The following is a 57,671-nucleotide window of genomic DNA, read 5'->3' as shown; positions in this document are numbered from 1 at the left end:
ATTGAAGAAGCTAAAACTCTTCCAAACCGTATCTTATTCACTGTTCCATGTGCCGTACCCGATGCTCCTGGTCTCGAAACTTCAGGGTATGACGTTTCAGCAAAGGATATGAAGGACTTATTGAATGATCCATATGTTCAAGGGATTGGTGAAATTCAAAGCTTTAGTAATATCCAGCCGGTATATCAGCATGCCCCAGAATTAATAGATGATCTTGTGGCAGCCGTCTCCTATGCAAACAGTATTGGGAAAACTGTCGAGGGTAATGCTCCTGGATTATTTGGAAAAGAACTAGCTGCACATATTATAAGCGGAGGCACTCATGTTTCTTGCCATGAAACAACGACGAAGGAAGAAATGGTTGAAAAGCTGCGCTATGGAGTAAGTGTGTTTATGAGAGAAGGCTCCTCCCAAAGAAATATGGCCGAGTGTATTCGTGCGATCACAGAGGATGGATTGGATTCAAGACGTGCTATTTTAGTGTCAGATGATATGGTTCCAGCAGATCTTCTGAAATATGGACATATGAATGATATTGTCCGGAGAACAATCGCAGCAGGAATTGATCCAGTCGAAGCTATCCAAATGGCAACCATTAACCCGGCTACCCACTTTGGATTTAAGGATGTAGGAGTGATCGCGCCTGGTAAAAGGGCGGACATTGCTGTTATTAGCGATTTAATGAATATGACGATAGATCAAGTATATTTAGGTGGTAAAAAAGCTGCGGAAAAAGGCGAACTAACGATCGATATTGTCCCTTATATTTATCCTGAAAGTGTTAAGAAATCGATTAAACGAAAAGCAGTTACAAAAGATGAACTGACGATTAATGCATCAGGAACTCGTGCAAAGGTTAGAGCGATTGAAGCCATTCCTTTCCAAAATTTAACGGGCGAGGGCGAGTATACACTGAATGTAAAGGATGGAATTGTCCAGCCATGTCTAAAGCAGGATGTATTGCCATTACTTGTTGTGGAACGTCACGGAAGAACAGGAAGAGTAGGGAAAACATTCCTGCATGGCTTTGATTTAAAGAGTGGAGCCATCGCTGAGAGTGTGGCCCATGATACTCATAATATTATTGTAACTGGAACGAATTATGAGGATATGGTAACCGCAGTCAATCGTGTTATTGCAATGGGAGGCGGAATTGCAATGATCAAGGATAGTAAAGTGGTTGGAGATCTTCCGCTCCGTATCGGTGGTTTGATGACGGATGAATTAACCGGTAAGGAAATGAGCGATAAGGTTGATGAACTTTCCAAACTTGCAAAGGATGAGCTTGGATGCGGTATGGAGGTTCCGTTCATGCATTTGTCGTTCTGGTCTTTAGTCACAAGTCCAAAATGGAAAATTACTGATATGGGATTGATTGATGTAGACAAGTTTGAGGTTATTCCTACGATTATTTAAAAATACATCAGGAAAAGATCGGCTCAGGAACAATCGTCCTTTGATTGTTCCAAAGGCGCTTACGCTTTTGAAATGGAGGGAAAAATCATGGGAGTCAGATTAGTAGACTTAACTCAGGAAATCTATCATGGGATGCCAGTCTTCCCTCTTCATCCATCAACGATGATTTTTACGAATATTACGCATGAAGAGTCAGAAAAAAAGATAGGGTTTCCTTTTGCAACAAATAATTTAATCATTAATGAACATGGACCGACCCATAGTGATGCTACATATGAGTACGATCCGAATGGGAAATATATTGACGAAATGCCATTAGAATATTTTTATGGCCCAGCTGTGTGCCTGGATGTTTCACATGTTTCGACAAATCGTTATATTACGAGCCAAGATCTTGAAAGAGCCTTGAATAAATCTGGTCAGTTTATTGAGAAGGGAGATATCGTTCTACTCTTTACCGGCCATTATAACAGGTCATATGGCACAGATGAATGGTTAACTACCTATACAGGGCTTGATTACCAAGCAGCTAAGTGGCTTGCGGAAAAAGGCGTTGTCAACATTGGCATCGATGCTCCAGCAATCGACCATCCGGATGATCCAAAGTATTCCGGCCACTTAATTTGCAGGGAATATGGCATGACAAATACGGAAAACCTTTGTAATTTGGATCAAATAGCAGGTATGAGATTTTTATACTTTGGGCTTCCGCTCAGGATTCGGAAAGGAACTGGCTCCCCGATCCGGGCAGTTGCTGTTTTTATTGAATAGACGGAGGGTGATTTTGTGAAAGGAATCTTTAATAGGGACAGAATTCGTGAAGAAATCATCATTCCTCCCTACGAAGGCAGGAGCGCTTTTTTAAGAAAAGGCGAAGTGCTAATTATCATTGATATGGAAGGGAAGCAGGTTGGGGATTTTGTTTGTTTCAATCATGCAGATCCACAAGAATATGTATCCCCCGTTCATATGAGAGCATCATTAAGCAGTATTCGGTTAAAAAAAGGCGATTTACTATACAGCAATAGACGCAGACCTCTAATGCAGCTTGTTGAGGATACTGTGGGTGTTCACGATATATTTTTTCCGGCTTGCGATTATTATCGGTATAAAATGGATTTTGATCACGATGATCATCCAAATTGCCATGACAATTTAGAAACAGCTCTTAAGAAATTTAATATACACCCAGCTATCGTTCCAGATCCTATTAATCTTTTTATGAATAATGTGCTGGATGATCAAGGTGATTATGTTATTGAAGAACCCCTTTCAAAGCCGGGGGATTATGTGAAACTCAAAGCCTTGGAGGACGTGGTCATTGCCTGTACGACATGTTCTCAAGATATGGCACCTGTAAACGGATGGAAGGTTACATCTCTAAAAATGCAAATAGTGGAGGCAGAATAATGGATGATATTCAATTCCTTCAGAAGCTTTTGCGGATCAATAGCTCAAATCCACCAGGTAACGAGCATGAGGTGACTGAGGCTTTTATTGAAAGGTGCAAGAAGAAAGGTATCCCATTCAAGATGACTTATCTTGAAGAAAACCGCAGTAATTTAGAGGTGACGCTGGGAGGCAGTGGTGATAAGCATCTATTTTTGTGCGGCCATATGGATACAGTTTCTCCTGGAGAGTCTGAATGGCAGTATGCCCCTTTTTCAGGTGACATTGTTGGAGAAAGGATTTACGGCAGAGGGGCTTCAGATATGAAAAGCGGCTTGGCAGCCATGTATTTAGCGCTAGAATCTTTGATTTTGGAAAAAAAGACACCAGCCGCTTCCATTACATTTCTGGCAACAGCTGGTGAAGAAGTCGATAGCTGTGGAGCTCGAGCGTTTTTGGAAGGAAAGGACGATCGGGTCATTGATGCACTAGTAATCGGCGAACCAACGAATGAAAAGGTTGTCGTTGGACATAAGGGAGCACTATGGCTAGAAATTAGCACATATGGAAAAACCGCACACGGGTCAATGCCAGATCATGGAATCAATGCTGTTGATCATATGGTGCAAATTATTAAGATTCTAGATGCGTTAAAAGTGGAGTGGAAACTAGAGAAGGAGCCGCTAGGAAGCAGCAGCTTAGCGGTTACGATGATCAATGGGGGAGTTCAAACGAATGTTATTCCTGATAGATGTTCCATTCGGGTGGATATTCGGACAGTTCCTCCACAATCACATGACCATTTAATCGAAGAGCTAAATCAAAAACTTAATAAACTTGTTGAAAATGAGGAGCTACATCAGTTCAAGATAACGAAAGTGTTAGACCGTCCACCTATTCTAACCGCTGTTTCATCAGATATAATTCACTGTGCGTTAGAAATAAAAAATGAAGAGGACTCTAATTGCTTTGGCGTTTCTTATTATACTGATGCAGCTGTATTAAATCCAAGAAGCGAAATCCCTACATTAATCTATGGACCAGGTGATGAGAAGCTTGCTCATCAGCCAAATGAATGGGTTAGTGTCGCTGCCTATAAAAGATCAATTGATTTTTATAAATCATTAATTCTTAACTTTGACGAAAAGAAAGCAGACAAGACTAGTCAGATACAGGAGGTGTAAAATGAGCAGCATTCTCATTAGGAACGCGGAAATCGTTACGATGAATGAGAAGGAAGAAATTATTAAAGGAGACATTTATATTGTAGATGACAAAATTGTTGAAATCGGACAAAATCTTCCCCATTTCGCAAGTAAAATAATTGATGCAACAGGACGCACAGTGATACCAGGATTTATTCAAACTCATATACATTTATGCCAAACATTATTCAGAGGACAGGCTGATGACCTTGAACTGATGGATTGGCTAAAGCAGAAAATTTGGCCATTGGAAGCATCTCATGATGAGGAATCCATTTATTATTCTGCGATGCTTGGCATTGGGGAGTTATTACAAAGCGGAACAACGACAGTCGTTGATATGGAAACTGTTCATCATACAGATTATGCTTTTAAGGCGATTGCCGAAAGTGGAATTCGAGCCTTAGCAGGGAAGGTCATGATGGATAAGGGAGACGAAGTTCCAGTTCTCTTAAGAGAAAATACGCAAGATTCCATTAAGCAAAGTGTCGATCTGCTTGAAAAGTGGCACAATCATGATGGCGGCAGAATTCAGTATGCCTTCTGCCCACGTTTTGTTGTTTCCTGTACGGAGGAATTATTAACAACAGTAAGGGATCTTTCTAAGCAATACAATGTTAGAGTTCATACACATGCTTCCGAAAATGCAACAGAGATTTTATTGGTAGAAAAAGAACATGGGATGAGAAATGTCGTCTACCTAGATAGCATAGGTCTTGCGAATGAGCGTTTAATCCTCGCTCATTGTGTATGGCTGGATGAGGAAGAGAAAAGAATTATTAAAGAGCGCGGCGTTAAGGTAAGCCACTGTCCGGGATCTAATCTTAAGCTCGCTTCAGGAGTTGCTGAAATCCCGTCTTTGCTCGATAAACATGCACATGTGAGCCTTGGAGCTGATGGTGCTCCTTGTAATAATAATCTGGATATGTTCAATGAAATGAGACTCGCTGCAATTATACAGAAGCCTATTCATGGACCATCAGCAATGAACGCCAGAACTGTATTTCGTATGGCTACAATTGGTGGAGCAAAAGCTGTTGGATTGGAAAATGAAATTGGCAGTATTGAACCGGGGAAAAAAGCAGATCTAGCTATATTGAACTTAAATGATTTCCACACATATCCATCCTCTGATATTGATCCGATTTCCAGAATTGTTTATTCTGCTACAAGAGCGGATGTTGAAACAACGATTGTGAACGGAAAAGTACTAATGGAAAATAGACAGATGACTACAATGAATAAAGCAACTATTTTAAGAGAATCAAATAAATCCATTCAGCGATTAGTGAAAAAATTAGAAACAGTATTGTACTAAAGGCGTTGCAATTTTTAAAAATATGTACCCTCCTTTCAACCAATATGAGTCCATTATTAGTAAAATAACCGATTTTTCGGTATGATAAAGATAAGCAAGTAATGTTATATTAGGAGGGTACATAACATGTCGATTGAAATTCCAAGCCGGGAAGAGCTCGGTGTTATTCTCAAAAAGGCAAAAAAAATCGCTGTAGTCGGTTTAAGCGGCAATCCTGAGAGAACTTCTTATATGGTGTCAAAGGCGATGCAAGATGCTGGATACGAAATTATTCCAGTTAATCCAACTGTTGATGAAGTGCTCGGTGTAAAGTCTGTCAAGAGTTTGAAGGATATTGATGGTCATGTTGATATTGTAAACGTCTTTCGCCGCTCAGAGCATTTATTAGAGGTAGCTAAAGAATTTGCTGAAATAAATGCGGATGTATTTTGGTCACAGCTCGGATGCATTGATGAGAATGCTTATAATTTTTTAAAGGAAAAGGGCTATACAGTTGTTATGGATCGCTGTATTAAAGTAGAGCATGCTTTGACAAAATAAGGCTTTAGATATGAGATCTTTTATAGGTCTCATTTTTTATTTCTCTAGTCATTTATACCGCCTCTCTTTTAAATCTCATTTGCCAAATTGGAATAAAAAGATACAATAAAACATAGACGCTTCATCAAACTGTGGTAAAATACATTAAACGAACATTCGTTCTTAGTATAATATTCCCTTATAATAAAGAGGAAAAAAACTTTTTTAGACGAATACGTAAGATGAATGTATAATCAAAATGTTTCTTATTTGATGAATGTAATGATTAAATATTTTTTCAGCAATTCTTTTTTTGCAGTAATGAAAGGGGTATGTTAGTGGCAAGAAATCAGAATGCTTTTGACTACAATGATGATGCCATACAAGTACTCGAAGGGCTTGAAGCTGTTAGAAAGCGCCCCGGAATGTACATTGGAAGTACTGACGCAAGAGGTCTTCACCATCTTGTGTATGAAATTGTCGATAACGCTGTCGATGAAGCATTGGCAGGTTACGGTGAACAAATCATTGTCAAAATACATAAAGACAACTCAATTAGTGTTATTGATAAAGGTCGTGGGATGCCAACTGGAATGCATCGTATGGGCAAACCAACTCCTGAAGTGATATTAACCGTCTTGCACGCTGGAGGTAAATTCGGGCAGGGTGGTTATAAAACGAGCGGAGGGCTTCATGGCGTTGGTGCATCTGTTGTGAATGCTCTTTCCGAATGGCTTGTTGTCACCATCAAGAGAGATGGGATTGTTTATGAACAGCGATTTGAAAACGGCGGTAAACCAGTAACGACTCTTGAAAAAATAGGAAAAACAAATCAAACGGGAACAACCATACACTTTAAGCCAGATGAAACCATTTTTTCAATCACGACGTATAATTATGAAACATTATGTGAGCGGCTGCGTGAATCAGCTTTCCTATTAAAAGGAATGAAAATAGAAATAATTGATGAAAGACATGGTCTTCAGGAAGTCTTTCATTATGAAAATGGGCTTGAAGCCTTTGTTGAATACCTAAATGAAGAAAAGGATGTTTTGCATTCAGTCGTTAGCTTTGAAGGGGAGCAAAATGGAATTGAAGTAGATTTTGCTTTCCAATTTAATGATGGGTATTCGGAAAATGTTCTTTCCTTTGTTAACAATGTTCGAACGAAAGATGGCGGGACACACGAGGCTGGTGCTAAAACAGCGATGACTCGTATTTTTAATGAATACGCTAGGAAGGTTAATTTTCTTAAAGAAAAAGATAAAAATTTAGATGGGGCCGATATTCGTGAAGGGTTTACTGCCATTGTTTCTGTACGCGTTCCAGAGGATTTGCTCCAGTTTGAGGGACAAACAAAGGGAAAGCTTGGCACAAGTGAAGCAAGATCGTCAGTTGATGCAGTAGTATCTGAGCATTTATCTTATTTTCTTGAAGAAAATCCGAACATAAGTTCTTTATTGATAAAAAAGGCCATTAAGGCTTATCAGGCGAGAGAAGCAGCCCGAAAAGCACGTGAGGATGCAAGGAGCGGCAAAAAAAGAAAACGTTCGGATGCGGTCCTTTCAGGAAAATTAACACCTGCCCAATCAAGGAATCCTCAAAAAAACGAAATCTATTTAGTGGAAGGAGATTCAGCTGGCGGCTCCGCAAAACAAGGGCGTGACCGTCGTTTTCAAGCGGTTCTTCCATTGCGAGGAAAAGTTATTAATACTGAAAAAGCAAAGCTTCAGGACATTTTTAAGAATGAAGAAATTAATACGATCATCCATGCTGTAGGTGCTGGAGTTGGATCGGATTTTAATTTAGATGATGTTAATTACGATAAAGTTATTATTATGACTGATGCGGATACAGACGGAGCTCATATTCAAGTTCTTCTTCTAACCTTTTTCTATCGGTATATGAAGCCGTTGCTGGACGCCGGTAAAATTTATATTGCGCTTCCCCCTTTATATAAAGTCAGCAAAGGTACAGGCAAAAAAGAAATTATTGAATATGCCTGGAGTGAGGATGATTTGCAGGACGCCATCAAAAAGGTTGGAAAAGGCTATATGCTTCAGCGTTATAAAGGTTTAGGAGAAATGAATGCAGATCAGTTATGGGATACGACAATGAATCCGGAATCACGCACTTTAATCCGGGTTAGAATAGATGATGCGGCTAGAGCGGAACGACGAGTAACAACGTTAATGGGTGATAAGGTTGAGCCGCGAAGAAAGTGGATTGAAACAAATGTGGCATTTGGTTTAGAAGAGGATGCAAGTATACTAGAAAATGAAAATATATCAGTCATAGAGGAGGAGATTGAATAATGGCTTCACAAGAGAAATTCCGCGATCTCCCTCTAGAAGACGTAATTGGTGATCGTTTTGGCCGCTATAGTAAATACATTATTCAGGAAAGGGCCTTGCCTGACGCAAGGGACGGCCTAAAGCCTGTACAGCGAAGAATATTGTATGCCATGCATGTGGAAGGAAATACACATGAAAAGGGCTTCAGAAAATCTGCAAAAACAGTTGGAAATGTAATTGGCAACTATCATCCTCATGGTGATACATCGGTCTATGATGCAATGGTTCGATTGAGTCAAGATTGGAAGCTGCGAAACTTGCTTGTCGAAATGCACGGGAATAACGGAAGTATTGATGGAGATCCTCCTGCAGCTATGCGTTATACGGAGGCAAGACTTTCGGCTATTTCTTCTGAACTGCTTAAGGATATTGAAAAAAGAACGGTCGATTTTGTCCCAAACTTCGATGATACTTCGAATGAACCTACCGTTTTGCCAGCTATGTTTCCGAGTCTATTAGTTAATGGCTCAACTGGTATATCAGCTGGATATGCAACAGAAATTCCTCCTCATCACCTAAATGAAGTGATTGATGGTGTCATTCATCGTATGGACAACCCAAATTGCTCAATAGATGACCTTATGAAATATATAAAAGGGCCAGATTTTCCAACTGGCGGGATTATTCAAGGTGTTGAGGGAATAAAGAAGGCCTATGAAACAGGAAAAGGGAAAATCATTGTCCGTGGGAAAGCTGAATTTGAAGAAATTCGCGGCGGGAAGAAACAAATTGTCATTACAGAAATACCGTTTGATGTCAATAAAGCAAATCTTGTCAAGAAAATCGATGAGTTCAGGCTAGATCGAAAAATCGAAGGGATTGCCGAGGTTCGAGATGAGACAGACCGTACTGGCTTGCGTATAGTTATTGAATTGAAAAAAGACGCAGATCCTGAAGGTGTCCTTCATTATTTATACAAAAACAGTGATCTACAAGTACCATATAATTTTAATATGGTCGCCATTTATAACAGACATCCGAAATTAATGGGACTTAGAGAGCTTTTAGATGCATATATTCAGCATCGAAAAGAGGTTGTCACAAGAAGAACCGCATTTGATCTTGAAAAAGCCAAAGCAAGGCAGCATATTGTTGAAGGATTGATGAAGGCTTTATCGATCCTTGATGAAGTCATTGCCGCCATCCGGGCATCGAAAGATAAAAGAGATGCAAAAGATAATTTAATGGCCAAGTTTGCATTTACTGAGCCACAGGCAGAAGCAATCGTGTCATTGCAGCTATACCGTTTAACGAATACGGATATTACGGCACTTCAAGCTGAGGCAGATGAATTATCAAAAAGAGTTGCCGAGCTAACATCTATTCTAGAGAGCGAGAAAAAGCTGTATTCTGTCATACAAAAAGAATTAAAAGACGTGAGAAAACGCTTTGCTGATAATCGCCGTACAGTGATAGAGGCCGAAATTGAAGAAATAAAAATCAATTTGGAAGTTCTAATCGCAAGTGAGGACGTTATTGTAACTGTTACAAAGGAAGGCTATGTGAAGAGGACAAGTCCTCGCTCCTTTGCAGCCTCCAACGGACAGGATTTCGGCATGAAGGATTCCGATCGTCTGCTCGCACAGCTAGATATGAATACGACAGATGTTCTATTATTGTTCACTAATAAAGGGAATTACTTATATTGCCCTGTTCATCAGCTTCCTGATATTCGCTGGAAGGATCTTGGGCAGCATATTGCTAATATCATTCCAATTGACGGTGACGAATCAATAGTAAAGGCTCTTCCTGTGAAGGATTTCGACACAGAGTCCTATTTACTTTTTGTCACAAAAAATGGAATGGTGAAGAAAACGGAGCTTAAGATGTACAAGGCACAGCGTTATTCAAAACCTTTAGTCGCGATTAATTTAAAAGAAGATGATGTAGTGATTGATGTCCATGAAACAGATGGCTCTCAAGATCTGTTTATTTCTACATACAATGGCTATTCATTATGGTTCCCTGAGGATGAAATCAGTATCGTGGGCACAAGGGCTGCGGGAGTAAAAGGGATAAATTTAAAAGACGGTGACTATGTAACGAGCGGACAAATAGTTGAGAATTCGCAAGAACAGTCAGTGGTCATTGTTACCCAGCGCGGAGCTATTAAGAAGATGAAATTTGCAGAATTTGAACGAGTTTCCCGTGCTAAACGTGGAGTTGTCATGTTAAGAGAATTGAAATCATCCCCTCATCGAGTTGTTGGATCTGTCATTGTAAATGAAAATGATGATATTTACATGGAAACGGAAAAGGGTAATATTGAATCAACTAAAGCTTCTGCGATTAGATTTAATGATCGCTATTCAAATGGATCATTTATATTAGATGAATCAGAAAGCGGAAAGCCAAAAACTGTCTGGAAAATTGACAATAAAGAAAAAGAAACTGCTCTTTCTGATGAGGACTAGAAAAAAATCCCTGCCTATTTTTATGATGGGCGGGGATTTTATCGTCATTCGTCCGTAATCCACTTCTAAGTTGGCAGGGCTCTTGATGTCGCTAAATAATTTTTTTTATATTACACTTACTTTTGCGGAATTAGTATCACTGACATCTGAATCATTCTGCAAAATCATTGGTATGTTAGTAAAGCTGAAATCCCCGTTTTCCTCACCAAAACCTTGGTTTTGTTTGTTGGACATAAATGTATCAATGTGCTGATTGGGACCTAGACTAGTACTTGCCCCTCGGTCCATAACATTCACTTTAAAGACTAGTAAATTGACAAAAACAGGTCCAAAAAAGACCATTTTTCCACCTCCCGATTTATGGTAATGGAACTTTTTGAAATGTTGAAGGGCTATCAACTAGATCCCTATCATCTACTGCACTTTTTGTTCCAATAAAACCACTGTCGTCTCCGAAGTTCTGCCCAAACCCTTGAGTTTTTTTATCGGAATTATTCCAATCTGCTAATAAATTTTGACCAATATTTACAGCCGAAGCATTTTCAAAGGAATTAATTTTTAATAGAAAAATATTAATGTTAATAGAGGCACCTGCCAATGGAGTTCACCTCCTTATCGAACTATATTCAAATTGCGTAATTTTATGTTACAAAGGAAGGTGGAAAAAAAGCATGGATTTCGATAAATTTAAGCAATGGATGGAATTAGCTAAGAAATATCAATCAGGCGATTTTTGGAATGGCATGCTCGACCAATCATCCTTTCAGCAATTTATGAAAGAAAATATGGATATGGCTTCAAATAATGAGCCGCCAGCTCAAACTTCAATGAATAATAACTTTCCCAATACGGATATTTACATAAATGAATTTGAAGTGATCATCATTGCCGACTTGCCTGGTTTTAAAAAAGAGAATCTGCACGTTTCGATTTCGGGCAATAAATTATTATTAAAGGGTACCTCTGTACCTATCATTACCGGCCAGCCCGTACTTCAGGAAAGAGTACAAGGAGAATTTCAGCGAATAATCGAATTACCAGAACCAACAGAATCTAATCAGGTAAAGGCTAAGTTTCAAAATGGCATACTAATACTCACATATAAAAGGAAATATATCTATGAAGAAAAGGTTATTATTGATTAACCAATTTTTTCAGATGATGAGTCATCAATGTCAGTATCATCAATCATTACTTGCGGATTATGAACGAAACCGTTATCACCATTTTGTTCACCAAATCCCTCGACACGTTTATTTTTAACATGATTTCCAACTTGGTATGTCGAACTCAGTGAAAGTTTAGCTAGTCTATCAGCATTGTTTATTTTTACACCTTGGATGTAAATATTTGTAGGCATAACCATTTATTCCAGCTCCTTTTTTCAAAATTTATTAGCATAGTGGGGGAAAATATGTCTATTAAAGAATTATTCAATCAAAATCGAAATCATGAGAAAATAAATAAAAAGATAGATGAATTAGAGAAAAATTACTTAAAGATCAACGCAATTGAAGTACGTTTAAACAGGTTGTTTAAGCTTGAGGAAAAAATATATTCTCTTCAAAAGGTTAAGGAAGACTGGATTAAAGCAACGAAAGGTATAAAGAGTGTTAACAGCCCTGATAAATTTGAAGCTGTTTTTGAATCGAAAATGAAAGCGGCTGAATATATAACAGCTGAAAAATTGGAAAAGCTTTCTGAAAAGATGAGTTATTTAGAAGCAGCAGTTGATAAGATAAATCAAAAAATCGCTGATCAGGATAGAATTCAAGAATTGACATGGAGGAAGCTTGAGGAAGTTCAAGAAAAGCTTCAGCAAAATTCTAAGTCTCCATCTGAAGAGCCCATTGTCATTCGTGAGATACACATAGATAAATTTTATTTAGATAAATATGAGCAAAATAATAATATTGCTCAAGTCGGCATTAAGGAATTGAGTGGAGCTCTGAATATTGGGGCAACCTTTGGTAAGGATACGATCCCTAAAGAAATGAATAATCAGTTAAGGGAACATTTTGAAGAGGTCATTGCTATTAAAAAGGAAAAAAACGGGGATTCTTCTCCACATCAGAATGAAGAGACTAATTCGTTTGAAGAAGAAGAAGATTTTTCAGAAGTACTGATTGAAGAAGAGAAAAATGACGAATAAAAGATATTAAATAAATTTTTTCCCTTTTCAAATTCATAAATTGAAGAATCATTATACATTATTTTACCAAAACTGGACAAAATAAGTGTGAATTTGTCAAGGGAGGAAATTACATTGAAAAAGGAAATACTTTTTGCTCTTGCAGCGTTTTTTTTTATTTCAATGTCTGCAATGACGAGTACTTTTGCACGTGAAAATGCCAATAAAATGGAGATTATTTCTGATGATAAAATGGATGTAACAGGAGACGGAAAAAAAGATGAAATTATAATAAAGGGATTGCCTTATGAAGAAGGTACTGAGTTTTTTAAGGAAATTTATTTGGAGATCAAGGCATCAAATAAGAAATCTTATAAGGTAGAGCTGGAAAGCGGATATAATCCAAGAGCCAGTTTTGTGGATTTGAATCACGATGGACTAAAAGATATTTTTGTTACTGTGGATACAGGCGGAAGTGGGGGCATAACCAATCATTATTTGTACACCGTTAAGAATTTTGAATTGGCTGACCTAACAGTCCCAGAACCACTTGTGATTAACAGTCAGTTTCTTGATGGGTACAAAGCAGTCATAACGATCCAGGATACAGGTGAATCGTATACGTTTGACTTAAGCAATCGGGCAGATGATTACGAACGGTCAGGGCTTTATCAAAAAGGGAAATTAAGTGAGCCAACCGAGTTAATGGTCGATCCGTTTTCAACATTAAAGCCTGTTTTAGTTAATGGGAAACTATATGGTTTAAAAGGTACTCAAGCCGTCAGTGGTGCCTATCATGCAGACAGAATCGCCATAATTGAATCTTTATGGCTATATGATAATGGAAAATGGTCATTAAAGAATACTAAGGTCATGGAGACGAATCTTAAAAAGATGAAAAAATAATGTGATCTGAACCATTCTGGATGTTTACACGTGCAATAAGCATAAAATCTTTCATTAAACACACGATAAAATGGAAAGGAGTGACAAAGTGAAAAACAAAAATGAGCAATCATCAAAAATGAGTTATGAATCTGACGGAAAAATGGGGAAAAATAAAAATCAGCACGAAACAAAAAAGGAAAATGCCGATTTTTTTAACAGTACGCAAAATAGTGAATGAAATTTGTGAACAGACACTAAAAAAAATAGTGTCTGTTTTTTTCAAAATTGTAAATTAAACAAGAAACAATAGAATCTTGTTATTTTTTAATTTCGTCTCACTATCTTAAGTATACTTATCCATTAAGACAGTTTTTATTTAACTTCCGATAATATATATTATGGTGGGGGCGTTAGTTAAGAAATAAAAGTAAAAGCTACTCTATTCTATGTTTATAACTTCTGTCTTTAATATTCTCCAAGTCAATATATTTAGTACTGTATTCAATGACATCATTGATAAATATATTATGATCTTTAGCAAACTTTTTCACTTTTTCCAATAATTCTTTATCGTAAGTAGTTTTATATTGAATTCTATCTTTAGGTCTTAATTTTTTGTTAAATGTAATAACACCTTGAGATAATACTTTTCGCAATCCGCTTTCGATAAGATAGTTTGCAAATGTATCATGATCCGATGCTAAAGTATTCAATTGATCTAATATTGATTTGCTTATATTTGTTCTAAATTTTATCCTTGTTGAATCTGTTTCTTGCATTAATCTACCATTTACTAATTTCCACAAAATAATCACTCCTAATTAATCATTCATTTTTTAGTTCAGTTGCACGCTGTGTCATTCGTTCTTTTTTATTATGGATATAATTATCAGAAGCATTTTCATAAATGATCTTTGCAAGTTTAGGAAGCTCGTACTTTCCCTTCACCCATAACCGATAAATAGGTTTTCCAGTCTGGCTAATAGTTGAAGTGATTTCACAATTTATTTTCCAAAACTGAAATACAGTAAATAGTCCATTTACAAATTGAAAGCTGCCAGAAGTAATATTCATAACATAGCCTGTTTTTTGAACCCAACCATCCCCATCAATCACTCCTCTTACAAATGAAGGCATAAATTCCTCCGGTACATCTGGAAATGGGACTGTGAAAGATTTTTTGGAAGTTATGCCCATTTTATCTAAGTCGTTTTTAATTTCCTTTGAATTAATTAATAAGGTGGGTGTTTTTCTAGTTGGTCCTGTTGGGGCTAATATGTAGTCAGCTTCCATATGTTTTGCAATTAAACGGAGAATTCTTTCATCTTTTTGGGAAAATGAAATGCTATGAATCTTATTATTAACATGACCATCTGTTACAAATAGACCCAAAATCCAAGCCATCTCATGAGTCCAAACCTTAAAGAAATCTTCGTTTACTTTATGTTTACGCGGCTGCCCGGAGTATTGCTGACGATTCATTTCTATCCCATGTTTATATAATACATTACGTATGGCCCGATCGGAAAGACCAATGTTAGGCGCCATTTCTTTAAAAGACATGCCGCTTTTATACATTTTAATAATCGTTTCATCGGTTATTCCTGGTTTTCTCGGCAATTCTCTCCCTCCTAAAATGACTTTCAAGTCCTCTTATCCAATTATACAAACGAACGTTCTTATTATCAACCTTTTAAAATACTAAAAAGTCCCCACCTTCAGGAGATGGGAACAATTTCATTACATATAGTTCTTTCCTGTCTTAGCCACTTCCATCGTTTCCTGTATATACTTTGCTGATTTATGCAGCCACTCTGTTTCCTGCTCGTCCAATTTAATTTCACATTGCTTTTCAACGCCATTTCTCCCAATCACACATGGCATGCTGAGTGCAACATCTCCATCATAGCCATATTGCCCATGTAAGGTTGTGGAAACTGGATATACACTGCGCTCATCAAGCATGACGGCTTTTGCTAATGTAATGGCAGCCTGCGCCACTCCTGCATTTGTCCACCCTTTATTATTTAAAACAGCAAATGCTTCTTTAACGACTTGCTTGCCCATTTTCTCTCTGTTTAAAGGTTCCTTCCCTTCAAAAACTTGATCCAATTCCCCTTCTCCAAACCCTTTAACATTTAAGCGACTAAAAACAGGGAAGGATGTATGGCCGTGCTCACCCATCATGTATCCTGTTACACTTTTTGGATCAATATTGTAATTCGAAGCAACGACATAGCAAAGACGTGCAGAATCCAGCATCGTCCCAGTTCCAAAAACACGGCCCTTCGGATAGCCAAATTCGTTTTCAGCAATGTAAACCATCGTATCTAATGGATTTGTAATCATGATCACAATGGCTTCCTTCGTATACTTAGTGATCCCAGTCATTACCTCTCGAATAACCTCTGCATTCTTTTCAGCTAACAATGCCCGGTCTGGCATCGCATCCTCTTCGGTTTTCAAGACACTTGGACCAGCGGCACAAATAATAACATCTGCGTCAGCACATTCTGAATAATCACCTGAACGAACTGTCGTATTGGACATATATGTAAGGGCAGTTGCGTGTGATTGGTCTAATGCTTCCCCAAAAGCAACATCCTCTCTGCTATCAATAACAGCAATTTCTGAAAAAAGGCCAAGCTTCATTGCATCAGCTAGAACATAAGAGCCCACATGCCCTACGCCAACGATTACTAATTTGTTTTTTTTCATCCTTATACCTCCTAAGCTTTCGTCAAAGATGTTTCTCTAAATAATATTTCACAAAAACAACTGCAAGTAAATGATTTATGGCAATTATTTGATTGAATAATTAAAAATATTATTATTCATATGTTTAAAGCCGTATTTTCCCCGTTAATTAGGAAACATTATACTTGGCAGTTAAAGACAGGAGGGAAAAAATGAATAAGCAGCGTGCAAAACAAATTTCAGAATCACCAGAGATACATAAAGTGACGTATAACGGCAAGCAAGTTTATATTCAGCATGTAAATGAGGATGAAACAGCAAGAATTTACCCCCTGGATGATCCAGCAAATGAACAGGTAGTGTCTTTGTCTCAACTAAAGGAATAACCGACAGAAAAGGCGCTATCCTGATTACTTTTCTAACGCAGGAAGGCGCCTCATTTACCACTATATTATTTTAACCTCTTCGAATGAAAGATTTCATCCGTTAATCCCAAACAAATCTTTCCCCACAAAAAGGAATAAACATCAGCTTTGTTTTCCCGAGCTCAATAACGTCATATGGTTTCAGTTCATCAGCTGTTATAACCTCTTCGTCATTTAAATAGACGAGTCCCCGTGATTCGCCAGGGTACACTCGGAATTGACGTTTTTTTGGACTAAAGCTGACAATGGCATGATTCTCCCTTGAAATTGCCTCATCCCCTGCAATACAAATATCCATTTTGTCAGATCGGCCAATAAAGTTTCGCTCATTTCTTATCCGAAAATCCTTGCCTTTATCCGGCCCCTCTACACACACTAACCAACCAACTACTGGATCAATCCCCATTTGTTTACGGAAAACAGCTACTGTTTTTCCATCATTTTGGTTAGGTGGAACAGGGGTATTTCTAATATCATTTCGTATTTTGGCTACAGTTTTGCCTAATTCAGCATTTTCATTTGGGATCTTTGCCTGAGTTTTGGAAGGGTCATTTCCGGCAGGCTGCCTCATCGGCATTGTCATCCCAAGATTTAAATCAATATTGACCCCACAATGAGGACATAAACTATGTTTGGCTTCATCATAATAATGTCCATTTATACATCTTTTCACGATCCTATCCCCCTTCTACCTCAGTTGCGGAAATAAGCCACTTAAAAATACCGTCTGAACGTATAAAGCTGTGAATTAATGTTCTTTTCGCTTCAAAATCTTGCGTACCGTCCGTGTAGGTCAAGGTTTGAACTACTTTTGCCTTTGCAGTGTTTCCTTTTATCTCCAAAACTTCAATACTTTCAATTGTAGCTTGAATCTCATCATAGGTTTCAAAGAAACTAGTAATGCTTTGCTCCGTAATCCCTGCTGCACTTGGATCAATTGTGCTTAAATAGGTTTCTACATCTTCATCCTCAAACGCAAACCCATTTGCGTAAATTGTAATTTCAATTTCAAATTCATCAGTATAAACCTCGTTTTTGGGATTATTATACATATCTTCAATTTTAGCCATATCGGGATGTGACAAATTATTCTCTTTAAAATAGTTAAAATCTCCTAATACAATATCCTTAAATGATTCATTATTCAAAACTAATTCATCTTGATGTGATGAATAAAGGGCTGCTGCCGCATTAAATTGATTAGAAAATAAATAGGCATGTGCAAGATTCACTTTAAACACAATATTGCCCGGATCAAGCTCAAGTGCCAATTCTGCCGATTCAATGGCATCATTTGGCATTTTATTTAAGAATTGAACATAGGACAGCATTCCGTAAGAGTTTGCTAACTCAACATAATCATCTTGAAAGACAGGATCATCTTCAAGCAATTCCTCTAGTATATCCACACTTTCCTCTATATCTTTCAGTGCATATTCGAAATAACCTAAATCACTTTTGATAAGAGAAATATTTCTATATAATACGCCTATCGAATATAGGGCATCAAAATCATATTCATTCACTTCATAAAGAACCTTTGCCATATCCCTAGCTTGAATATAATTTCTGAGCGCATCTTCCAATTCATTATTCATATCTAGGTTATAGCCTTTATCCCAATATTCATTGACAATTGAAAGCTTCTGAATTTTAATGGTTTCTTCATCGACGGGCAGATCAATTCCTTTACTGACTTCCAGATTGACTAAATCGTTTTCATTTACCTTTTGATCGGGATTTATTGATTGCTTCATTACCCATCCTTTTTCAAGGAATAAACTTTCTGCATAAGTGACATTACCGATCTTTAATCCTTCTTTAGTTAAGAGGTTCTTTGCCTCTTCCTCACGGATATTCATAATATTTGGAACAGTGACTTGTTTAATAACAGGTTTAGGGGCTTCTTGAGTTTTATTGACGGCTACAGGATTATCTTTCGTTTTAACTATTTCTTTTCCCGCTTTTGCGCCGAATAAGATGGTTGCAGCAAATATACCAACAAACAAAAGGATCGCAGCCGCCGCTCCTCCGCCAATCCAAACCCATTTAGAGATTCCCTTTTTATTTGTTGATTTTTGATGGGGTGTAACTGCCGCTTTCGTTGTTTCCTGCTTAACTGGTTCTATATTATTGTTTTCCTTTGCTTTAGTTGTAACGGGTGCTGTTTCATGTAAATTCTCAAGCAGCTCCTGCTGAAATTCATCCATAGACTGGAACCGGTCTGCTGCTTTTACAGATAATGCCTTCATAAGCGCATCCTCTGCTTTAGCCGGAATATCAACACCAAGCTTAGATGGTGGAATGATGGCATCCTCTTCTAGCCGATCAAGCGATTCAGGCGGCACATGACCGGCAATGGCGCGATAAAACGTGGCAGCCGTTGCATAAACGTCTGTCCAAGGCCCTTGTTTTCCTTTACTTCGGTATTGTTCTTCGGGTGCATAGCCTGGTTTTAATATAACGGAAATGCTCTTACTAAATTCTGTTATGGCATGGCGAGCCGCTCCAAAATCCAATACTTTCACTTGCCCTTCGGCAGTAATGTAAATGTTATCCGGACTAATATCCCGGTGAAGTGTTTCAGACCGATGAACCTCCCTTAATGCATCCATAACAGGCATCATGATCATTAGGGCGGTCTGATAAGGGACTTTTCCTCCCTGCATTTCTAGGTACTGCTTGAAATCAACACCTTCTAAATAGTACATAACTAAATAGGCCGTGCCATTTTCTCTAAAGAAATCCCGTACCCCAACAATTCCAGGATGATTATTATATTGAGCCAAAGTCTTTGCTTCATCTAAAAATTTATTCAATCCATGTTCAAAATGAGAATTTAGACTGCCTGAAAATACAGATACCATCGTATGCCCAGTCGATCTTGTAGCAAAATCCCGAGGCATATATTCTTTAATAGCGAGCTTCATATCGAGATTTAAATCCCACGCTAAATACGTTATACCAAAACCGCCGTGTCCAAGAACCCTCCCCAAAAGGTATTTCTCATGCAGAATCGTTCCAGGCGGTAAATGCTGCGGTGCTTCCGCGGCTGTTCCCGTGACCCAGCCGCAGTGGGGGCATACATGTTCAGAACCCTTATCCCCCATACACCCTAAACAAAGATGATTAATATCCGCCATCCCTTCACCTCATTCTGACAAATTATTCACTTGCAAACACAGCAATGGCGCTGTAATTATCATTGTTTTTGAGAATGCGCCCCTTCAGAATGCTCTCCATTAAGTACAGCCAGTCTGAGGGGATAGAACATACTAGCCTAGTATTCTCCATTTCTTCCTCTGTGATATATTCCCAAAACCCGTCAGAACATAGTAAAAAGGAATCCCCTGGATGCACGGTTATTTCATTTTCAAGAATAGTTGCTTTGACGGCTCCTTCCGATCCTAACACTCGATATAACCGATTCCGATCCTCGTGAAAGCGAATTTGGTCGGCTGTTATTTCTCCTGCATTGACAAGAGCTTGGCAGACACTATGATCCTTTGTTTGTACAACTACCTTTCCATTTCTAATCATATATAGGCGGGTGTCTCCAACATGTGCCCAGGTGGCTAGATTATTTATACAAGAAAGGGCCACCACGGTCGTCCTCATTGATCTTGCATTTGTTTCTGATAATAGGTGTTCACGGATAACCTTCTGTGTCTGTTCGATGCCCTTCTTTAGCCAATGAATATCATTTCTCATCTTTGATTCTCTTAAAATAGTTTCTACCGCAAGTTTTGATGCAATCTCTCCTGCCTGATATCCGCCAAGTCCATCAGCAACTACCCAGCATCCACCGTTTTCCGATTGGGTTAATCCAATGAAATCCTGGTTAACTTCCCTTCCGCCTTTATTTGATATGGAAGCTGAGTTATACTGCATTATTTAATCTCCCAGCTTACTTCAAACATATTTTCATTCGAGCTTAAATAAAAACGATCACCTGAACGCAATTGAGTTATTTTTCCTTGGGGAATCCGTTCACCTGATACAAGAAATGTTCCATTAGAACTGTGATCTTCAATCATAAACGTCTGATTATAATGATCAAATCGGACCGTACAATGCTTCCTGCTAATCTCTTCAGAAGTATGAGGATAAACAAGCTGGCACTGCTTTGCATCCCGTCCAATTGATAATTGGGTCCCATTTAATTCAAGTGTTTGCCCGACAAAATAACCAGAAAGGCCCTTTAATTTTGGCACTGAAGTTGGATTGGAAGGTGTGATCGGAGCAGAAGGTGCTGCATTTCCAGGTTTATTTCCTTTTTTCCGCGTTATTAATATGATCACGACAATAATAATAATTAAGGAAAACAGACCTGCTGCTGCTATTCCGATTATCCACCATATGGCTGTAGATTTTTCTGCAGGATCATCAACCATTACTTCCACAATTGGATTAGCGGCAGTTAAATAGTTAATCCCACGTGATTCCAGCATCGGAATCAATTCTTCGATTTGGACGGCGCCATTTATCCCCGAAGCACTAGTAACGCCAAATGTATTAACTCCGATTACTTGGCCATTAACATTCACGAGCGGACCACCGGAATTTCCGGGATTAATATTGACATCTATTTGCAAGATCCCCCTGCCGCCTTGGGTAGATATTTTACTAATAATTCCTTTCGTAATCGTCACATCATTAGGTTCACCAGATGGAGTATCATCGATTAAATCTGCGTCCCCAGGGAAGCCTAGGGCATATACTTCTTGGCTTGCTTTTACTTCGTCACTATCTCCTAACTCCATAGGAGGCCGTTTAAATAAGTCCTGCGACAATTCCAATATAGCCAAGTCTTTTATTTTGTCATAAGCGATAACAGTCGCTTCAATTTGGTCCTCCTTTGAAAGGAGAATATTGACACCATTTAAATTCGGTTCTACAACATGATAGTTTGTGACAATATGACGGACAGGCTCTGAATTGCCGACAGCGAAGCCAGTTCCTGTATATAAGCCTCCATCTGAACCATAGCAAAGAATTCTTACCACACTGTTTCGGAGCTCATCGGTCGATCTAGATTCCGCCATTGCCACATGAGTATAAAAAAACAGTAAAACAATGGAACATAGGAAAGTAATTAAAGCCCTATGAAAGGAGCTAATCCGCATATTCAATTTTGGCATTTCCATCCCCTCTTCCGTTTAAATCTATCCTAACCTCAAAATAGCTACGGTCGCATTATCTTGATGAGGCTTTTGTTGCTTAAGCGCCAATTCAATTAATCGATCTGCAGCTTGCTGTGTTAATAAAGAACTGCATGCTTCCATCATCTCTTCATTTGTAACAGAACCATAAAGACCATCGCTGCAGAGGATAATGGAGTCTCCCTTTTCTAGCGGAATCGGGTCAAATGTAACATCGAGCTCCTTGATTTCCTTTAAACCTAGAAAACTCGTTAAGCTTTCTCTTTGGGGATCACTTTCTGCCTCCTCCCAGGAGATATGTCCAGAAGCTGCTTTTTCCTCCAGCTCTTTAGCATAAATATGATCTGTTGTTAGTTGCTTTACAGTATGATTTTGGTATAAATAAATTCGGCTATCCCCGACAGATAACCAGTACAACTGATTCTTGAAAACAACTGCAGCAATGAGTGTCGTTCCGATTCCCCCATCTAACCCATTTTGTTTAGCAAATGCAATAACTGATTGATTCGCCTCTTGAATTGCAGATACTAACTTGTCAGGTATCGAGTCAAAACACGTGAATTCCTGATAATGTTTGACAAACGTTTGTACCGCAAGGAAACTAGCTTCCTTTCCGCCTATTAGTCCACCCATTCCATCTGCTAAAACCGCAAGAACTCCATACTTGTTAATGAAAGAATGATCATAAATATCTGTGAACGCAAATGAATCCTGCTGCTCAGAGCGGCTTCCAATATGCTGGGCATTACCAGGAATAACGGTTAGAGGCAAATTTGTTTTTGTTATGGGGTCATGTGCAGCAGGAAATTGCCGCTTCTTTAAAGCTTTAATATGAATAGGCAAATAGATAGCCAAAACAATAATACCCAATATGATCAGGTACCCCCACCATGGCAAGCTTTTAAGTATGTTCTTTACATTTGAAAAATCTTTAGTAATGGTATTCATAGTAGCTGTGAAAATAACTAGCATCATGTTTAAAGCACCTTCAATCTAAAGTAGATTTTGTAAATACAAGGGGCGAATTATACTATGTGTATAGGACATGACACTAAGTACCATGAAACTGCTGGCTATTGATAAGCTAATGGAAAAAAACCGGTTCTTAAGACGCTTAAATAATAGATAAAAGAATAGTGAAATCCAAATAAGAAGTGTAAAGCTAATTAACAGGTGAAGGATCGCAAAAGAGACAAAGGAATGGAAAGCCAGGTAAACAAAAGCTCCTGCTAAAGAAAGGGGAATAAACAGTTCACATATATTTTTAATGATGGGGTCAGCCTTTTTATCTGAAGAATTATTAGAAATTATTGGGATCAGAAAAAAAGGCAATACACTTCCAAATAAGATGCCAGTTGTAACACGAATAAAGTTATTTGTTGAATAAACATCTAAGTAAGATCCGAACCCGTCAACTACTAATGGCAATAGCAGAATCAGCAGGAAAAAGCTATTTTTTTTATTAGGAATGGTTATATTCTTATACCTTTTCAGCAGAGTGATAAACATGAGGGAACTAAAAATGCCCAGATAGATTCCTGAATCTCGAGCACAGACAGGCAAGTAATGTCCTTCCAGCTGGAATGAACGTTCGGGAAGCTGATGACAGATGGCTCTTCCTATAAAGAATGTAAATTTTTCAATACTTGAGAGCATACACAACAACCTCCATTTTGAAGGAAGGGGCTGACCTTTTTGAAAAGGCGCTATTATGGAAATGGTGGTCGTATGAAAGATTCTAGAGGTCAGCCTTACATTATTAATAAGTGAAAAATGCTGGCAACATGGAAAATGCTGATAAGGCAAACCAGCATACACAGCTAAGAACAATTGAAATGATACTTATTAGCAAACAATTTTTACCGACACTCTTTTTGTCAATGTCTTGATCATTCATCCAAATAATTCCTAATATAATCCCTACGATCGGAATAAAAAAAGAAAGCAGGTAAAATAAAACCCTTTGCCCTCCGGACACTTTATTCACCTCCTCCATTCCTGTATTTGATTACAATGCTAAAAGTCCTAGTCATATATATGTGAATATTAGAATAAAATTGCTTATCCAATTTTTAGAATCCTAATAGTATTTTCTGCAAACGAAAAAAGCCCGCATATATGTGGGCTTTTTGTCTTTTATTCAATTGCTCCTGCTACATCATAAAGAGTCAGGTCTATGTCTAATGGTTGACCAAGTGCAAGCTTTGCTAATTCTGAACCTAAATACGGCCCAACAGTTAGACCTGATGCACCAAGTCCATTGGCAATTAAAATTCCCTCATAATTAGGCAATGCACCGATCACTGGGAGAAATCCAGGGGTAAACGGGCGAAACCCTATTCTCGTTTCAAGTACCTCGCTATTACTTAACCCCGGCGCAACTGCTAGAGCTTTACTATAAATTTCATTTAATCCGCCTGCTGTAACCCTGTTATCAAAGCCTGTATCGTCTTCATGTGTGGCTCCTATAATCACTCTTCCGCCATCAAAAGCTAAAATATATTGGTTATTCGGCGGCATTATGACTGGCCATTCCTGTGTATTAGTATCTGCTAAGTGCAGGTGTACAATTTGTGCTTTTTGCGGAGAAACTAAAAAATCTACCCCAAGCGGCTGCAATAGTTCTTTTCCCCATGCACCTGCTGTAACGATAACATTATCTGCAAACAAAGTCTCTCCATTAACCTTTATACCAGTTATTTTTCTTTCTTCAAATTGTATTTTTGCATTCCCTTGGATAAATAAAGCACCATGCTTTTTTGCAGCCTTTATTAGGGATTGGCAAAGAGCCCTGCCATTTACTCTAGCTCCTCCGCTTATATATACTGATGAATACTCCTCTGCTAAAGGAGGAAATCGTTTATGTGTTTCATCAGGAGATAATTTTGTAATTTCACCGATTTCTGGTGCGCCTTCTAGACGGTGGAGCGCTCTTTCCTCCATCTTTTCTAGTTTATTTTCGTCTGTATGGATACAAATAGCTCCCACCTTCTTATAGCCAGTTTCTGTTTCCCCATCCGCTTCCAATTGACTAATTAGAGATGGATAATATTTTGCCCCATCTTTTGCCAGCTTGTACCATGCTTGATTTCGTCTTTGTGAAAGCCAAGGGCAAACAATCCCTGCCGCAGCATCGGTAGCTTGTCCACGGTCTTGGCGATCGACCAGTATGACATCGGCACCTTCCTTTGCAAGATGATAGGCGGTGGATGAACCTAAAATTCCTGCCCCTATGACAATATATGTTTTCATTGAATATGCACCTTTTTCGTAAATAATATTTCCCTCAATCACGAATCCATTATTTATTATACCTTTATTTTTTTACTGGCAGGCATCTTAATGGATATCCCTTCTTTTTTCTCCTAAAAAAACTACAATGCGTATACTAAACCACTTAATTGGAAAAATATACTTAAGAAATTATGGGAGGCCTATTTATCTTGGTTAAGCTGAGGAATAAGAAAAAATTATTTGACTTTATTAATGAGAAATTACCAGTGCCTTCCATTGACCAATCTGAAATATTGAATTCTGACCTTTCTGCGAATGAAAGTGCCCTAAAAGAGATTTTCCAAAACTGTTCAGATTTTGTCCTGCGACCTATTTATGTGTTCAATGAAATAAAAATATTACTTGTTTATATTGATGGTTTAATTGATACGAAAAGCCTGGAAGAGGTTTTTCTAAAGCCTTTAATGTTTGAAGGTCCACCTAAAGGTTCGGGTGAACTTCAAACATTCGGAAATGTGATTGAACAACAGTTATTTTCAAGTGCCCAAGTAAAGAATGTATCCACTCTTAAGGATCTTGTTGATGGGGTATTAAAGGCGAATGTTGGGGTAATTATTGATGGAGAACAAAAAGCGTTAATTGCTGATATGAAAGGTTTTGAAAAAAGAGGGATAGATGAACCACAAACTGAGGTTACTGTTCGTGGCCCAAGAGACGGATTTATTGAATCAATAAGGACTAATACTTCCCTTATCCGCAGGAGAATAAGAAGTCCCAAGCTTAAATTCGAGCCATTTACGATTGGAGAATATTCCAAGACGGATATCGCAATTGCTTATATTGAGGGGATTGCCCCAAACTCTTTAATTGAAGAAGTACGAAAAAGAGTCGAGCGAATTAAAATTGATGGGATATTAGAATCAGAGTATATAGAAGAATTTATTGAAGACTTCCCCTTTTCTCCGTTCCCGCAAATTCAAAATACGGAAAGACCAGATGTCGTAACTGCAAATCTGTTAGAAGGACGAGTGGCTATTTTTGTCGATAATACCCCATTTGTTCTCATAGTTCCGATGACATTTTGGGGAGGTTTGCAGGCAGCCGAGGATTATTACGAACGCTTTATTTATACTACCTTTATTAGGATGATTCGTTTTACATTATTAAATATAGCTCAATTCCTTCCTTCCATTTATGTAGCTCTGACAACCTATCATCCCGGACTTATACCAACTACTTTACTTATAAGTGTTGCAGCCGCAAGGGAAGGAGTGCCCTTTCCAGCTATTATTGAAGCTTTAATTATGGAGATCGTATTTGAAGGCCTTCGCGAAGCGGGAATACGGCTTCCCAAACCAATTGGCTCAGCAGTCAGTATTGTAGGGGCACTCGTCATCGGTCAGGCAGCCGTACAGGCAGGTATTGTTTCTGCTCCGATGGTAATCGTTGTAGCAACAACGGGAATTGCCTCCTTTGCTATTCCTCGCTATAATTTTGGAACTGCTTTTCGAATGATCCGGATGGTTTTATTAATTTTGGCAGGAATATTTGGTTTATATGGACTTGTTTTGGGATTTATTGCAATCACTATTCACCTTGTTACTCTACGTTCCTTTGGTGTTCCTTATTTTAGTCCATTTGCACCGCAGATTTTTTCAGGCTTGAAGGATGTAATCATTAGAGTGCCTAAATGGGCTTATAATTATCGGCCACCACAAACAAGTGGCGTGAATAAAATACGAATCCCATTTGGACAAAGACCAAATCCAGGTCAAGGCAGGGAAGAAAAATGACCAAAAGATGCTTGATCATTATTCAAATTTGCATGTTTTTAATTTTCACCGCCGGCTGTTGGGATCGGAAGGAATTAAACGAAAGAGCTATATGGCTTGCAACTGGATGGGATGTAGGAGAGAAAAAAAACATTCAGCTTAGTGGCCAAATTGTTGTCCCATCCAATATGCAATCCCAAAGTGGGAGCAGTGCCGGCGCTAAAGAGTCTTTTACAATTTCGGCAGAGGGGAAAAATGTCAACGATGCCACGCAAAATTTGCAGGAAAAGCTTTCAAGAGAATCCTTTCCAGGGCACAGAAGAGTTATTTTCTTTGGGGAGGAATTTGCCAAACTCGGGGTTAAACACCAAATTGATGCAGTTACCCGCGGTTCTGATGTCAGCTTGCGCACGGATGCTTTTGTCGTCAAAGGTGCTACAGCCTTAGAAGCACTTAATCTTTCGGATCCTTTAGAAAAACCACCAGCTGTTGCCGCAATTAAAGGGCATGTGCAATATGGAGGGAGGGGCGACATAGCTTTAGTAAACTTTTTAATTGCTGCTAACAGCGATGGGATTCGGCCATCTCTTCCTGTTGTAGATATCACACAAATTCAAACGGGGAAATCCTCCGGAGGGTATAATTCCTCCGATGATATTTTGAAAATTGCAGGTTTAGCTGTTTTTAATCAAGACTTAAAATTAGTTGGCTATTTAAATAATGTGGAAAACAGAGCCTTTCTTTGGATAAAAGGTTTGTTAAAAAAGTTAACTATTACCATTCCATTTGATGATGGAAACGCAAGTTTGATTTTAACTAAAATAAAAAGTGAAATTGAACCAAAATTGGGGAGAGATAATAAAATCATAATTAATGTGAAATTGTCTGGGAAAGGAGCCCTTCTTGAAAACAATACAAATGTAGATCTTAATGATCCAAAAAATGTTCATAAGATGAGAAGGGCATTTGAAAAAGAAGAAAATAAAAGAGCACTAAAAACGATTAAGAAGGTTCAAAGTAAATATGGTCAGGATATTTTTGGATTTGGTGATGCAATTCATTTAAAATATCCTCATCAGTGGAAGGAATTAAGCAAGGATTGGGATAAGCATTTTTCTGAAGCTGAAATAATTGTAAAAACAAATATTGAAATTAGGCGAATTGGCATGACAGGACCATCCATCTTGTTAAAAGAAAGTGAGATTCACAAATGAAAATAAATGGTTTGCAAATTTTTTGGATCATATTCACCTTTCAAACAGGCAATATGCTTCTGTTAGCGTTAAATCCAACGATCATCGATGCAAAACAGGATGCATGGATTTCCATGCTTATCGCCATAATATTAGGTATCGTAATTGTATTGATAGCAACAACGGTAGCACTATTTTATCCAAAACAAACCTTGATAGAATTCTGTAAACAAATTTTGGGCAAATGGATTGGGACAACTGTTCTCTTTTGTTATTTTATTCAATGGTACTCGGTAATTGGTAATATTCTCGGGGAGTTTGCACAGTTTACCATTACCATCCTATTACCTAGAACCCCGGCGTGGTCGCTAATGATAACGATGCTTATTGTCATTATTTACGTCACCAATATTGGAGGGATTGAAGGAATCGCACGTTGCAGCGAAGTATTTGGACCACTCGTCCTCATCATGGTCATTTCATTAATCACTCTTACGATTCCCGATTTGGATTTTCGGAAAATATTTCCAATTTATTCCCAAAATGGATATATCCAAATAATAAAGGGTTCTTTTTCGCCACTTTCATTTATTGGCGAATCAGTAATAATGATGATGCTTATTGCATTTATGGATGAACCGAAGAAAGGTCCATCTAGGGCAATATGGGGACTAGTTCTTTCTGGTTTCTTAGTGACCACTGCGACAATTAATGTATTGATGGTATTTGGCCCTCAAATTTCGCAAAAATTATTGTTCCCAGCTATAGATATGGTTCGCTTTATTTCCATTATGGATTTTATTCAGAATTTGGAAATTATTGCAGTTTTAATTTGGATTTTAAGTGTTTTTATCAAGCTATCTGTATACTTTTTTGCGGCAAGTTATGGTACAGCCCAATTACTAAAAATTAAAGATTGGAAAAAAGCCATTTGGTTTGTCGCCATCGTGACCTTTGCATTAGCGATTTTTCAGCCGACCATTACGTTATTTGGAGTCGAATATGTAAAAAAGTATTGGGTGAAATATGTATTGCCTATCAATATGGTTGCAATCCCTATATTGCTTTTAATCGTTGGAGGAATCAGAAAACGATTTTCTCCCGCCAATAAAACAAGTTAATTTCTAATGAAAAAGCGCTGATGTTTTTCAAATCAGCGCTTTCTTTAACCCTTTTTTCATTGTATGTCATCGAGTATTTGAAAAAGCTCTTCCAAATGACTGATTTCATAGGTTGGAATTACTTCATTTCTTTCTTTATCCTCCCTATTGATCCAAACAGATCGTATGCCAGCACGATTAGCGCCAAGGATATCAGTCATCAGATTATCCCCTACCATAATCACTTCATCTTTGTGCAGCGACATTAGTGATAAGGCATGTTCAAAAATAGAAGGATCCGGCTTCCCTTTTCCAAACCCGCCTGAAATGACAATTTGGTCAAAATAAGGGGCTATTTCAGGTGTAATCGTCAATTTCGTGTTTTGTAAATCGGGTGAACCATTTGTAAGTAAAAGGAGTTTGTAGTTCCCTTTTAACTTATCCAAAACTTGAAAAGTCTCTTCATAGACGAAAGGAGATTTTCGGCGCTCCTGTGGGAAACATTCTGCTAATTCATGCCCAAAGTCTGGATCATCGACACCCAACAGCTTAAGCGCCCTTGTCCAAGCGTCTTTCCGATATCCAGGAACAATTTCTTTCATTTTTCTGAAATCATCCTGATCATCTAAAAAGTTACCCCATAACCCCTCAAACGGATTGATCCCAATCATTTGTGTAAACGGATAAGTTTCATAGCTGGCGTAAAGGTTTCTCGCTTCCGCACGAACGGTTTCCTCAAACTGTTGAGGGTCCAATCTATAACGGTCCCCTGCCAATTTACACGTAGCAGCAAAGGCTTCCTTCACGCTTTTTTGATCCCAAAGTAGAGTATCATCTAAATCGAAAAAAACTGCTTTTATCATTTTGAGCCTCTCTTTATGTATTATTTTAAATACTAGTTTATCATGACTTTTAATAGAAAAATATTATTCTTTTTAATTTTCATAAAATAAAGCACCATTCAGCCATTCTGAACGGTGCTTTTCATTGCTATGATAAAATTCTTTTTTCCCCTTCTATTGCTTTGATAGGATCAATATTTTGGGTGAATTCTAATGTGCCAATATAATTTTCGTTCTCGTCCCTTACGGCGAAATAACGAATATATACATATTTATCGCGGAACTTAATCCAGAAATCCTCAGTATCCTTCCGTCCTGATTTGAAGTCAGCTAATAATTCTTCAACAACATGCACACTTCTTGGCGGATGACAGTTTTGGACGGTACGGCCGATAACAGCCTTCGTCCTTGCAAAAATCCTCTCTTTACCATGTGAGAAATAGCGGACAACATCGTCTTGGTCAATAAATGTAATGTCGACAGGCAAATGATTCAAAAGCAGCTCCAGCTGTTTTAAAGATAAAATCCCTGTTTCCATTTTAATATAACCCTCTGAGATGGCATTTTCGCCTAAATCCTTCCTTTCCGGCTTCCATTCCTCCGTAGGGCTAGTTAAACAAAAACCGATTTCATCGCTTTCATGTGCGATTTTGACCCATTCATCCTCCGTTAAATTTTTCAAAGCCATCGGGAAGAGTATATGCTCTTCCCTATAGATCATGTTGATTACTTCTTCCATTATAAAATGAACGAGATTCACGATTTCTTGTTTATTGCCATCATAATTGGACAGCTTATGTTTTGCTTCTTTAATGCCATCTCTAATAAAGTCGTCAATTCTCCACATATTATTTGTCGGACCATAGATCCCATACTTTTCAAGATATGGAAAAAGCAGATTTTCTTTTCGGCTATAATGCTTATCAATATCTAATAAAAGATTGCAATCCTCCAATAGCTTGTAAACAATTTCAGCTGTATCTTCATCGATAAACTGTTGTAAATGTAACTGAACTCTTGATTTAATTAACTTATCAAGCTCATGATTTTCCTGAACGAATGTATGAATCGGATGTCCAGGCACATTCTCCGGCTTTATGGCGCTTTCAGGTTCCTCTATAGAGCCTCTAAAAATATCGGTATGGGCTGCATACAGTCGCTGCAAATCATCTAGCGGAATGCCGCCCTCCTCCATTATATCATGCTGAAGTTGAGTAATTTCCTCAATGGTAATTTTTCCGACAAATGCATTAAAATGAGCTTTTACTTCGTCTACATTTCTTCCGTTATGTAGATCGATAAATATTTGTTTTAAAACGGTTTGGCGTTCTGTATTCTTAATTGTGTGTTCTCGATTATTAATGATTTCACTCATAAGGATTCTCCTTTGCAATGGACTTCATTTTAATTGATTATTGTTCTCATAAATAAAGTACCATTTAATTGTATAAAGGATTGTGATGACCATCATACTCTTAAAGATTGAGTTAACATTAATTTCATGATAATCTAACCGTATTCTAATACATAAGCATACACCAAACCTAAGAAAGGGTGAGTATCAATGGATATTACTGCAACTGTCGCCATTACCCATCTTCCTCCAAAGGGGAATTATGAAACCTTTACTGATGAACAGCATTATGCGGATAAAGTTAGAGAATGGGGTCTATCTGCAACGAAAGAGGTCAAAAAGCAATTTCTCTACAAGGAAAAAAACCTTCAGTATACCGTATCGGTAAAAGGCTATGAGGTTTATGAAAAAAATAGCGAATTAAACACAATCATTATTGAATTTCAAGACGGAAGCTTAAGCTGCATTCATCCAGCCTATTTGAAGGAAATGCAGGCTTCAAGCTTTGGAAAAGGAACCTTTACCGATGCAGTTGAACATTCTTTACCTTCCACTATTCAAGAGGCGCCAAAGGAAGAAATAAAACCTGAGGAAAATAAAAGCATAAAAGAACCAAAAAAGAAAAATGAGAAGAAAGAAAAGCCAGCTAAACTTGAGCTTCCCGAAGAAAAGGTGCATTTTACGGCAGCAGTTAAACAATTCTCTTTAAGCTGGAATAATTTTAATGAAGAAAATGATGAAGTTATTATTCTAGAGAATGTTATGATCACGCAAGAAAATCCAATTGATGTGGGGCTATCATGGTGTTCTCACTCAAAGACTTTGAAGAAACATGAACTGGCACCTGGAGATATTCTTGAATTCGATGGGAAAATCGTTAAGAAGAAATTACCGAAAGGCAAAGATGTGGGGGAAGAATTTATCGTTGCTGACCCTGTCTTGTATAAAATTAATAATCCTTCTAAAATCAAAAAAGGCTAAAAGGACGTTTATCCGTTCCTTTAGCCTTTTTCATTAAATTCTATAACTCATATTCCCATTCATCCCTTAAATGTAAATATAGAACGAGCAGAATATTTTCTAAATCCTGGAAGCTCATTCCTGTTGCATCCAACCTTGCTTTTGGAAGTACTATTTCTGCTACCTGCCTTGTCAGTCTAATACTCTCTTCTTCCGGTAAATGAGAAAACCGGCTGCAATACGTTTTAACTAAATTCCATTCCTTCGCTCCGAATGTTTTCAAAACCTGTTCCTCTATAAAGAGATCATTTTTTGCCAATCCGCGTTTTTCAATTTCCTTTTCTATAGGGGATAGTTTCTTTTTCTTTTTCGCTTTTCTTTCATGTACAACAATCGTTCCAGCAACTAGATCCCCGATTCTTTTATGCTTAGAATGAAAAAAGATCATCATCATGCCAAGAAAATAATTAGCTGGCAAGGAATCAATAATACGGAGGAAATTGCGAATAAAGCTTGAAAGCAGAGTAATGCTGTGGCCATTTTCTTGTATAACACGCAAACCCAATACTTTCTTGCCAATCGTTCGCCCGCCGGAAAAGTATTCAAATGCAAAAAAGTAACCCCAATTGAGAATGAACAATAAAATGATTGTGATTGCAGCAGTGACAGAATTTAATTCGGCCCATAATACGATATCTGACTGTCCAGATAATAACAAAATAAGGACAATGACAATCAAAATGTTCACAACGATTAAGATGGCCTGATCAATTATATAAGCTGCAGTCCTGCTTCCAAGACCAGCCAGCTGAAAATTTAGTGAAACATATTCTGGAGTTTTTATTCCGATACGGTCTTGGTTCATTGAAGTCCCCTCCATTTTTCATAATATTTCTCTAGCTGTTTCTATTTTTCTACAAAATTACTATAATAAGGAGAAAAGCAGTTTACAAGAGGTGTCAATATGAATGTTAAGCAATTTATTAAGCAGCACCGTGAAGATTGGCAGCAGCTTGAACAGATGGCAGCATCCATGCAGAAAAGAAAAAGAAAGATAACAGGTGCAGACATTAATCACTACTACCGCCTTTATCAAAAGGCTGCCCAAAATTTATCGTACAGTCAAACTTACTTCCCAAATGAAGATGTTACCCAATATTTAAATGCACTCGTGTCAAAATCACATAACTTATTGTATAAAAATCAAATGACAAGTATGAAACAAGCAAGCTATTTTTTCCGGACGAAATTTATCGGTCTATTAATAGAGCAATGGAAGTTTATTATTGCCGCCATGGTTCTTTTTACTGTTGGCGGGGTTGGCAGCTTTTTTTCAGTTGTTGATGACCCGATGCATATTTACTCGATCCTTCCTGCAGATATCGCCCAAGGTGTGGATCCTGACAAATTAGGCAGCGGCGATGGAGCGGTTGATTCCCCATTCATGTCTGCCAGCATTATGACGAATAATATTCAAGTAGCGATTTTGGCTTTTGCCGGCGGTGTCACCTTTGGAATATTAACGATTTATTTATTGATTTATAATGGGATCATTGTTGGTGCACTTGCCGCCCTCTTTTGGAATCATGGGAAGTCTTATGATTTTTGGGCATATATTGTCCCACATGGAATGATTGAGCTTACAGCCATTTTCATTGCTGGCGGTGCTGGATTGTTAATGGGCTATAAGCTCTTCGTTCCAGGAAATTTCTCAAGAGGGTTTCAGCTAAAGCACCAAGCTAGCCGTTCTGTTCAATTATTGCTCGGAACCATTCCGTTATTTGTTATTGCTGGAATCATTGAAGGCTTTATCACACCGGCAAAGATTTCATTAGAAGCAAAGTATATCGTTGCTTTCATTACGATTATTGGTTTAATCCTTTATATTGCGATTGGTAAGCTTTCATTAATGCGAAAACAAGCTATAATAGATTCCGATTCATAATATCTATGTAATGAGAAACGGCTGTAACCGCTAGTTTTTCCTCAAGGGCCTCTACGATTAAGAGGCCTTGTTTTTCCCATTTCAGTTTTTCTCTTTTCTTAATAAGCATTTGCTGCTGCGCGATACTTTTTATCATTGCTTTTTGTACTTGGTCTGGCTTAGTATTGATTGTTTTTAATAACGTCACATCTTCTAGGCCCATCATTAGAAACAAATGCCGCTGTCTAAGCCGTTTTAAATAGGCAAGGGCTGTTTCCTCATGAAGAAAGGTTGCGACATCACTGAATAGGAAAAGAAGGCTGCGCTTTTTCTGCATTGTTTCTAAATATTGCAGGACAGCAGCATAATTGGATTCGGAAGCATCCACCTCAAGATTATAAATGGCATGAAGAATCGTCTGCAAGTGAGCCAACCCTTTAGCTGGAGGAACAAATACTTTCACTTCCTTGGAAAAAGCCAGGACAGACACTTGATCTCCTTTTTGCAGGGCAGCTACTGCTACTGTCAGTGCTGCTTCTAACGATCTTTCAAGCCGATTTCCCTTTTCAAGCTCAGCACCCATCATTCGCCCGCAATCAATTAATAACGTCACATACTTCCCATGCTCTGGTTCATATTCATTTGTCATTACTTCACGAAGCTTCGCTGTTTGCCGCCAATTAATTTTTCGAGGATCATCCCCAACAACATAGCTGCGAATTTTGGCAAAATCCCCTACTCCACTTTGCCGCTTACGGATTTTTACACCTTCGTATAGTAAAAACGCCTGTGCACTTTCTAAATATTGCTTCGTCTCCGATAGATCGGGAATGACTTTAACAGAATCATGTAATTCAACCGTCATCTGTTTTTCCCACAAGCCTAAAGAACTGCAGTAACGGAAATAAAGCTTATGAATCTCATATTTTCCCCTCACACTTGCTCTTGTTTCATATGAGGGTATAGTGGAAGATCCCTTTTCAATCTTTCCATGAAAAGGAAAAGGGCGATGAAAGTCTAAAGGGATTCCATCTATCAATCGAAAATAAAAGGATTGCAGTGAATGATTATTTATTTCGATTTGGATGGCATATGACTTCCCTCTTTCCATCTCCTCAGGAATGATACGCTTAAGAATAATCTCCTTTTTGTTAGGTGAAAACAGTAAATCCAGAAGGCTAGCAGCAAAAACAAAAATATTAACGATAATGACAAATTTCCACGGGATATCTATAGCTGTACCCATTATTAAAACAATAGAAAGAATAAAGAAAATCAACAACAACCTTTTAGTCGGCAATATCCCTCTATCTTGGAACAGGAATCGACCCCACAAGCTCTTCAATGATTTGGTCAACGCTCACTCCCTCCAATTCTATATGTGGAGATAACTGAATTCGATGTCTTAACGCCGATTTAGCCACGATTTTAATATCATCTGGCGTGACATAATCCCTTCCAGCCAAATATGCCCAAGCTTGCGCCGCTTTTCCAATGGAAATGGCAGCTCTCGTACTTGCCCCAAAGCGGATGGACTCTGATTCACGTGTTTTCCGTACGATTTGCATAATATAGTCTAATACACCTTCACCAATTGTAGATTTTTGAATTTCTTTTTTGATCGACAGAAAATGGTTCATATCAAGTATTGGAGTAACAAGACTTCCGTCAAAGCTGTTTTCAATAACCTGCTTTAAAACATTCTTCTCTTCTTCAAAAGCTGGGAAGTCAATGTGAAGCTTAAATAAGAATCGATCCTGCTGTGCCTCTGGCAGCGGATAGGTTCCTTCAAATTCAATTGGATTTTGCGTGGCCACTACAAAAAAGACATCGGGCAGCTGATAAGTTTCCCCTTGAATAGTCACCTGCTTTTCTTCCATTGCTTCTAAAAGTGCAGCTTGTGTCTTCGCAGGTGTCCGGTTTATCTCATCAGCCAAAAGAATATTCGTAAATACGGGCCCTTTTAATGTTTGGAAATTGCTGTCTTTCATGTTATATATCGTACTGCCTGTAATATCACTAGGCAGAAGGTCAGGAGTAAATTGTATTCTGTTAAAGCTGCCTCCAAGCAGGCTGGCAAGAGTTCGTACCATTTGAGTTTTTCCCGTACCGGGTACACCTTCTAACAGTACATGGCCGCCTGCTAAAATAGCGGATAATAGAAGCCGAAGATTTAAACTCTGGCCTAAAATACGCTCTTCATATTTTTCTAATAAGGATGTTAACTCCGTCCTCATCTTTCTTCCACCTCTTTCTTTAAACGATCAAGCTTTCTCGACCATAGCAAGTATTCCTGCTTGTTTATTTTTTCATTCGCTAAAATAGCGGATAAACCTAACAGAAAAGGTTGAATCTCATTCTGCGGCAGATTCACCCATTTTCGTTTCAGAACATCTGATAGGTCAGCCCATTGCTTGCCGTAAGGAATACCCCATCGTTCTTGCATGAGCAGCTTCACATAATCAGCCTGTATCAATAATGAATCATGATATCTTCGGCCGCGAATAAACCAAGCTGACAAAGCCTGAAGGCTCTCGTCGCTAAATCGAACAGTTTCCTCTCTCGGAGTGAAGATAGGCCCGAATCGTTTTCCTTTGTGCCAAAGAAAAAGAACAGCAATGATGATCCCTTGAAGCATCAGCAGCAAGAACCATTTAGGATATAAGGCTGACACCTTCGCGGCATTTTCCCCGCCGTGTATGTATTCATCAAATAAAATCGTCTGTGCGCCCTCTTCAGTTAAGAGAGCTGATAGAAGAGCAGGATGATCATAGTCTAATATTTTTCCATTTGTCATCCATTCAGGAGCAATGGAAACAATTAACTGTCCATTGCCTATAGGACGTTTTACTGCTACTGTACCTGCTTGATCGGACAATAATATTTCATCGTGCTGACTTGTTTGAATACGTACGCCAGAGCTTATTTCGGCTTGATAATTCTTCCCATCACGATTATATACTTCAGCTTCATCATTAATTGAGGCATGCCCGCTAATTGGTACTGTTTTCAAATCGAATATCCCTGCAGGATTCTTTTTAAATAATAGAATCGTATGACCAGCTTTCATATAATCGATGTAATCTTCTATTTCTTCATTTTTGGGGAAGAAATGCGGCTCTGCCATGATTAGTAATTGTTTATTTTCTCTTTTGTTCAAAAACTTTGGGGCATGGGACCATTTCTTCACTTTATTTTCCTTGCCTAAGTATGTATACAATGCCTTTACACCTGTTGGGGATGGAGAGTCCGATACATAATTGGGATAGAACTTAGGTTCAGGAGAAAAAGAGAAATAACTAATCACCGTAAATAAGATTAGAAGTGTGATTAGGTATATCCAGGCTCGTCCCTTTGAAATAGATTTTAACAAGTTGACCTCCCCCCTTATCCCTTAAGCTTAGCATCTGTTTCCTGTAGCCAATACATCGCTTCACTGCGGAACTGGGTGTATTCTTCCTTCGTAATTTCACGTTCTCCATATGCCGCCTCATCGAATAAATTGGTAAGGTTAAAAAAAGCTTTTGCCCAGCTAGAGTTTACCTTTTGGAGCTCGTCATAATATTCCCAGTTTGTCTTCCAAATCCTAGCCTCCAGCCATTCTTTCTCATGAAAATAAAATAGCAAAGCTAAAAACATATGTCTGGTTGATAATGTGTATTCCCCTAAAGCTTCACGGTTCCTTGCTTCTAATAGATGCCGCTGAAACGACCAATTCAATTCCTTCACAGATTGAAGCGGTTTTTTGTCACGCAGCATTCGATTTCTTTTTGTATTTCTTCCAATTACAAATACAGCAATACTGAGCAATACAACAACGATAATGAGGATAACGATTAAAATAAATCCTGATGCACCACTCGATGGTTCGAAAGAAGGAAAAAGCTTCGACAGCTGCTCTGCCATCCACTTTTTCGCTTCTTCCCACCAAATCTCTAACATACTTTTGGAATCGCTATAATAAACTCGGTATTCTTTGTCACCTAATATTCGCTGAAGCTCATCCTTTGTCTTGTTCGTCTCCAACATTAATGATCACCTAACTTAAATAGGTTTTTAATAATTATGATAGTCATCAATCATTTCCTTTAAGTCGTCTGCATCATGCCTAATTTTTAGATCAAGATACATGACTCCATAGCCTACAGAAAGAATCATAGTAGTGAATAAAGTGACTAGATTTGAAATGATTGACAGCAATACACTATAGCCTAGGAATATACTAAAAGTCATTTCAACTGCAAAACTAATACTTGAAATAATTAAAAAGAATAAAATATATAGTCCCATTAAAATCCAAGTCCGTTTTTGGGTGAGCCTCCAGCTATTTGAAAATCCTGGAGATTCCCGGTCAAGCACAACTGAACCAAAATAAAAGCTCCAGCGTGTCAATAAGTAGCCAATGCCGACTGCACAGCCTAGGAATAGTATAATAGCTAGCAGAATTCCGATGGCAGGATGCAAAATAGATCCAATGAATCCAGTCATACTGACAAAGAAAACGGGAACAATCACTAAACCAAATGTGATTAATCCAAATAAAATACTGCTGCCAATCATTGGCCAGAACCTAGTAAAGGCTTCTTTTATCACTGATCCAACTGTGTATTCTTCATTTTTTCGAATATGATTGATGGCGAATAATATCGCTCCTTCTGCAACTGGAAATAATAGAAAGCTAATAAGGCCTACAAGGAATAAACCAACACCTGATCCGAGACTGTTTACGGATGATTCTGCTTCCATACCTGATAGAATTTTCTCGTACCAAGCACCCCCGCTCCCAAGCTCTCTAAAGAAGCTTACTCCAGAAAACAGCTGAATAATCGCCTGAAGCAAGTAAACCGGTCCTATTAAAATAAGTAAAATCATAAAAAAATCTTTAAATCGATTTTTACTTAAACTAAAGGTGTGATCTAATATTTCACTGAATCCTTTTGGTTTGTTAAATTTTGGGTTCAATTGTAGTACTCCTCCTGACTATGAAAACTAAATGGTAATATTGCCTATTTTATCATTATTCTAGGTTACTTGAGTAAGAAATTGTAAAAAAGTATCATTTAATAGTTCTTAAGAATATCTTCCATGATAATGTGCTAAAGCAAGCAACGGAAATATATAGCGATAGCTGTGGTAGTGAAAATAAAAATCGCCTGCCAGTCCTTGCCCCTTTGGGTAATCTGTCGTCCAGTCGTCATTATTAAGATTATTTAAAATAAATTGTACCCCAGACTCTATTTCCTTTGTTGGCTGTTCATGAACCGAAATTAGTGCATCTACTGCCCAAGCAGTTTGCGTTAATGTGCTAATATTTAAAGGAATATATCTTTGTTCACTATCACTTTTACACGACTCTCCCCAGCCGCCATCTGGGTTTTGGATTTCCTTCAGCCAGTTGACCGCTTTTATAATCGTCTGATTTCCGGGTAAAGCACCGGCTGCTTTAAGCCCTGTTAACGCACCCCATGTCCCGTAAATATAACAAATCCCCCATCTTCCATACCAGGAACCATTCTTTTCTTGGCTTCTAATTAGCCAATTCATTCCACTTTGGATAGGAGCATAATTCTTTGCTAGATTCGTGAAGTTTCCAAGAAATTCAAGGGTCCGCCCTGTTAAATCTGCATAAGATGGGTCAACTAATAAATACTCAGCCTTTTCAATAGGCAATAACTGAAGTAACTTACTATTTGTATTTTTTTCAAAAGCTGGCCAGCCCCCATCGTCGTTTTGCATGGATAGGACCCATGATACCCCTAAGCCCCATGATTGACGGTAACTCGGATTCGTCATAACACTTCTTGCAATCGAACGTAATGAAGAGGTAGTGTCATCTACATCCGGGTGGAGCGTATTTACATCACCAAAACCCCAGCCTCCTGGAAATGCATTTGGATTATTTACGACCCAGTCTCCATATTTATACTGCTGTTTTTTCAGCAAATAATGGTTTGCTTTTCTTACCATTGCGTCTTTTTCAGAAACGCCAGCCTCCTGCAATGCATAGTTGATTAATGAAGTATTCCACACGGTTGCCGTTGTGTATTGCATATGGGGAAGTCCTTTAATGTCACATTTCATTTTCATTAACCCATTGATTGCGTTTGTAATGACTGAATCTTTTTTTGAAACACCAAGGGATAATAACGCAAAAATCATCAGAAATGTGGAGCTAAAATATCCAAAAAAAGTTCCATCTGGCTCAATTCGCTGGAGCATAAATTGTTTAGTTTGTTCTGTGGCCAGTTTATGAATTTGGCTCGGCAATCCTATTAAACTTTTAATCCCTTTTTCAATTGTTGAGAGCACGGATCGCCATTCATCCAATTCACCTTCAAACTCTGAACCTCTCTGAATGAATAAATCTGATAAATCCGGACTGCTGCTTGATTTAAGCTGAAACTTTCGATCTGCAAGAATCATGATTGGGGCGAGATTTACTCTTCCATATTCCGAAAAACTATAGAAATTTATTGGGAAGGAAATTGGGAGCAGGATCAATTCTAATGGAACAGGAAAAAAACTAGGCCAATTCATTTGTCCTGTCATCGCCAGCATAATTTTTGTAAACATTTGTGCTTTTTCTATGCCGCCTTTTTTCAATATAAACTTTTTGGCTGCCCTTAATCTAATGTCCGTTTTCTGATAATACCCAGAATAGAGCAATGCGTAATAAGCCTCAATAGTTGCAGTGAGATTCCCATCGCCTTCATCATAATATAACTTCCAAGCCCCGTTTCCATCTTGTCTGTTTAAAATCCTCTTCGTCAAATCCAAAATTAATTTTTCATCATTTATTTCTAATGTCCTTAATAAAATAATCATATAGCAATCTGTGGAAATGCCCGTTTCAAAGGGATAATCCCAACTGCCATCGGGTTTCTGGTCTTTTCTTAGCACCTCTATAAGATTATTAATTCCTTCCATTATGGCATGATTCATCAATCTCATTCATCTCCTTAGCAAATTGCGTCTTACAAAATACATATTCATCTCTGAACCGGAGAATTCTTTGAGAAGGTGATTATCATCTTATTAAACATTTTTCAACAAAACAAACCGCCGCTTTCCGAAACTCTTATTCATATAAAGAAAGATTTAAAGAAAAAAAGCGGAATGCCAAATATCAAAGCTGAGCTCTCCCTCGATGAAAAGTCCCTTCTTCAAAGAATTAAAGCTCGGACAAGTCTGCTAAATAAAAATAATATCACTCGAACGAAAGCATATTTAGATTTCTATAATCGGTTTCCAGAGATTCACTGGGCCTTTCTCGGGCACATGGTATCGCGAAATGGCGGCTGGAATATGACGGATTTAAAGGGGAGCTTATTAAAGAGGTTGCTTTCAAGAAAAGAAGCTGATTCGTTCTTTTCGTTTTTGGAACGTGGGAATTGGCTGATTTTTCAAGATGCTTACCCGCAATTTTTAATCTATGAAGAAAGCCTGAAGTGGGGAAGAAACTTTTTTCACCTATTGCCTCATTTACATATATCCTCGTTCATGGAAACGATTTGGAATCATTTTTTGTATAATCGTGATCCATATATTCTTACTATGGCTCTAGTAGTTAATGAACAAAGCTATCTTGAAGAAAGGGTGCTTAAACATCCCACATACAAAAAGAATGTCCTTAACACATTAGAATTTATGCTGCAGGATTTCCTCTCGATGAACCATATTCTTTTTCCATTTTTAGAAAATGGGATCATGAAGCTGAATGGGCAGACACTGCGCCATTTTGAAAGCTTGCATGAGCGGATCTTGTTAGGAAAAAGATTATATGCCGTTTTATTCAGCAATAAAGAAAGATATTTATTAGTGAAAGAATGGGCTAATGAAAATCCACATACTGGTTCGCGAAAGGATTATTGGCCGCATATGTTTAACAATATCAATGAAGGGGCCCCAGGAACGTTGCTGAATCCTAGTATTAAATCTTGCAAGATTGCTCAAGGTTCATCTAAATTGTACAGTCCGAGGCTTGAATTTGCATGGAGAAATAAAGTACATCAGCCAGCTGAACCAGGGGACTGGTTTAACGATTGGAAGGTCGTTCAATACTTGGCTGCAACCGAAGAAAAAGTTGATGGAGAGATCGAAAATGACTATTGCAAAACACTTGAAAGGATCGAACTTGCAGGAATTACAAAAAAGGCCATTTTTCTGCGAGATTAAAAAGATGATTCCCGCCCTTCTTCTTGCATCATTAATTGGGACGTATCTTGATCTAGTTTTTGTTGGGATTGGCATGTATTCTTTTCCAAAAAGAATTTTTCCAGAAGTTTTCTCCATAAATATAATGTTTACTTTAATTGGATTACCTCTTTTCGTTTCTATCTTTCTATTATTGATGAACAGGTTAAATGTTTGGAAAAAAGCTGTCCTTATTTTGGTTGTTAGCTTACTTGCAGCATGCGCAGAAAAGTTTGCAGAGGAAATCGGATTTTTTATCCATGAAGATTCTTGGAAGCACTCGTATTCCTTTTGCGGTTATACGATATTTCTAGTCTTTGTTTATTTATTTAATCGAATGGCCTTTAAATCAGATTCACGTTGAACATAATGAAAAGCAGCCTAATCGGCTGCTTCTTTCGTGTGTCTTAATCATTTATTTCCTTCCAGGCAGTAACGCCGCCTGATAGCACGGTAACATCAAAGCCTTTCTCAGACAGTATGTCAGCACATTTTCTTGCGGAATTGCCTGTCGTGCAAGTGACGATGATTTCTTGGTTCTTCGGCAATGACGAAACCACTTCTTCGTTAAAAGTAAAAATATTCGATTTTTCAATGTTTAAACTGCGAACATTTTCATTATCAATATGGTAGGCATTATATTTTTCAGACGATCTTACGTCAAGAATACACACTTCTTCATTCTTAGTGAGTTTTTCAGCAAGTTCTGATGCAGTCATTGTTTTCATGTTTAAAGACCACCTTTATTGTTCTATTTCCACGGAATAAGCTTTCTTTCCAGCCACTGAAGCACCCGGTTAAAAAGCAATCCTAAAAACGAAAGTAATAAAACGCCCACCATTAATTTATTCGTAATCATCAGGTTCCCGTAATGCAGCACCATTGCGCCAATTCCATACTGTGCAGCAATCATTTCAGCAGATACTAATAGCAAAAGAGCTGTACCAGCTGCCAACTTAAGACCTGCAAAAATGGTTGGAAGCGCTCCAGGCAATATGACCTTTCGAATCACATTGAAATGATTGGACCCAAAGGTGACTGCCGCTTTTATTAAGATTTGGTCTACACTTTTTACTCCGGAAAATGTGTTAATTAATACTGGAAAAAATACACCTAGCGCAATAATGGCGACTTTTGGCAATTCCCCAATTCCGAACCATAAGATAATAAGCGGGAGTAACGCGATTTTTGGTATCGGATAAATTGAATATACAATAGGTGTAAAGATAGCATCGGCCCATTTTGAAAAGCCAAGAATGAGACCAATAATAATACCTACAGTAGCTCCAAGTAGGTAGCCCCAGCCAATTCGATATAAACTTGCTAATAAGTTTTTCATGAGCTCCCCGCTGCTAATCAATTCCCAGCCAGCTGTGACAATGGCTGTTGGTGCCGGTAAGAAAAGCGGCGGGACGATGTTCATTCGGCAAACGAGTTCCCAAATGAGCAAAAGCCCTGTAATGCCTAATACGGATGCATAGGTTGGTATTTTCTTTTCAAGAAACCCGACTCGATTTTTGATGATTTGTTTATTTTCACTCATTTTCTACGCCTCCTTTAATGCTTCCTGGGCATCATGGCGTATTAAATTCCAAATATCAGTGGAATATTGTTCAAATTGACTGCGATACTTATCTTCATCCCGGCCCATTTTCGGTAAATCAATATGAATAATGCTTTTGATTTTGCCTGGATGACGGGATAATACGATAACTCGGTCAGCTAAATAGACAGCTTCCTGAATGTTATGTGTAACATATAGGGTACTTAATTTCGTACGATTCCAAATCGTTAAGAGCTCCTCTTGCATAATTGTTCGGGTTTGAGCATCTAATGCAGAAAATGGTTCATCCATGAGAAGAAGGTCCGGTTCGACAGAAAGGGCACGGGCAATACCTGCCCGCTGTTTCATTCCACCCGAAAGCTGCTTAGGATAAGCACCTTCAAAACCAGTTAGACCTACCATATCAATATAGTATTTTCCTTTTTCTTCTCTTTCTTTTTTACTGACTCCCTTTTCTTCAAGACCATAAACGACATTTTCAAAAACAGTACGCCAAGGAAATAAAGCAATTTCCTGAAAAACGATCCCTAAATTGGGCTCTCTTCCTTGGGTGCCTTCAAAATATACTTGTCCTTCGCTAGGCGACATTAAGCCGCCAACAATATTAAGCAAGGTAGATTTCCCGCAGCCGCTCGGGCCGACAAGAACGACAAACTCTTGATTTTCGATTGCAAAATTAATATTTTCAAGAGCCGTTACTTCCCTTTTTTTCGAATCAGCAAATTTCTTGCTGACGTCTTCTACAACTATTCTCATGATGTTATTCCCCTAGTTCTTTTAATGCTTCCTCTAACAACTCTGTATTGACAATTTCTTTACTGTCAATAGCCTTATCTATCAGTTTCTCTTTTGCATACCAATCAATTTGTGTCTGAATGTCAGACTCTAGTAATTTTCCATCACGATCCATATATGGCAGGCCTTTTTTGATAAGCTCAGGATCTTGGTCCGTATACTTAGCAATGATATTTATGACTTCATCGTAGTTTTCCCCTGGTACAGTTTCTCCATCCTTTTTCACTAAAACAGCATCATAGTAGTAACGAGATGCCTTAATATACGCTTTAAAGAACCTTACAGCTGCATCTTTATTCTCTGCAAAAGCAGGCGAGAAGAAAATTCCTGAAGTTTGATAATCGATTTCTTCTCCAATTTGAGAAATGACTTTCCCATATCCTTCAGCCTCAACTGTTGAAATATTAGGCTCATTTAAAATGACAGCATCTACCTGCTTGCTATTTAAAGCTTCCATCAGACCTTTAATACTATTAAGTGGAACTAATTGTACGTCAGCAATGCTTAAACCATGATTTTCTAATACTCTGCCCGCCATATAATGGAAGGTAGAACCTGTTTGAGTAATCCCGATTTTCTTTCCTTTTAAATCTTCAATCTTGGATACATCTGAGTCATTTGGCACAAGCAAGGCAGATGAAGAGTAGCCTTTCTGCTCTCGGCCTTTATCAGCAACAATCCATAATTTCTGTCCGCCAGCGACCATATTATATAGACTTGCAGTAATTCCAGTAGCCCCAACATCTACACTGCCCCCTGCTGTTGCGACTGCAATCGGCTGTGCTGCCTCAAACCAAGTAGCTTTTGCATCTATATTTTCTTCCTCGAAAAATCCTTTTTCTAATGCGATAAATAATGGTGCTGAACTCGTTAATTTAAGCATTCCGATGTTGACAGAGGCTTTTTCTGGACCTTTTCCTGCATCAGATTCATTTCCTGTTGATTGATTTTCTTCTTTCTTTCCACACCCTACGAGAGCGATCATTATTGTAAGTAAAGTCGCTAAGATGATTGTAAAAGATTTTTTCACTTTTTTATTCCTCCATCACTTTAATGTTGTACATTATTAAATAATAACATATGTAATGATATATCGACATAATTTTCAAAAAGATTCTTTTTAATTTAAGAAAATATTTGTAATAAAAGTGTATCCTACTATGAAAGTAATAAAACTCCACCATTTTTTAAAAGAAATAGTGGAGTACATAGAATTTAGCGGTCAATAGCTTTTCTAAAAGTTTCTGCCGATTCTAAAGGATTTTTTGCTTTCATAATTGCTGATACAATGGCATATCCAGCGAGTTTATTTTTTTGCAGTTCCGCAATATTTTCAAGCTTGATTCCTCCAATAGCCACTACTGGTATGGAAACCTCCTTGATGATCGATCCAAGCATTCCTTCTGGAAGCACTTTCGCATTGTCTTTCGATTGTGTTGGAAAACATGCGCCTACACCAATATAATCAGCGCCATTTTTTTCTGCTATTTTTGCCTCTTCTACAGTTGATACAGAAATTCCAACGATCATCGAGTCAGGTACCATTTCTCTAACGGACAATAACGGAAGATCACTTTGACCAATATGAACGCCAGCTGAATGAACGGCTAATGCAACATCAATTCGATCGTTAATAATGAGCGGTACTTGATAGCGATCAAGCAAAGCTTTTAGTTTACTTGCCTTTTCATAGAAAAGCTTTCCGCTGCTTTGTTTTTCACGGAGCTGAACAATCGTCACTCCGCCTTTCACAGCATTCTCAACAGTTTGGAGAAGCTTTTCAAGAGGAGCTGATTCTTCAGTCACTAAATATAATGTATAGTTTGGTTTCATGCGAAACGAACACCTTCTTCCCATATTTGTTCATCCATTAACGAGATCTCATCCATAAGCTTGATACGGTAAGTCCCGATGCCATCACAATCTTGTAATCTATTTCTTGCCCTTTCACCTGCTAAACTCATAGCCGACATTCCGGCGACCGCTGCAGAAAATAGGTCATCTGTAATTCCCGCAAAGCAGCCGATTAAAGAAGCGGTCATACATCCTGTTCCTGTAATACGGGTTAGCCAAACATCCCCATTCGCTATTTTAACGGTCTTTTTCCCATCGGAAATAACGTCTATCTCCCCGCTAATGACTGTAATTGCGTTAAGCTGTCTAGCTGTTTTGATCGCCAGTTCTTCCTTCGAAATTGAAATGTCTCCAGCGTCAACCCCTCTTGTTACGGCCTTACCGCCAATTAAGGCAAAAACCTCCGTTGCGTTTCCTCTTATGATGGAAACATGCACTTTTTTGATAAAATCCAATGCTTTTTCCGTTCTAAATGGAGTAGCTCCAACTCCGACTGGATCAAAAACGACTGGAATTCCTTTTTCATTTGCGGCTTGCCCTGCTCGAATCATCGCACGATAAGTTAAATCATCGATCGTGCCAAAATTAATAACTAGTGCATTTGAGAGACTTGCCATATCCGCAACCTCTTCAATACTTGTCGCCATGACGGGAGAACCCCCAATCGCAAGTGTTGCATTTGCACAATCATTTATCGTGACGTTATTCGTAATATGATGAATAAGCGGATTGCGTTCCTTTATTATCGAAAATAAATGTTTAATCGCGTCTTTGTTCATTCATTTGTCCTCCAAGCCTGAATGTTTAGGAGTTTTGCTTGATTAGCAGATTTGCTTTTTCATAGAGCTCGTAAAAATGGTTAGTCGGCCCGTGCCCATGCCCTATATTAAGACTGTGCCTGATAGCAGTCGTGATGTATTTTTTTGATATATGAATAGCTTCTAATAGAGACTCACCCTTCGCTAAATTAGCTGTGATAGCAGATGAAAGTGTACAGCCTGTTCCGTGGGTATTTTTTGTGTGAATTCTTTTACCTTTTATCCAATGGAAGCTGTTTCCATCATAAAATAAATCATTAGGCTCACCGCTCAGATGCCCGCCTTTTAAAAGAACTGAATTTGCACCTAGTGCTTTAATCACTAAGCAAGCATCTAGTAGATCTTCTTCATTGAGAATTTTACGGCCAATTAATACCTCTGCTTCAGGAATATTGGGTGTTACAACGGTTGATAAAGGAATTAATTTTTCTTTCAGGGCTGCAATGGCTTCTTCTTGTAATAAGTGATGTCCGCCCTTAGATACCATGACTGGGTCTAATACAATATAATCTGGATTATATTTTTGCAAAGAGCAGGAAACTACCTCCACTGTTTCAGGCGTAGAAAGCATCCCGATTTTAACAGCATCTACTCGAATATCATCGAATACCGCTTCTATTTGATCTTGGATGATGGATAGATCAATATTATGAACTGAGCGAACTTCCTGTGTATTTTGTGCAGTAACGGCTGTAATGACTGACATGCCAAATACGCCTTGAGCTGCAAAGGCCTTTAAATCTGCTTGAATTCCTGCACCCCCGCCAGAATCAGAGCCTGCGATTGTAAGTGCTGTTTTCATGAAGCATTCCCCCAATCGCTTTGTTTTTGATCAAACTTTTTAATAGAGCAAAGCCCATAATCGCACCAGTAAAGGAGCTCATCGTAAAGGCTGGGATTAATCCAAATAATGTGGCTTCTTTTCCCAGCAGGAGCACAGCAATTGGGTAAGTTGCCATAGCACCAAGAATACCTGTACCAATAACCTCTCCTGTTGCGGCAAGCCCTAAATTCTTCGTTTTACGATATAGTATTGCAGCGAGAAATGCACCAATCATACTGCCTGGATAAGCAAATAAACTCCCGGTACCAAGCATATTTCTTAACGATGAAGAGATAAATGCTTGAATCACTGCATACCAAGGTCCAAGTAAAACGGCTGAAAGGACATTGGCAAAATGCTGAATCGGAAAAATTTTCGCAAAACCAACTGGAATGTAAATGAAACTGCTTGAAACGGTGGTGATTGCGGCGATAATGGCAGTTAAGGTAATTTTTTTTGTTTTTTGCATGTCTGTCACTCCTTTGTTAATTTTTTTGACACGATATTTTCAAAGGCTGCTTTTGGGTCGACTTGTTCTTTAATCACCTTTGAGTCGTATAGCCAATCTGCTACTTCCTCCCAAACCGCTTCATCCTGGTAGCCGAATGGTGCACTCTCATCATCCATTAACGGCAAAAGAATTTCTAAACTCTTCTTTTCTACCTCTGCATCTAAAGGAAAGCTATCATTTTCATGATCTAATAACACCTTGAGTCCGGCATCAGGGTTTTCTTTAACGTCTTTATGCCCTTTTGTGACTGCGCGCCAAAACTTTTCAAAGGATGCTTTCTTCTTTTCTAAAGTATTTTCTCCTGTAACGATAATAAGTTCATAATTATCAGGCACACCGTAATCTGGCAATCGAAGAACATCGATGTTATAGCCTTCTTTTTGTAAAAGGACTTGCTCATGATTAATGTAGGCTCCAACAAGGGCATCGACATTATTTGTCGCTAAGGAAGCCATTAAATCCCAGCCAACATCTGTCATTTTGACTTTACTCATATCCCCGCCATCATTTTCCACCATTGATGCAACAACTGCCTCACTTACTGAAGCTGACGGGTAGCCAACATTTTTCCCTTCTAAATCTTTTGGAGATTGAATGCCGTTTTCAGTCTTATACATAATCGCATCAAGAGAATGTCTAACAAATGCAGCAATTGAGACGACTGGTATATCCTCTGCTCTGGAAACAAGCAACTGGCTTTGATAGCTGATCGCTAAATCAACTTTTCCGGTAGCGGCAAGCTTTAACGGATCATTCGTATCAGCAGGCATTTCAATTTTTACATCTAGACCTTCGTCTTCAAAATAGCCTTTTTCTTTAGCAACATAAATAGCTGAATGAACAGCATTCGGATACCAGTCAAGCATAATACTTATATCTTCAAGCTCTTTCTGTTGATATCCATGACTAGCTTCGTTTTTTCCTGTGTTACAGCCTGCAAGCATAATAGCGATCATAATAATTAAAAGGCAACTGAACGATGTTTTCTTCATTTTCTGACCAACTCCAACTGTAAATTATTCTGCATTTTTCCACTTCAGCATATATTTTTCTGCTGCTTTTACAATGGCGAACAAAAGGATGCCAAGTAAAGTTAAGATCGTAATAGCAGCAAAAACTCCTTCTGCATTTAAATTCCCCGACATCCTTCGGCTATAGTAACCAAGCCCCTCACTAGCCCCGAGCCATTCTCCAATCGTTGCTCCTACGAGGGCATATACGATTGCAAGCTTTAGTCCTGAGAAAAAAGAAGGCAATGCCATCGGAATGTTTAGCTTTAAGAAGATCTGCCAGTGGTTTGCGCCCATGGAACGCAATAATTCGCTATATTCCTGATCACTCGATTTAAGTCCATCATATGTGCCTACAACAATAGGAAAAAATGAGATAAGAATCGTTACAGCGACCTTGCTCCAAATCGTATAGCCAAACCAAAGGACGAAAATGGGCGACAAGGCAATGATTGGAATCATTTGCGAAATTAGCACTGCAGGATAAAGCATTTTTTCTAGTGTTTTGAAAAAAAACATCCCTGCTGCCAACACAATTCCTCCCATAGCAGCTAGGAGAAATCCAATTAGAAATTCAAGCATCGTAGCTGGCAAGTGTTCTAACAATAGCGGCTGCCAATTTTCAAAAATTGATATTATCACTCTTGTTGGTGCCGGAATGATAAAGGCAGGAATGAACTCACTTTGTACTAGCCATTCTAATAAGAGTAAGATTGTCATGAAGAATAGGAGAAATAGACTATAAGTCTGTATCCATAATTTAAATTTTTTCATAGGCAATCTTCTTCTCCAGGCTTTGTCTTAATGTAATCAGCTCTTTTTCGTGCAGCATATCAAGTTTTCTAGGACGTTTCAGATTGACCTGAATTTCTTCTAGCGTTTTATCAGGGTGCAACAAGAGTATTCGGTCACTTAGAAAGCATGCTTCCTCCAAATCATGGGTAATAAACAATACCGTTTTGTTTAATTCCTGCCATATGGACAGCAGCCATGCTTGCATGTCTTTTTTCGTTAAGGAATCAAGCGCTCCGAACGGTTCATCCAGCAATAATAATTCCTTGCCTGTTAATAAGGCCCGAAGAAAAGAAACTCTTTGTCTCATCCCTCCTGATAGCTGATTTGGAAATGAATTCTCGTACTCTAGTAAACCTACTCGTTGAAGCCACTCTCTTGCTTTGTCTTTTGTTAGCCCATTTTTCTTCTGAATTTCGGCTGATATCATAATGTTTTCTAGTATCGTTCGCCAAGGGAGTAGCAAATCACGCTGGGGCATATAGCCAATATCCCCAAGCGTGATTGCTTTTCCATTCAGAAAAACCTCTCCACGATCTTGTTTAAGCAGACCGGTAATTAATTTTAATATAGTTGTTTTACCTGTTCCGCTTTTTCCAATCAAAGAGACAAATTCGCCATTAGTTACTGTTAAGCTTAGATTTGACAGTATTTTGTTTTCTTGACTTTTATCTTTAAAGGCAAATGATACATTCTTTAATTCTAATGTCATATTTCCACCATCTAATTCGTTAAATTGGCCAGTCCTGTTTGTAATAGTTCATATCCCAGAATAAATACTCGTATTTTGAAGTCATTTGGAAATGCTCTTCTAGGACGGCGAGTTCTCGCTCTGGTTTTCCTTCTGCCAGTTCATCCATTAGTTCAATCAGCCATTTAGCTCCATTGCCAAAGGTTTCAGAATCATACGTTTCTACCCATTTAGCATAGCGGTTAGTAGATAATAGTTCCCCATACTGCTTTCTTAATAGCTTCCCAATTTCCCAATAATCCCATGCACAAGGGAGAAGACAGGAAACTACTTCTGGTAAACTGCCATTTTGAGCGACATTTAACATATACCTCGTATACGCCAAATTGACAGGAGTAGGTTTAGTTGCTTCTAATTCTTCTCGAGAAATACCAAATTCCGCAGCAAAAATCCTATGTAATTCCATTTCAAAATGCAAAGTTTCATGCAGGATTTTAGCAAACTTCCCCATTGTTTCTAGATCATTCGCCTTTATCACACCTACTGCAAAAAGTTTGGAGTAATCAATTAAATACACATAGTCTTGTTTCAAATAATGAATAAACTTCTCTTCATCTAATATTCCCTTCCCCAATTCCTGAACAAAAGGATGATTGTGATTCTTTTCCCAAATTGGCTGTACATTTTCAAATAATCTTTCAGTAAACCTTTTCGTTTTAACCATTTCCATTACATTCTCCTCCTGAAAATTAATATTTATTTTGTGTTTCGATAACACACGAAAAAAATAAAAAAACCGCTTCCCATATTAGGAAAGCGGTTAAGTCAATACGTTGAAAAGTACGTAATCGTTAACTACTTCCCTACGCTAGTATGATCTAGATCAGGTTCGAAGGGTTCATCTCAGCCTCAAAAGGCGCCCCTAGTAGAATGAAAATATTTATAATATTCATACATAGAATAGCATGAATAATATTTAATGCAAGTAAAATAATTCCATTAAAAAAAGAACTGCCTAAGAGCAGTTCCTTATACTTCAACAGTCCAGCCAAACGGATCTTCTTCAGTTCCATTTTGAATGCCAGTTAAAGTTTCATATAGTTTTTTCGCCAATTGTCCAGTTTGCCCATTGTTCACAATTAATTTTTCATTTTTCCATGAAAATTCGCCTATCGGTGAAATAACAGCAGCTGTTCCAGTGCCAAACGCTTCCTCCAGCTTGCCGTCTAAGCTTGCTTGGTAAACTTCATCCATAGAAATTTTCCGTTCAACAATTGGTAAATTCCAGTGCTTTAATAGCTGAATGATGGAATCACGGGTCACCCCTTGTAAAATGCTGCCATTTAATTCAGGCGTAATAATTTCGCCATTAATCTTAAAGAAGACATTCATGCTTCCAACTTCTTCAATGTACTTCTTTTCTTTCCCATCAAGCCATAAAACTTGGGAATAGCCTGCTTTACCGGAAACCTCTTGGGCTTTCAAGCTGCCAGCATAATTTCCTGCTGTTTTTGCGTCACCAGTACCGCCTTTTACCGCACGAACATATTCTGTTTCAACTGCGATCTTTACTGGGTTAATTCCTTCTTTATAATAAGCACCTACTGGAGAAAGAATGATAATAAATTGATAGTTTAAGGAAGCTGATACACCTAAATGGACTTCAGTTGAAATAATGAATGGACGAATATATAAAGACGTACCTTCAAGATTAGGGACCCAGTCTCTGTCAACTCTAATTAGCTCTTTCAATGCCTCTAATGCAAGCTCTTCATCCAGTTCAGGCATGCACAAGCGAGCGCTTGATCGGTTTAACCGCTCAAAATTTTTATTTGGCCTAAATAAAAAAACTTTTTCATCCTGCGTTAAATAGGCCTTTAACCCTTCAAACACTGTCTGTCCATAATGAAAAATTGTGGCTGCAGGGTCTAAAGTAATAGGTTGATATGGAACAATCCTCGGTTCATGCCAGCCTTTTCCTTCCGTATAGTCCATAATAAACATATGATCTGTAAAGGTTCTTCCGAATTCAAGCTTGTCGAATGCCGGCTTTTCTTTTCTAGTTGTCGCTAAGTTAATTTCAATTTGATGGTCTTTCATTCTTCAATTCCCTGCCTTTTTATATGCTATGTACTTTATATGATTTATTCAATCACTAAAAAAGTTCCTTAGGACTAACACTAAAGAGAATTAAATATTATTTTTAAATAATTTCTAATTGTCGTGATTGTTATTTTTAATTATCCGACAATTTATGGTCATTTGTCGAGAGGTTTTTACAAATATTTTAAAAAATTATTTTTATCATTTAAACCAGCCTTTTTCCTTAGACTGAGTTATGGCCTCAATTCTGTTTTTTACCTCAAGTTTGTCTAGAATTTGCGAGATATAATTTCGTACTGTCCCTGTTTTAATGCTCAATTCATCAGCAATTTCTTTCGTGTTTTTTCCATCAGCCACAAGCTCAAGAACCGCTTTTTCCCGATCTGTTAAGGGATTTTCTTCGTTATAAACATCATCCATTAATTCTGGCGCATAAATTCTTCTTCCGGTCATCACTGTTCTGATTGAGTCTGCCAGTTCTTCACTTGGACTATCCTTTAATAAATAGCCTCGTACACCGGCCTTCAATGCTCTTTGAAAATAACCTGTTCTTGCAAAGGTGGTTAGGATAATGACCTTGCAACCGGATTCCTTTAATTCTTCTGCTGCCTCAAGTCCGCTTTTTTCCGGCATTTCGATGTCCATTATACAAATGTCTGGATTATGTTGATTTACGAGTGAAATAGCTTCTACGCCATTGCTCGCCTTTCCGACTACTTCCATATCATCTTCCAAATTGAGCAGTGAACCTAATGCGCCTAACATCATGCGCTGGTCCTCTGCAATGACAATCCGAATCATGAATGTTCCTCCTAATCTGCCTGCTTTATTACATTTGGTACTTTCATCGTAATGGCAGTCCCATCTTGTTCAATGATTTTAAGCGTGCCATTGACAAATTCCAGCCTTTCTTTAATACCAAGTAATCCGCTGCCTTTTAACTCGTCATAATTGCTCCCAATACCAATCCCGTTATCTTTAATCTTTATACAAACCTCATTAGCTGTTTGCTCAATTGTTATTTTACATAGAGTAGCCTTGCTATGCTTAACAACATTGGTTACAGCTTCCTTCATACACATGCTGAGAATGTTCTCAAGAAAAATGGATACATTAGTAAGCTTTAGTTCATTGCTGCAAATGAATTCGATTTGTGCTGCATCAAGAAGCTGCTTTATGCTAACAAGTTCCTCTTTTATCCGTATACCCCTCATTTGAGAAACCATTTTTCGTACTTCATTTAATGCTGTTCTAGCCGTTTGCTGAACATCCTTCATTTCATTTCGTGCTTGTTCCTGGTCTTTGTACACTAATCTTCTTGCTAAATCACTCTTTAATCCAATGAGTGAGAGCTTTTGCCCTAATGTATCATGCAAATCCCGGGCGATTCTCTGGCGTTCTTCCTGTTTCACGAGATCCGCTATTCTCTTATTCGCATATTCAAGCTGTTCTTCAAGCTTCTCTTGTTTTTTCTTATTATACAAATTAAATGGAAGAAGAATGACACTAATCCAAATAATAATGATAAATGGCAATTGACTTAAAAAAAGCTCATCCCTCAGGATAAAGTTATAATTAATCGAAAAAGTTGTGGCTATTAAATGGATGATATATAGCGTTAAAAAAGCGATGCGATTTTTAATATTTCCATTATAGTAGGCAATATAAAAAGCAAAATAGACAAATTGAAAATGAATGGTCATTGTTATGGAAATAGCGATCAAAATACAAGTCCATAAATACACTGGCCACTTTTTTGAAATAAAAGCAAGCCTGTATGTGACAAAAAAAAGAATTGTCAGGATGATTCCAATAATAATATCAATTGTTGATGAAGATTGAAAAATAAAATAAAATGGCAGGATACTAAAAACACTCCAAATATATGGAGCAATTCCTGAGCTTTTTAACGTTGTTAAATACTTGTTTACCATACTTATCCCTCAAATAAATTAATCATTTCTTCCGTATTTTAATTTTAACATAAAAAGGCAAGGTTCTCATTCAATGTGAGGCCCTGCCTTAATTTATAGGAAGTAAAACATAAGATGGGTTATTTAATAATATTAAGCTGTTTCTCTCTTTCGCTCTGTTTCTTCATGTAATAAGCAGCCTCTTTATAAGTAACAAACTTATTATTTAATTCATCCCAAAGTCGGAAGCGAAGTGATTGTATGCTTGTCTTTAAAGAAACAGTGGGAACGTTTTTTAACGGTTCAGTATTTTCGTGTGCCTCCTCTAATTTATAGTTAGGCACTCTTGGACTTAAATGGTGGACATGGTGGTAACCGATATTCCCTGTCAGCCATTGCAGCAGCTTCGGAAGCTTATAAAAGGAGCTGCCTTCAACTGCAGCTTTTACATATTCCCAATGCTCATCCGCTTCGAAATATGAATCTTCAAATGTATGCTGAACGTAGAAAAGCCATATACCAGCTGAACCAGAGATTAAGAAGATTGGAGCCTGAACCAAAACAAATGCTTCCCATCCAATCACCCAGCACATTAGACTGTATAATGCAACAATTGAAATATTTGTTAAGTAAGTATTTAAGCGCTCCTTCGTTCTTGCACCTTTTCTGTTAAAGCGATTCACGATTAAAAATTGATAAATCGGGCCAAGGCCGAACATGACAAACGGATTGCGATATAATCGATAAGCTAAACGCTGCCAAAACGATGCAGAAATATATTCTTCAACCGTAAGCATCCAAATATCCCCTACACCGCGCTTATCTAAATTACTGCTTGTGGCATGATGGACAGAATGGTCGTGCTGCCATTGGCTGAATGGAAAAATGGTCAAAATCCCTGTAATCGTTCCAACGATTTTATTAGCCGTTCGATTTTTAAAGAAGGAATGGTGACAGCAATCATGAAAAATAATGAAAATCCGAACTAGGAAACCGGCTGCCACAACGGCAAATGCAAGCGTTAACAAGTAGGATACTGTCAAACTTTTATATGCAAGAAACCATAATAAGAAAAAAGGAATTAATGTATTTATCATTTGCCAAACACTGGCTTTCATAATTGGTTTTTCGTAGGGAGCCATTTGTTTTCTTAAATTAATTTGCTTTTGTTTGGTCATATTAAGTGTATCCTTTCTCTCTATTTTTTCTTATTATATATAATTGAACTTAGAATTATAAGGCATACGTGTCATGTACAAACCATGATAAATGTCATGGTTGAAAAATAATTGGCGGAGGAGATTAAGATATGAACCGGATATTTAATAAGTTTTTACAGAAAGCAAAGACAACTTTACATTCAACAACAGCCATGGTTAAAGAGAGAATTTATGCAGTAACTGGCACTTCTTCTGTAACCGTTATGCAGCTGGCTGATTTTATTCGCAAACACCCGGATACAAAAGTTAATAAAAAGGAGCTATTGGGTCAAATATTTTATTTTTACGAATTGAAAAAGGATGACGTTCTGTATTCTCTTGAATGCAGAAATTCATATATTCTTCAATTGGACGTACATGCTGGAGACGAACGTATTGTGGCATACCGTTCTTACAGGGATCACTATCAATTAAATACACCGATAAAATTTCCTGAACTAAATGCGGAATAAAACATAAGGACCTCCATGAAAATAGAGGTCCTGACATTATGAAAAAATATTTTTAATACTGTCGATTAGATTCTTAAAAAAGTCGGATATGGCCTGCAGAAACCCTTTATCACCTACTGCATCTTCTATGCGCTGTTTAATATCCTTTGAAATATCTTCGAGTTGAGATTGAACATTGTCAAAATTAATATTTAAGCTGCGCATTTTTTCAAATAAATCAATAAGCAGCTGACGATCTTGTTCACTCAGTTGGATTTCCAATGTCTTTAACTGATCGTTAATGATTTGTTCAATTTCTTCCTTCGATACTGGATTTTTGTTGGCAATCTCTTTTTTGATTTCTGTCAAAAGCTCTGTGATCTTATCTTGATCCATGCCTTCCTTTTTGGCTAATTGAGTGGCAAGATTCAGTTCTTCGTTAGCAACCTCGGTGTGCTCTGTATTTAACCCTTCGCCATTTCCTTCATCATAGGCTTTATAAATACCGACTAATGCCGAGTGTCCTGAAACCTTCACCGGAGAGGCCACTTCAACTATTGCATCCTGTATCCCCGCAGTTAAAAGCGCATTCGCATACATTTCATCTGTTACTTCGGTAATATTTTCTGGGGTAACTTGTTTAATGACAAGCCCTT

At 38.0% G+C, this 57,671-nt stretch carries 61 protein-coding genes and 1 riboswitch (2 of these 62 only partly in view); of the genes, 21 read left to right on the top strand and 40 right to left on the bottom strand.

Features of this window, described 5'->3' with window-relative positions; translation table 11 throughout:
* From ade to parC, 8 genes are all read left to right on the top strand, one after another.
* Positions 1–1,416 carry the 3' portion of an adenine deaminase gene (ade, locus tag AR328_RS01265; RefSeq protein WP_066288276.1) on the top strand. Its footprint begins 393 nt before the window's first position, so only the last 1,416 of its 1,809 coding nucleotides appear in the window; its start codon lies off the left edge, out of view; it ends in the stop codon at positions 1,414–1,416.
* An 87-nt stretch (positions 1,417–1,503) separates the two neighbouring features.
* Positions 1,504–2,187, top strand: a complete 684-nt coding sequence (locus tag AR328_RS01260; protein WP_066288272.1) for a cyclase family protein — start codon at positions 1,504–1,506, stop codon at positions 2,185–2,187.
* A gap of 15 nt (positions 2,188–2,202) precedes the next feature.
* Complete coding sequence (locus AR328_RS01255; protein ID WP_066288269.1) at positions 2,203–2,826, top strand: DUF1989 domain-containing protein; 624 nt, start codon at positions 2,203–2,205, stop codon at positions 2,824–2,826.
* Complete coding sequence (locus AR328_RS01250; protein WP_066288266.1) at positions 2,826–3,989, top strand: M20 family metallopeptidase; 1,164 nt, start codon at positions 2,826–2,828, stop codon at positions 3,987–3,989. The genes AR328_RS01255 and AR328_RS01250 overlap by 1 nt, the downstream gene beginning before the upstream one ends.
* 1 nt (position 3,990) lies before the next feature.
* Positions 3,991–5,328, top strand: a complete 1,338-nt coding sequence (locus tag AR328_RS01245) for a 5'-deoxyadenosine deaminase (protein ID WP_066288264.1) — start codon at positions 3,991–3,993, stop codon at positions 5,326–5,328.
* A gap of 126 nt (positions 5,329–5,454) precedes the next feature.
* Positions 5,455–5,868 carry a CoA-binding protein gene (locus AR328_RS01240; RefSeq protein ID WP_066288262.1) on the top strand — a complete coding sequence of 138 codons (414 nt, stop codon included), beginning with the start codon at positions 5,455–5,457 and terminating at the stop codon, positions 5,866–5,868.
* 317 nt (positions 5,869–6,185) lie between these two features.
* Positions 6,186–8,162, top strand: coding sequence for a DNA topoisomerase IV subunit B (gene parE / locus AR328_RS01235; protein ID WP_066288261.1), 1,977 nt, complete (start codon positions 6,186–6,188; stop codon positions 8,160–8,162).
* Complete coding sequence (parC, locus tag AR328_RS01230) at positions 8,162–10,615, top strand: DNA topoisomerase IV subunit A (RefSeq protein WP_066288257.1); 2,454 nt, start codon at positions 8,162–8,164, stop codon at positions 10,613–10,615. The genes parE and parC overlap by 1 nt, the downstream gene beginning before the upstream one ends.
* A 105-nt stretch (positions 10,616–10,720) precedes the next feature.
* Here parC and AR328_RS01225 read toward each other — a convergent pair whose 3' ends face one another.
* A complete protein-coding gene (locus AR328_RS01225) occupies positions 10,721–10,957 on the bottom strand; it encodes a hypothetical protein (protein WP_066288255.1) in 237 nt (78 codons plus the stop codon).
* A 16-nt stretch (positions 10,958–10,973) separates the two neighbouring features.
* The gene (locus AR328_RS01220; RefSeq protein ID WP_066288251.1) at positions 10,974–11,213 is read right to left on the bottom strand and encodes a hypothetical protein; all 240 of its coding nucleotides are present in this window, start codon (positions 11,211–11,213) and stop codon (positions 10,974–10,976) included.
* Between the two features lie 73 nt (positions 11,214–11,286).
* On the opposite strand from AR328_RS01220, the gene AR328_RS01215 reads away from it, so the two are divergent.
* Positions 11,287–11,760, top strand: coding sequence for an Hsp20/alpha crystallin family protein (locus AR328_RS01215; protein WP_066288244.1), 474 nt, complete (start codon positions 11,287–11,289; stop codon positions 11,758–11,760).
* On the opposite strand, the gene AR328_RS01210 is transcribed toward AR328_RS01215, so the two are convergent.
* Positions 11,757–11,981, bottom strand: a complete 225-nt coding sequence (locus AR328_RS01210) for a hypothetical protein (protein ID WP_066288235.1) — start codon at positions 11,979–11,981, stop codon at positions 11,757–11,759. The genes AR328_RS01215 and AR328_RS01210 overlap by 4 nt on opposite strands.
* Positions 11,982–12,029: 48 nt before the next feature.
* On the opposite strand from AR328_RS01210, the gene AR328_RS01205 reads away from it, so the two are divergent.
* From AR328_RS01205 to AR328_RS23235, 3 genes are all read left to right on the top strand, one after another.
* Positions 12,030–12,767 (top strand): hypothetical protein, encoded by a 738-nt coding sequence (locus AR328_RS01205; RefSeq protein ID WP_066288232.1) that lies wholly within the window; start codon positions 12,030–12,032, stop codon positions 12,765–12,767.
* A 114-nt stretch (positions 12,768–12,881) separates the two neighbouring features.
* Complete coding sequence (locus tag AR328_RS01200) at positions 12,882–13,652, top strand: hypothetical protein (protein WP_066288226.1); 771 nt, start codon at positions 12,882–12,884, stop codon at positions 13,650–13,652.
* An 88-nt stretch (positions 13,653–13,740) separates the two neighbouring features.
* Positions 13,741–13,872, top strand: coding sequence for a hypothetical protein (locus AR328_RS23235; protein WP_269433493.1), 132 nt, complete (start codon positions 13,741–13,743; stop codon positions 13,870–13,872).
* 196 nt (positions 13,873–14,068) lie between these two features.
* Here AR328_RS23235 and AR328_RS01195 read toward each other — a convergent pair whose 3' ends face one another.
* The 3 genes from AR328_RS01195 to AR328_RS01185 all read right to left on the bottom strand — a co-directional run bounded on the left by AR328_RS01195 (position 14,069) and on the right by AR328_RS01185 (position 16,352).
* Positions 14,069–14,449 carry an rRNA methyltransferase gene (locus tag AR328_RS01195; RefSeq protein ID WP_231734731.1) on the bottom strand — a complete coding sequence of 127 codons (381 nt, stop codon included), beginning with the start codon at positions 14,447–14,449 and terminating at the stop codon, positions 14,069–14,071.
* Positions 14,450–14,459: 10 nt separating this feature from the next.
* On the bottom strand, positions 14,460–15,254 hold the full coding sequence (locus AR328_RS01190; protein WP_066288217.1) for an LAGLIDADG family homing endonuclease: 795 nt from the start codon (positions 15,252–15,254) through the stop codon (positions 14,460–14,462).
* Positions 15,255–15,374: 120 nt separating this feature from the next.
* On the bottom strand, positions 15,375–16,352 hold the full coding sequence (locus AR328_RS01185) for an L-lactate dehydrogenase (protein ID WP_066288213.1): 978 nt from the start codon (positions 16,350–16,352) through the stop codon (positions 15,375–15,377).
* A 191-nt stretch (positions 16,353–16,543) separates the two neighbouring features.
* On the opposite strand from AR328_RS01185, the gene AR328_RS01180 reads away from it, so the two are divergent.
* Positions 16,544–16,717, top strand: a complete 174-nt coding sequence (locus AR328_RS01180; RefSeq protein WP_066288211.1) for an H-type small acid-soluble spore protein — start codon at positions 16,544–16,546, stop codon at positions 16,715–16,717.
* A 100-nt stretch (positions 16,718–16,817) separates the two neighbouring features.
* Here AR328_RS01180 and AR328_RS01175 read toward each other — a convergent pair whose 3' ends face one another.
* From AR328_RS01175 to AR328_RS01140, 8 genes are all read right to left on the bottom strand, one after another.
* On the bottom strand, positions 16,818–17,429 hold the full coding sequence (locus tag AR328_RS01175) for an FHA domain-containing protein (RefSeq protein WP_066288208.1): 612 nt from the start codon (positions 17,427–17,429) through the stop codon (positions 16,818–16,820).
* Positions 17,430–17,433: 4 nt separating this feature from the next.
* Positions 17,434–19,899: a protein kinase domain-containing protein gene (locus AR328_RS01170; protein WP_066288205.1), complete on the bottom strand. Its 2,466-nt coding sequence runs from the start codon at positions 19,897–19,899 to the stop codon at positions 17,434–17,436.
* A gap of 22 nt (positions 19,900–19,921) precedes the next feature.
* Positions 19,922–20,647, bottom strand: a complete 726-nt coding sequence (locus AR328_RS01165; RefSeq protein ID WP_066288200.1) for a PP2C family protein-serine/threonine phosphatase — start codon at positions 20,645–20,647, stop codon at positions 19,922–19,924.
* Positions 20,647–21,897 carry a trypsin-like peptidase domain-containing protein gene (locus AR328_RS01160; RefSeq protein WP_066288193.1) on the bottom strand — a complete coding sequence of 417 codons (1,251 nt, stop codon included), beginning with the start codon at positions 21,895–21,897 and terminating at the stop codon, positions 20,647–20,649. The genes AR328_RS01165 and AR328_RS01160 overlap by 1 nt, the downstream gene beginning before the upstream one ends.
* Before the next feature lie 24 nt (positions 21,898–21,921).
* Positions 21,922–22,893, bottom strand: a complete 972-nt coding sequence (locus AR328_RS01155; protein ID WP_066288191.1) for a PP2C family protein-serine/threonine phosphatase — start codon at positions 22,891–22,893, stop codon at positions 21,922–21,924.
* Positions 22,894–22,911: 18 nt separating this feature from the next.
* Positions 22,912–23,574, bottom strand: a complete 663-nt coding sequence (locus AR328_RS01150) for a DUF2085 domain-containing protein (RefSeq protein WP_066288188.1) — start codon at positions 23,572–23,574, stop codon at positions 22,912–22,914.
* Positions 23,575–23,677: 103 nt separating this feature from the next.
* On the bottom strand, positions 23,678–23,896 hold the full coding sequence (locus tag AR328_RS01145) for a hypothetical protein (protein ID WP_066288184.1): 219 nt from the start codon (positions 23,894–23,896) through the stop codon (positions 23,678–23,680).
* 158 nt (positions 23,897–24,054) lie between these two features.
* Complete coding sequence (locus AR328_RS01140; RefSeq protein ID WP_066288182.1) at positions 24,055–25,170, bottom strand: NAD(P)/FAD-dependent oxidoreductase; 1,116 nt, start codon at positions 25,168–25,170, stop codon at positions 24,055–24,057.
* 191 nt (positions 25,171–25,361) lie between these two features.
* Here AR328_RS01140 and AR328_RS01135 point away from each other — a divergent pair, with 191 nt between their 5' ends.
* Genes AR328_RS01135 through AR328_RS01125 form a run of 3 tightly spaced genes read left to right on the top strand, consistent with a single transcriptional unit; the run spans position 25,362 to position 29,238 of the window.
* A complete protein-coding gene (locus AR328_RS01135) occupies positions 25,362–26,945 on the top strand; it encodes a spore germination protein (protein WP_066288180.1) in 1,584 nt (527 codons plus the stop codon).
* The gene (locus AR328_RS01130; RefSeq protein WP_066288177.1) at positions 26,942–28,138 is read left to right on the top strand and encodes a Ger(x)C family spore germination protein; all 1,197 of its coding nucleotides are present in this window, start codon (positions 26,942–26,944) and stop codon (positions 28,136–28,138) included. The genes AR328_RS01135 and AR328_RS01130 overlap by 4 nt, the downstream gene beginning before the upstream one ends.
* Entirely contained in the window at positions 28,135–29,238 is a 1,104-nt protein-coding gene (locus tag AR328_RS01125) for a GerAB/ArcD/ProY family transporter (RefSeq protein ID WP_066288174.1), read from the top strand. Before AR328_RS01130 ends, AR328_RS01125 begins: the two co-directional genes overlap by 4 nt.
* A 56-nt stretch (positions 29,239–29,294) precedes the next feature.
* Here the strand turns inward: AR328_RS01125 and AR328_RS01120 are convergent, their stop codons facing one another.
* The gene (locus AR328_RS01120) at positions 29,295–30,080 is read right to left on the bottom strand and encodes an HAD family hydrolase (RefSeq protein WP_066288171.1); all 786 of its coding nucleotides are present in this window, start codon (positions 30,078–30,080) and stop codon (positions 29,295–29,297) included.
* Positions 30,081–30,207: 127 nt separating this feature from the next.
* Positions 30,208–31,434, bottom strand: a complete 1,227-nt coding sequence (locus AR328_RS01115; protein ID WP_066288167.1) for a DUF438 domain-containing protein — start codon at positions 31,432–31,434, stop codon at positions 30,208–30,210.
* 189 nt (positions 31,435–31,623) lie between these two features.
* Here AR328_RS01115 and AR328_RS01110 point away from each other — a divergent pair, with 189 nt between their 5' ends.
* Entirely contained in the window at positions 31,624–32,394 is a 771-nt protein-coding gene (locus tag AR328_RS01110; RefSeq protein WP_066288164.1) for a hypothetical protein, read from the top strand.
* 40 nt (positions 32,395–32,434) lie between these two features.
* Here the strand turns inward: AR328_RS01110 and AR328_RS01105 are convergent, their stop codons facing one another.
* On the bottom strand, positions 32,435–33,238 hold the full coding sequence (locus AR328_RS01105; RefSeq protein WP_066288161.1) for an RDD family protein: 804 nt from the start codon (positions 33,236–33,238) through the stop codon (positions 32,435–32,437).
* A gap of 99 nt (positions 33,239–33,337) precedes the next feature.
* On the opposite strand from AR328_RS01105, the gene AR328_RS01100 reads away from it, so the two are divergent.
* Positions 33,338–34,318, top strand: coding sequence for a stage II sporulation protein M (locus AR328_RS01100; RefSeq protein WP_066288158.1), 981 nt, complete (start codon positions 33,338–33,340; stop codon positions 34,316–34,318).
* Here AR328_RS01100 and AR328_RS01095 read toward each other — a convergent pair.
* The 6 genes from AR328_RS01095 to AR328_RS01070 all read right to left on the bottom strand — a co-directional run bounded on the left by AR328_RS01095 (position 34,296) and on the right by AR328_RS01070 (position 41,239).
* Entirely contained in the window at positions 34,296–35,654 is a 1,359-nt protein-coding gene (locus tag AR328_RS01095) for a DUF58 domain-containing protein (RefSeq protein ID WP_231734730.1), read from the bottom strand. The genes AR328_RS01100 and AR328_RS01095 overlap by 23 nt on opposite strands.
* On the bottom strand, positions 35,605–36,534 hold the full coding sequence (locus AR328_RS01090; protein ID WP_066288151.1) for an AAA family ATPase: 930 nt from the start codon (positions 36,532–36,534) through the stop codon (positions 35,605–35,607). The genes AR328_RS01095 and AR328_RS01090 overlap by 50 nt, the downstream gene beginning before the upstream one ends.
* Positions 36,531–37,670 carry a DUF4350 domain-containing protein gene (locus AR328_RS01085; protein WP_066288148.1) on the bottom strand — a complete coding sequence of 380 codons (1,140 nt, stop codon included), beginning with the start codon at positions 37,668–37,670 and terminating at the stop codon, positions 36,531–36,533. Before AR328_RS01085 ends, AR328_RS01090 begins: the two co-directional genes overlap by 4 nt.
* A 14-nt stretch (positions 37,671–37,684) precedes the next feature.
* Positions 37,685–38,326, bottom strand: a complete 642-nt coding sequence (locus AR328_RS01080) for a DUF4129 domain-containing protein (protein ID WP_066288145.1) — start codon at positions 38,324–38,326, stop codon at positions 37,685–37,687.
* A gap of 27 nt (positions 38,327–38,353) precedes the next feature.
* On the bottom strand, positions 38,354–39,259 hold the full coding sequence (locus AR328_RS01075) for a hypothetical protein (protein WP_066288142.1): 906 nt from the start codon (positions 39,257–39,259) through the stop codon (positions 38,354–38,356).
* A gap of 108 nt (positions 39,260–39,367) precedes the next feature.
* Complete coding sequence (locus AR328_RS01070) at positions 39,368–41,239, bottom strand: terpene cyclase/mutase family protein (protein WP_066290107.1); 1,872 nt, start codon at positions 41,237–41,239, stop codon at positions 39,368–39,370.
* An 87-nt stretch (positions 41,240–41,326) separates the two neighbouring features.
* On the opposite strand from AR328_RS01070, the gene AR328_RS01065 reads away from it, so the two are divergent.
* Complete coding sequence (locus AR328_RS01065; RefSeq protein WP_442854424.1) at positions 41,327–42,472, top strand: DUF2515 domain-containing protein; 1,146 nt, start codon at positions 41,327–41,329, stop codon at positions 42,470–42,472.
* Positions 42,399–42,854, top strand: coding sequence for a CBO0543 family protein (locus AR328_RS01060; protein ID WP_231734729.1), 456 nt, complete (start codon positions 42,399–42,401; stop codon positions 42,852–42,854). The genes AR328_RS01065 and AR328_RS01060 overlap by 74 nt, the downstream gene beginning before the upstream one ends.
* A 43-nt stretch (positions 42,855–42,897) precedes the next feature.
* On the opposite strand, the gene AR328_RS01055 is transcribed toward AR328_RS01060, so the two are convergent.
* The 16 genes from AR328_RS01055 to AR328_RS00980 form a co-directional block, all read right to left on the bottom strand.
* Positions 42,898–43,218: a rhodanese-like domain-containing protein gene (locus AR328_RS01055; RefSeq protein ID WP_066288136.1), complete on the bottom strand. Its 321-nt coding sequence runs from the start codon at positions 43,216–43,218 to the stop codon at positions 42,898–42,900.
* Positions 43,219–43,241: 23 nt separating this feature from the next.
* Positions 43,242–44,033, bottom strand: coding sequence for an ABC transporter permease (locus AR328_RS01050; RefSeq protein WP_066288134.1), 792 nt, complete (start codon positions 44,031–44,033; stop codon positions 43,242–43,244).
* 3 nt (positions 44,034–44,036) lie between these two features.
* On the bottom strand, positions 44,037–44,810 hold the full coding sequence (locus AR328_RS01045; protein WP_066288131.1) for an ABC transporter ATP-binding protein: 774 nt from the start codon (positions 44,808–44,810) through the stop codon (positions 44,037–44,039).
* Positions 44,811–44,814: 4 nt separating this feature from the next.
* Positions 44,815–45,879 (bottom strand): ABC transporter substrate-binding protein, encoded by a 1,065-nt coding sequence (locus tag AR328_RS01040; RefSeq protein WP_066288128.1) that lies wholly within the window; start codon positions 45,877–45,879, stop codon positions 44,815–44,817.
* Between the two features lie 185 nt (positions 45,880–46,064).
* Positions 46,065–46,682: a thiamine phosphate synthase gene (gene thiE / locus AR328_RS01035; RefSeq protein ID WP_066288121.1), complete on the bottom strand. Its 618-nt coding sequence runs from the start codon at positions 46,680–46,682 to the stop codon at positions 46,065–46,067.
* Positions 46,679–47,482: a hydroxyethylthiazole kinase gene (gene thiM / locus AR328_RS01030; protein WP_066288118.1), complete on the bottom strand. Its 804-nt coding sequence runs from the start codon at positions 47,480–47,482 to the stop codon at positions 46,679–46,681. Before thiM ends, thiE begins: the two co-directional genes overlap by 4 nt.
* Before the next feature lie 25 nt (positions 47,483–47,507).
* Entirely contained in the window at positions 47,508–48,323 is an 816-nt protein-coding gene (gene thiD, locus AR328_RS01025) for a bifunctional hydroxymethylpyrimidine kinase/phosphomethylpyrimidine kinase (RefSeq protein WP_066288115.1), read from the bottom strand.
* Positions 48,292–48,813: an energy coupling factor transporter S component ThiW gene (thiW, locus tag AR328_RS01020; protein ID WP_066288110.1), complete on the bottom strand. Its 522-nt coding sequence runs from the start codon at positions 48,811–48,813 to the stop codon at positions 48,292–48,294. Before thiW ends, thiD begins: the two co-directional genes overlap by 32 nt.
* Positions 48,814–48,818: 5 nt before the next feature.
* Positions 48,819–49,847, bottom strand: coding sequence for an ABC transporter substrate-binding protein (locus AR328_RS01015; protein ID WP_066288107.1), 1,029 nt, complete (start codon positions 49,845–49,847; stop codon positions 48,819–48,821).
* 24 nt (positions 49,848–49,871) lie between these two features.
* Positions 49,872–50,639 (bottom strand): ABC transporter permease, encoded by a 768-nt coding sequence (locus AR328_RS01010; RefSeq protein ID WP_066288102.1) that lies wholly within the window; start codon positions 50,637–50,639, stop codon positions 49,872–49,874.
* Positions 50,626–51,369: an ABC transporter ATP-binding protein gene (locus AR328_RS01005; protein ID WP_066288097.1), complete on the bottom strand. Its 744-nt coding sequence runs from the start codon at positions 51,367–51,369 to the stop codon at positions 50,626–50,628. Before AR328_RS01005 ends, AR328_RS01010 begins: the two co-directional genes overlap by 14 nt.
* Before the next feature lie 19 nt (positions 51,370–51,388).
* Positions 51,389–52,078 carry a thiaminase II gene (gene tenA / locus AR328_RS01000; RefSeq protein ID WP_066288092.1) on the bottom strand — a complete coding sequence of 230 codons (690 nt, stop codon included), beginning with the start codon at positions 52,076–52,078 and terminating at the stop codon, positions 51,389–51,391.
* 113 nt (positions 52,079–52,191) lie between these two features.
* Positions 52,192–52,282, bottom strand: a riboswitch (TPP riboswitch).
* Positions 52,283–52,377: 95 nt separating this feature from the next.
* Complete coding sequence (locus AR328_RS00995; protein WP_066288090.1) at positions 52,378–53,448, bottom strand: branched-chain amino acid aminotransferase; 1,071 nt, start codon at positions 53,446–53,448, stop codon at positions 52,378–52,380.
* Between the two features lie 204 nt (positions 53,449–53,652).
* Positions 53,653–54,252, bottom strand: coding sequence for a response regulator transcription factor (locus tag AR328_RS00990; RefSeq protein ID WP_066288087.1), 600 nt, complete (start codon positions 54,250–54,252; stop codon positions 53,653–53,655).
* An 11-nt stretch (positions 54,253–54,263) separates the two neighbouring features.
* Positions 54,264–55,385: a sensor histidine kinase gene (locus AR328_RS00985; protein WP_066288085.1), complete on the bottom strand. Its 1,122-nt coding sequence runs from the start codon at positions 55,383–55,385 to the stop codon at positions 54,264–54,266.
* A 119-nt stretch (positions 55,386–55,504) separates the two neighbouring features.
* Positions 55,505–56,542: a fatty acid desaturase gene (locus AR328_RS00980; RefSeq protein ID WP_066288083.1), complete on the bottom strand. Its 1,038-nt coding sequence runs from the start codon at positions 56,540–56,542 to the stop codon at positions 55,505–55,507.
* A 131-nt stretch (positions 56,543–56,673) separates the two neighbouring features.
* Between AR328_RS00980 and AR328_RS00975 the strand changes: the two genes are divergently transcribed.
* Entirely contained in the window at positions 56,674–57,036 is a 363-nt protein-coding gene (locus AR328_RS00975) for a hypothetical protein (RefSeq protein ID WP_066288080.1), read from the top strand.
* 36 nt (positions 57,037–57,072) lie between these two features.
* On the opposite strand, the gene AR328_RS00970 is transcribed toward AR328_RS00975, so the two are convergent.
* Positions 57,073–57,671, bottom strand: partial view of a DUF1002 domain-containing protein gene (locus tag AR328_RS00970; protein WP_066288076.1) — the 3' portion only. Its footprint extends 319 nt past the window's final position; the window shows 599 of its 918 coding nt (coding positions 320–918); the start codon falls outside the window, past its right edge; its stop codon occupies positions 57,073–57,075.

This window comes from Bacillus sp. FJAT-29937 (assembly GCF_001509555.1).
Lineage (GTDB): Bacteria > Bacillota > Bacilli > Bacillales > Cytobacillaceae > Cytobacillus.
This window is presented reverse-complemented; position numbering and strand designations above follow the sequence as displayed.

Bases quoted from the DNA above. Each gene is read 5' to 3' on its own strand.
- AR328_RS00995 (WP_066288090.1), bottom strand. From the start codon at position 53,448: ATGAAAGACCATCAAATTGAAATTAACTTAGCGACAACTAGAAAAGAA.
- parC (WP_066288257.1), top strand. From the start codon at position 8,162: ATGGCTTCACAAGAGAAATTCCGCGATCTCCCTCTAGAAGACGTAATT.
- AR328_RS01170 (WP_066288205.1), bottom strand. From the start codon at position 19,899: ATGGCGGATATTAATCATCTTTGTTTAGGGTGTATGGGGGATAAGGGT.
- thiW (WP_066288110.1), bottom strand. From the start codon at position 48,813: ATGCAAAAAACAAAAAAAATTACCTTAACTGCCATTATCGCCGCAATC.
- AR328_RS01150 (WP_066288188.1), bottom strand. From the start codon at position 23,574: ATGCTCTCAAGTATTGAAAAATTTACATTCTTTATAGGAAGAGCCATC.
- AR328_RS01165 (WP_066288200.1), bottom strand. From the start codon at position 20,647: ATGCAGTATAACTCAGCTTCCATATCAAATAAAGGCGGAAGGGAAGTT.
- AR328_RS01250 (WP_066288266.1), top strand. From the start codon at position 2,826: ATGGATGATATTCAATTCCTTCAGAAGCTTTTGCGGATCAATAGCTCA.
- AR328_RS01130 (WP_066288177.1), top strand. From the start codon at position 26,942: ATGACCAAAAGATGCTTGATCATTATTCAAATTTGCATGTTTTTAATT.
- AR328_RS01125 (WP_066288174.1), top strand. From the start codon at position 28,135: ATGAAAATAAATGGTTTGCAAATTTTTTGGATCATATTCACCTTTCAA.
- AR328_RS01180 (WP_066288211.1), top strand. From the start codon at position 16,544: ATGAATAAGCAGCGTGCAAAACAAATTTCAGAATCACCAGAGATACAT.
- AR328_RS01240 (WP_066288262.1), top strand. From the start codon at position 5,455: ATGTCGATTGAAATTCCAAGCCGGGAAGAGCTCGGTGTTATTCTCAAA.
- tenA (WP_066288092.1), bottom strand. From the start codon at position 52,078: ATGGAAATGGTTAAAACGAAAAGGTTTACTGAAAGATTATTTGAAAAT.
- AR328_RS01045 (WP_066288131.1), bottom strand. From the start codon at position 44,810: ATGAGAATAGTTGTAGAAGACGTCAGCAAGAAATTTGCTGATTCGAAA.
- AR328_RS00975 (WP_066288080.1), top strand. From the start codon at position 56,674: ATGAACCGGATATTTAATAAGTTTTTACAGAAAGCAAAGACAACTTTA.
- thiM (WP_066288118.1), bottom strand. From the start codon at position 47,482: ATGAACAAAGACGCGATTAAACATTTATTTTCGATAATAAAGGAACGC.
- AR328_RS01115 (WP_066288167.1), bottom strand. From the start codon at position 31,434: ATGAGTGAAATCATTAATAATCGAGAACACACAATTAAGAATACAGAA.
- AR328_RS01205 (WP_066288232.1), top strand. From the start codon at position 12,030: ATGTCTATTAAAGAATTATTCAATCAAAATCGAAATCATGAGAAAATA.
- AR328_RS00980 (WP_066288083.1), bottom strand. From the start codon at position 56,542: ATGACCAAACAAAAGCAAATTAATTTAAGAAAACAAATGGCTCCCTAC.
- thiD (WP_066288115.1), bottom strand. From the start codon at position 48,323: ATGAAAACAGCACTTACAATCGCAGGCTCTGATTCTGGCGGGGGTGCA.
- AR328_RS01080 (WP_066288145.1), bottom strand. From the start codon at position 38,326: ATGTTGGAGACGAACAAGACAAAGGATGAGCTTCAGCGAATATTAGGT.
- AR328_RS01155 (WP_066288191.1), bottom strand. From the start codon at position 22,893: ATGATGCTAGTTATTTTCACAGCTACTATGAATACCATTACTAAAGAT.
- AR328_RS01225 (WP_066288255.1), bottom strand. From the start codon at position 10,957: ATGGTCTTTTTTGGACCTGTTTTTGTCAATTTACTAGTCTTTAAAGTG.
- AR328_RS01110 (WP_066288164.1), top strand. From the start codon at position 31,624: ATGGATATTACTGCAACTGTCGCCATTACCCATCTTCCTCCAAAGGGG.
- AR328_RS01260 (WP_066288272.1), top strand. From the start codon at position 1,504: ATGGGAGTCAGATTAGTAGACTTAACTCAGGAAATCTATCATGGGATG.
- AR328_RS00985 (WP_066288085.1), bottom strand. From the start codon at position 55,385: ATGGTAAACAAGTATTTAACAACGTTAAAAAGCTCAGGAATTGCTCCA.
- AR328_RS01090 (WP_066288151.1), bottom strand. From the start codon at position 36,534: ATGAGGACGGAGTTAACATCCTTATTAGAAAAATATGAAGAGCGTATT.
- AR328_RS01215 (WP_066288244.1), top strand. From the start codon at position 11,287: ATGGATTTCGATAAATTTAAGCAATGGATGGAATTAGCTAAGAAATAT.
- AR328_RS01050 (WP_066288134.1), bottom strand. From the start codon at position 44,033: ATGAGTGAAAATAAACAAATCATCAAAAATCGAGTCGGGTTTCTTGAA.
- AR328_RS00990 (WP_066288087.1), bottom strand. From the start codon at position 54,252: ATGATTCGGATTGTCATTGCAGAGGACCAGCGCATGATGTTAGGCGCA.
- AR328_RS01140 (WP_066288182.1), bottom strand. From the start codon at position 25,170: ATGAAAACATATATTGTCATAGGGGCAGGAATTTTAGGTTCATCCACC.
- AR328_RS01185 (WP_066288213.1), bottom strand. From the start codon at position 16,352: ATGAAAAAAAACAAATTAGTAATCGTTGGCGTAGGGCATGTGGGCTCT.
- AR328_RS01005 (WP_066288097.1), bottom strand. From the start codon at position 51,369: ATGACATTAGAATTAAAGAATGTATCATTTGCCTTTAAAGATAAAAGT.
- AR328_RS01210 (WP_066288235.1), bottom strand. From the start codon at position 11,981: ATGGTTATGCCTACAAATATTTACATCCAAGGTGTAAAAATAAACAAT.
- AR328_RS01015 (WP_066288107.1), bottom strand. From the start codon at position 49,847: ATGAAGAAAACATCGTTCAGTTGCCTTTTAATTATTATGATCGCTATT.
- AR328_RS01100 (WP_066288158.1), top strand. From the start codon at position 33,338: ATGAATGTTAAGCAATTTATTAAGCAGCACCGTGAAGATTGGCAGCAG.
- AR328_RS01245 (WP_066288264.1), top strand. From the start codon at position 3,991: ATGAGCAGCATTCTCATTAGGAACGCGGAAATCGTTACGATGAATGAG.
- thiE (WP_066288121.1), bottom strand. From the start codon at position 46,682: ATGAAACCAAACTATACATTATATTTAGTGACTGAAGAATCAGCTCCT.
- AR328_RS01105 (WP_066288161.1), bottom strand. From the start codon at position 33,238: ATGAACCAAGACCGTATCGGAATAAAAACTCCAGAATATGTTTCACTA.
- AR328_RS01120 (WP_066288171.1), bottom strand. From the start codon at position 30,080: ATGATAAAAGCAGTTTTTTTCGATTTAGATGATACTCTACTTTGGGAT.
- AR328_RS01160 (WP_066288193.1), bottom strand. From the start codon at position 21,897: ATGCCAAAATTGAATATGCGGATTAGCTCCTTTCATAGGGCTTTAATT.
- AR328_RS01060 (WP_231734729.1), top strand. From the start codon at position 42,399: ATGACTATTGCAAAACACTTGAAAGGATCGAACTTGCAGGAATTACAA.
- AR328_RS01055 (WP_066288136.1), bottom strand. From the start codon at position 43,218: ATGAAAACAATGACTGCATCAGAACTTGCTGAAAAACTCACTAAGAAT.
- AR328_RS01070 (WP_066290107.1), bottom strand. From the start codon at position 41,239: ATGAATCATGCCATAATGGAAGGAATTAATAATCTTATAGAGGTGCTA.
- AR328_RS01010 (WP_066288102.1), bottom strand. From the start codon at position 50,639: ATGAAAAAATTTAAATTATGGATACAGACTTATAGTCTATTTCTCCTA.